We start from the raw sequence: 57671 nt of genomic DNA, 5'->3' as shown, positions 1-57671 counted from the left end.
CTGGCCCCACGGACCGCGCATGACCACTGGGCACCCACGCGACGTCGACCCGTCGATTACGGGCCAGCGCCACCAGGTGACGGGCAAGGTTCCCGCCCTGATGGGCATGTATCGAGGACGCTTGGTAACCGGGTGAGCATGCCAGCGGCGGTACGAGGACTCGTACCGCCGCAACCCGTGTGAGGGACCCTTTTCCTACGCCGCCCCGCGCTGGAGCGCCTCGCACACCGCCGTCGACTCGCGGGCACCCAGCTCGACCGCCCGGCCGCAGTGCGCGATCCAGGCCGCCATGCCCTCGGGGGTGCCCGAGACGTATCCCTCCAGGGCCGCCAGATAGGCCGCCCGGCCCTGCTCGGCGTGGCCCACCTCGGCCGGGCAGACGGACTTGGGGTCGAGGCCGCTGCCGATCAGGACGATGCGCTCGGCGGCCCGCGCGATCAGGCCGTTGTGGGAGACGAAGGGGCGCAGGGCGAGCAGTTCGCCGTGCACGACGGCCGCCGTCACCAGGGCGGGCGCCGAACCGCCCGCGATGATCAACTGCGACAGCCCCTCCAGCCGGCCAGCCAGCTCGTCGGCGCCGGGCAGCGGCAGCTCGATCAGTGGCTCGTCGACCGTCTCGCCGGCCTGCCGGGGCCGCCCGACCTCGTCGGCGTCGCTCGCCGCGGCCACCAGATGCAGCCGTGCCAGGACCCGCAGCGGCGACTGGCGCCAGATGGAGAGCAACTGGCCCGCCTCCGCGGTCAGCCGCAGGGCCGCGCCCATGACGCGCGCCTCGCCGTCGACGCTGAAGTCGCTGCGCCGGCGCACCTCCTCCAGGGCCCAGTCCGCACCGGACAGCGCCGCCGAGCCCCGGGAGCCGCGCAGGGCCGCCTCGGAGGTGACCGCGTTGCTGCGCCGCCGCATGACCCGGTGCCCGTAGACCCGGTCCACGGCCTTGCGCACGGACTCCACGGACTCGGCCACACCGGGCAGTGAACCCAGGGCCGCGAGCGGATCGGCGGACGCGCCTGTCGTACTCATGGGTACGACATTACGCAACCAGGCCCCACACCCCTCGAAGGAGTGGTCTTCTTCACGCACACCTGACACGTACAGCTATCTCGCCACTACCCTTGGTGAACATGAAAATTGCTTTCGTCGGGAAGGGCGGCAGCGGCAAGACGACCCTGTCCTCCCTGTTCATCCGCCATCTCGCCGCCGCCGGGGCACCGGTGATCGCGATCGACGCGGACATCAACCAGCATCTCGGACCCGCCCTCGGGCTCGACGAGGCGGAGGCCGCCGCGCTCCCCGCGATGGGCGACCGGCTCCCGCTGATCAAGGACTATCTGCGCGGCTCCAACCCCCGTATCGCCTCCGCCGAGACGATGATCAAGACGACCCCGCCCGGCGAGGGCTCCCGGCTGCTGCGGGTCCGCGAGGACAATCCGGTGTACGACGCCTGCGCCCGGCCGGTGGAACTCGACGGCGGCGCCGTCCGTTTGATGGTCACGGGCCCCTTCACGGACGCCGACCTGGGGGTCGCCTGCTACCACTCCAAGACCGGAGCGGTGGAGCTGTGCCTGAACCACCTGGTGGACGGCCGGGACGAGTACGTCGTGGTCGACATGACGGCCGGTTCGGACTCCTTCGCCTCCGGCATGTTCACCCGCTTCGACCTCACGTACCTCGTGGCCGAGCCGACCCGGAAGGGGGTCTCCGTCTATCGCCAGTACAAGGAGTACGCCCGTGACTTCGGCGTCGAGCTGAGAGTCGTGGGCAACAAGGTGCAGGGTCAGGACGACCTCGACTTCCTCCGCACCGAGGTCGGGGACGACCTGCTCGTGACGGTGGGGCACTCGGACTGGGTGCGCGCCATGGAGAAGGGCCGGCCGCCCCGGTTCGACCTCCTGGAGGACACCAACCGCGAGGCCCTGCACCTGTTGCGGACGGCCGCCGACTCGGCGTACGAGCGGCGAGACCGGGAGCGTTACACGCGCCAGATGGTGCACTTCCATCTGAAGAACGCGCAGTCCTGGGGCAATGAGCGGACCGGGGCCGACCTGGCGGCACAGGTCGACCCCCACTTCGTCCTCGGCGAGAGCGTCGCAGCCGCCGTCTGACGCACACACAGGCGTCAACCGGGGCGGCCGCGACAACGTCCGGGCCGGCCGGTCGGTTCCTCTACCGCCCGGCCGCGGGCGCCCCGGGGACGCCCTTCGGGGCCGGGGCCGCGGCTCCGGAGCCTCCGGAGAGGAAGGACTCCCAGCCCCGCGTCGGCGCCTGTCCGACCTCCAGGGTGCGCAGTCTGGCCAACGTCTGCGGGTCCTGGGTGTCGAGCCAGTCGGCCAACTGCCGGAAGGAGACACAGCGCACGTCGGGCTTGTTGCAGACGGCCTCGACGACGTCCTCGACGGCGCGCATGTACGTGCCGCCGTTCCAGGACTCGAAGTGGTTGCCGATGATCAGCGGGGCGCGGTTGCCCTGGTAGGCCCGGTCGAAGCCCTTGAGCAGACCGTCACGCATCTCGTCGCCCCACTGCGCATGCTTGGCGGGATCGCCCTGGGTGGTGGTTCCGGACTGGTTGACCATGAAGTTGTAGTCCATGGTGAGCTGCTCGTAGCGGTGGCCGGGGAAGGGCACGAGCTGCATCGACAGATCCCACAAGCCCTGCTTCTTGCTGGGCCAGACCTGGTTGTTGACCCCGCTGGTGTCGTAGCGGAAGCCCAGTTCGCGGGCGGCCTGCATGAAGTTCTGCTGGCCTTCGAGGCAGGGGGTGCGGGCGCCGACGAGTTCCTTGTCGTAGTCGAAGGGCAGCGGGGCGGTCTGCGTCATGCCCGTGTTGGTCTTCCAGGTCTTCACGAACTGCTTGGCCTGGGAGATCTCGTCCTTCCACTCGTCGACCGACCACTCGCCGACGCCGCCGTTCTTCCCGCAGAAGTGGCCGTTGAAGTGGGTGCCGATCTCGTTGCCCTCCAGCCACGCCAGGCGCAACTGCTCCACGGTGGCGGCGATGCCCTGCCGGTCGTTGAAGCCGATGTCGGAGCGGCCCGGCGAGTGCTGCGGCGGTCGATAGAGGTCGGCCTTCTCCTCCGGCAGCAGATACACACCACTGAGGAAGTACGTCATCGTGGCGTTGTTGGCCTTGGAGACCTGGCGGAAGTGCGAGAACAGCTTCTGGCTGTCCTCGCCGGCGCCGTCCCAGGAGAAGACCACGAACTGCGGGGGCTTCTGACCGGGCTTCAGCCGTTCGGGGCGGGGCTGGTGCGGCTGGGCCCCGGTGTAGGCGGTGGACCCGTCGCCGATCAACCGGACCGTGCTCTTGGGCGCCTTGGCCGGTGGGCCCTCGACACCTTCCTTCGCACCGTGGGAACCGCCGGTTCCCGTGGCGCAACCGGCGAGCGACGCGGTGAACGCCGCGGCGACGGCGCCCGCGGCGATCCTGTGGGTGGCGGCCATCATCCGCCCACCTTCTTCCTTCTCTCGGCCAACGCCGGCGAGGGCGTTCTCTGACGGTGCCGCCGGGACGAGCCGGCGGCGCCGTCAAGGTCGCACGGGGGCCGAGAAGGAATTAGTACGACAAGCCGATGAAATGCCCAGTTCATACATTCGAGTGATCACATGCCCCATTTGCCGCATATATCCATGCCGGACCTTTACTCTGCATTACGATCCGTTTACTGAGCGTCACTTTTTCATCCCGCCGCTGCACGCCGTGACCCACGGCCGCGACCACCCCCGTGTCCCACGGGGGGCCACCTGTTCCGCGACCGCGCCGCCCCGGAGGAGACGGGAACATGTCAGCCTGCGTCCCCACCCGCACCGACTCGAAGCGCACCCAGCGCATCCACCGCCCCCACAGCCCGCCGTCCACCCCGCCCCGCCGATTCCGCATCGCGGGCGCCGACGTGTCCGCCGCGATCGCCGTCTTCCTGATCGCCCTGCCGCTCTCCCTCGGCATCGCCCTGGCCACCGGCGCACCGCTCCAGGCCGGGCTCGTCGCGGCCGCCGTCGGCGGGATCGTCGCCGGCCGGATCGGCGGATCGCCGCTCCAGGTCAGCGGCCCCGCCGCCGGGCTCACGGTCGTCACCGCCGACCTCATCCAGCGCTACGGCTGGCGGACCACCTGTGCCATCACCGTCCTCGCCGGACTCGCCCAACTCGGCCTCGGCTGCCTGCGCGTGGCCCGCACCGCGCTCGCCGTCAGCCCGGCCATCGTGCACGGCATGCTCGCCGGCATCGGTGTCACCATCGCCGTCGCGCAACTGCACATCGTCCTCGGCGGCACCCCGCAGAGTTCCGTGCTCGCCAACCTCCGCGCACTGCCCGCCCAACTGGCCGGGCTGGACCCCGCCGCGGTGGCCGTGAGCGCGATGACCCTGACCCTGCTGCTGCTCTGGCCGCGCGTCCCGGGCCGGGCCGGCCGGCTGCTGCGCAGAGTGCCCGCCGCCCTGATCGCCGTGTCCGGGGCCACCGCGGCCGCCGCGCTCGCCGGGCTCGTGCTGCCCAAGGTCGACCTGCCCTCCTGGCGCAGTCACGCCCTGGCCGGACTGCCCCAAGGCCCAACGCTCGGCCTCGTCGCCGCCGTCCTCACCACCACGCTGGTGTGCAGTGTGCAGTCGCTGCTCGGCGCCGTCGCCGTGGACAAGCTCATCGCCACCCGCCCCCGCGGCTCCGCCCGGGTCGGCCGCTCCGACCTGGACCGCGAACTCCTCGGCCAGGGCGCCGCCAACATCGTCTCCGGCACGCTCGGCGGACTGCCCGTCGCCGGGGTCGCCGTACGGAGTTCGGCGAATGTCCAATCCGGTGCCGTGAGCCGGAACTCCACGATGCTGCACGGCGTTCTCGTAGTAGTCGCCGCGCTGCTGATGGTTCCGATCCTGGAGCTGATCCCGCTCGCCTCGCTCGCCGCCCTGGTGATGGCCGTCGGCATCCAGATGGTGTCCCTGCACCACATCCGCACGGTGACGCGCCACCGAGAGGCGCTGGTGTACGCCGTCACCACCCTCGGCGTGGTGTTCCTCGGTGTCCTGGAGGGCGTGACGCTGGGGATCGCCGTGGCGGTCGCCGTCGCCCTGCACCGCCTCACCCGCACCCGTATCACCCATGACGAGAAGGAAGGAGTCCATCACGTACACGTACGAGGCCAGTTGACGTTCCTCGCGGTCCCCCGGCTCAGCCGGGCCCTGCACCACGTACCCCAAGGCAGCCATGTCGTGGTCGAGTTGGACGGCTCCTTCATGGACCACGCGGCGTACGAGGCGCTCCAGGACTGGCAGAAGACGCACACCGCACAGGGCGGCACCGTCGAACTGGCCGGCCGCCGCGTCGCCACCGGGACGGACCCAGGAGCAGCCGACCCCGGCGCCACCGGCACCAGCACCAGCACCAGCACCAGCACCAGCACTGATACCGGTACCGACGCCCACGCCGACACCCCGTCCGCGCCGCACACCGCCCACCCCACCCGGCACCTCGGTTCCGCCCGCGCCGAGTGCCAGTGCCGACCGTGGACACCGTGGCGCAACCATCGGTGCGAGGTCCCCCGCCCCGCGCCGGCGGCCTCAGCCTCCGGACAGCACCCGGGACGGCATCCGGACCGGCAGCCAGGCCAGCACCCGGACCGGCATCCGGACCGGCACGGTGACGCCCCTCGCCCGACGGAGGCCGGGCAGACAACCGACCCGTCCGTCCTCACCCCCCATGGAGGAACCTCAGTACCCCCCGTGCCCCTGGGCGGCCGGCAACTCGTCCACGGGATCACCGCGTTCCAGCGGAACACCGCGCCGCTGGTCCGTGGGGAGTTGGCGCGGCTGGCCAGGGAGGGGCAGCGGCCGACGCAACTGTTCCTGACCTGTGCCGACTCCCGGCTGGTCACCTCGATGATCACCTCCAGTGGTCCGGGCGACCTGTTCGTGGTGCGCAACGTGGGCAATCTGGTGCCACCGCCCGGCGAGGAGAGCGGGGACGACTCGGTGGCGGCGGCGATCGAGTACGCCGTGGACGTGCTGCACGTCCGGTCCATCACGGTGTGCGGGCACTCCGGGTGCGGTGCCATGCAGGCGCTGCTCCAGTCCGATCCCGGCCAGACCCAGACCCCGCTGAGACGGTGGCTGCGGCTGGGCGTGCCGAGTCTGGAGCGGATGGCCGACGACCGCCGCCCCTGGCCCCGGCTCGCCGGGCGGGCGGCCGCGGACGCGGTCGAGCAGCTCTGCCTGACGAATGTGGTCCAGCAGTTGGAGCATCTGCGGGCCCATGAGTCGGTGGCCCGCGCCCTGCGGAGCGGGGAGCTGGAGCTGCACGGGCTGTACTTCCACGTGGGCGAGGCGCAGGCGTATCTGCTCCAGGGCCAGGACGAGGGTGTCGTGTTCGACCATGTGGGAGCGGTGGATCTGACGGCGTGAGCGGGTGAACCCCGTCCGTTCGGCGTCCGTGGGTACAGGTGACCCGGTCAGCCAAAATCCCACAGGTCTAAACCAATTTTCGGGCGACCCTTGTCACCGGCCCCCTGGGTCTGATGAGCTGTGGCCTGGGACACAACGGACACCCTTCGAAAGGGAGATGTCGTGAGCAACGAGAGCCTGGCCAACCTGCTCAAGGAAGAGCGCAGGTTCGTGCCGCCCGCCGACCTGGCCGCCGATGCCAACGTCACGGCGGAGGCGTACGAACAGGCCAAGGCTGACAGGCTCGGCTTCTGGGCCGAGCAGGCCCGTCGGCTGACCTGGGCCAAGGAGCCGACGGAGACGCTGGACTGGTCGAACCCGCCGTTCGCCAAGTGGTTCCAGGACGGCGAGCTGAACGTGGCGTACAACTGCGTGGACCGCCATGTGGAGGCCGGGCACGGCGACCGGGTCGCGATCCACTTCGAGGGCGAGCCCGGTGACAGCCGCGCGCTCACCTACGCCCAGCTCAAGGACGAGGTGTCGAAGGCGGCCAACGCGCTGCTGGAGCTGGGGGTCGCCAAGGGCGACCGGGTCGCCGTCTACATGCCGATGATCCCGGAGACGGCGGTCGCGATGCTGGCGTGCGCCCGGATCGGTGCCGCGCACTCGGTCGTCTTCGGCGGTTTCTCCGCGGACGCGCTGGCCACGCGTATCCAGGACGCCGACGCCAAGGTCGTCATCACGGCGGACGGCGGGTACCGGCGCGGCAAGCCGTCCGCGCTGAAGCCTGCCGTCGACGAGGCGGTCGCCAAGGCGGGCAACGTCGAGCATGTGCTCGTGGTCCGCCGTACCGGCCAGGACGTGGCGTGGGACGACAGCCGTGACGTGTGGTGGGACGAGATCGTCGAGCGGCAGTCCGCCGAGCACACGCCGGAGGCGTTCAACGCCGAGCAGCCGCTGTTCATCCTGTACACGTCCGGGACGACGGGGAAGCCGAAGGGCATCCTGCACACCTCGGGCGGCTACCTCACCCAGACGGCCTACACCCACCACGCCGTCTTCGACCTCAAGCCGGAGACGGACGTGTACTGGTGCACGGCCGACGTCGGCTGGGTCACCGGGCACTCGTACATCGTCTACGGGCCGCTCGCGAACGGCGCCACGCAGGTCATGTACGAGGGCACGCCGGACACCCCGCACCAGGGCCGCTTCTGGGAGATCGTGCAGAAGTACGGGGTGACGATCCTGTACACGGCGCCGACGGCGATCCGGACGTTCATGAAGTGGGGCGACGACATCCCCGCAAAGTTCGACCTGTCCTCGCTGCGGGTGCTGGGTTCGGTGGGCGAGCCCATCAACCCCGAGGCATGGATCTGGTACCGCAAGCACATCGGTGCCGACCGGACGCCGATCGTCGACACCTGGTGGCAGACCGAGACCGGCGCGATGATGATCTCGCCGCTGCCGGGCGTCACCGCGACCAAGCCCGGTTCGGCGCAGACCCCGCTGCCCGGCATCTCCGCGACCGTCGTCGACGACGAGGCGAACGAGGTGCCGAACGGCGGGGGCGGCTATCTGGTCCTCACCGAGCCGTGGCCGTCGATGCTGCGCACCATCTGGGGCGACGACCAGCGGTTCCTGGACACCTACTGGTCGCGGTTCGAGGGCAAGTACTTCGCGGGCGACGGCGCCAAGAAGGACGACGACGGCGACATCTGGCTCCTGGGACGGGTCGACGACGTGATGCTCGTGTCGGGCCACAACATCTCCACCACCGAGGTGGAGTCGGCGCTCGTGTCGCATCCGTCGGTCGCCGAGGCGGCCGTGGTCGGGGCGGCGGACGAGACGACCGGCCAGGCGATCGTGGCCTTCGTGATCCTGCGCGGCACGGCGAACGCGGAGGACGAGAACCTCGTCGCCGAACTGCGCAACCACGTCGGCGCCACGCTCGGCCCGATCGCCAAGCCCAAGCGGGTCCTGCCGGTCGCCGAGCTGCCGAAGACCCGCTCCGGCAAGATCATGCGCCGGCTCCTGCGGGACGTCGCGGAGAACCGTCAGCTCGGTGACGTCACCACGCTGACCGACTCCACGGTCATGGACCTCATCCAGGCCAAGCTCCCGGCCGCGCCCAGCGAGGACTGAGCCGACCCCGAGGACGACAGGAAGAGCACGAAGGGCGCCCGGCGGAACGGCGTACGCACGCCGCGCCGGGTGCCCTTCGTGCGCCTAACGTGAGATCACCTGGTGCGCCACGGCCACACCTTAGGTAATCTAAGCAAAAACATCGTTGCCTCAGGTGCGCCGGGAAGTCTGGTCGGCATGCGCTCAGCCATGCCCACCGCCCGGAGGTCTCCACCGTGACAGCGTCCCGCACCCCCTCGTCCCGTACGTTCCTCGGCCGGCTCTCGCTGCCCGAGCGGTCGGCCGTCACGGACGCGCTGCGCACCGAGACGGTCGGGGGTGTGCTGCTGCTCGTCGCCGCCGTCGCCGCCCTGGTCTGGGCGAACGTCCCCGCGCTGCACGACAGCTATGTGAGCGTCGGCGACTACCACTTCGGCCCCGAGGCGCTCGGCCTGCATCTCTCCGTCGAGCACTGGGCGGCCGACGGTCTCCTCGCGATCTTCTTCTTCGTCGCGGGCGTCGAGCTGAAACGCGAACTGGTCGCCGGCGATCTCAAGGACCCCAGGGCCGCCGCGCTCCCCGTGGCGGCCGCGCTGTGCGGGATGGCCGTACCGGCTCTCGTGTACGCGCTCACCAATGTCCTCGGGGGCGGCTCGCTCGACGGGTGGGCCGTGCCCACCGCCACGGACATCGCGTTCGCGCTCGCCGTGCTCGCCGTCATCGGGACGTCCCTGCCGGGCGCCCTGCGCGCCTTCCTGCTCACCCTGGCGGTCGTGGACGATCTGTTCGCGATCCTCGTCATCGCCGTGTTCTTCACCGACGACATCAGTCTCCTGGCGCTGGGCGGCGCGCTGGCCGGTCTCGTCGTCTTCTGGGTGCTGCTGCGGACGGGCGTGCGCGGCTGGTACGTGTACGTGCCGCTCGCGCTCGTGATCTGGGCGCTGATGTACAACAGCGGCGTCCACGCCACGATCGCCGGTGTCGCCATGGGCCTGATGCTGCGCTGCACCACCCGCGAGGGCGAGGAGCGCTCCCCGGGCGAGCGGATCGAGCATCTGGTGCGGCCGCTGTCCGCGGGCCTGGCGGTACCGCTGTTCGCGCTGTTCAGCGCGGGTGTGGCGGTCTCGGGCGGGGCGCTCGCGAACGTGTTCCGGCAGCCGGAGACGCTCGGGGTGGTGCTGGGGCTCGTGGTCGGCAAGACGGTCGGTGTCTTCGGCGGGACCTGGCTGACCGCGCGCTTCACCCGGGCCTCGCTGAGCGAGGACCTCGCCTGGGCGGACCTCTTCGCCGTCGCCACGCTCGCCGGTATCGGCTTCACGGTGTCGCTGCTGATCGGGGAGCTGGCCTTCGAGGGCGACGCGGCGCTGACCGACGAGGTCAAGGCGTCCGTCCTGCTGGGCTCGCTGATCGCGGCCGTCCTGGCGACCGTCCTGCTGAAGCTGCGCAACGCCCGCTACCGGCGGCTCTACGAGGCCGAGGAGCGCGACGACGACCGGGACGGCATCCCGGACGTCTACGAGCAGGACGATCCGGCGTACCACCTGCGGATGGCCGAGATCCACGAGGGGAAGGCCGTCGAGCACCGGCGGCGCGCCGAGGCGATCGTCCGGGAGCGCGCCGACCGGCACCCGCAGTCCGGATAGCCCGGCCCCTCCCCCCCTCACACACGGTCATGAGGGCCGCGAAGACCCCCTCCGCGCGCCACGGAGTCGCCGAAGTGGCGGGCGGGGCGGGCGAGGACGGCGGCCGTCCGGCATGATCTGACGGGACGGTACAAAAGAAGCCAGAAGCAGGAAACACCCCAGCAGCGGAAGAGGGAGAACGCGATGAGCGCACCCGACGGCACCCCGGTCGGCGCCGAACGCAGCATCGGCCAGTTGTTCGCCTCGGCGACGACCGAGTTGTCGGCCCTGGTGCACGACGAGATCGCACTGGCCAAGGCCCAGCTCAAGCAGGACGTCAAGCGCGGCATGATGAGCGGGGGCGCCTTCTCGGTGGCCGGCGCGGTGCTGGTGTTCTCCCTGCCGATGCTGAACTTCGCGCTGGCGTACGGCATCCGGACCTGGAGCGACTGGAATCTCGCGCTCTGCTTCCTGCTGTCCTTCGCGGCGAACGTGCTGATCGCGGTCGTCCTGGCGCTGGTCGGCGTGGCGTTCGCGAAGAAGGCCAAGAAGAGCCAGGGCCCGCAGAAGGTGGCCGCGTCGGTGAAGGAGACGGCGGGCGTCCTCCAGAACGCCAAGCCGCACCCGCGTCCCGAGCTGCCCAAGGACCAGGTCCTGCCACTGGACCGCGCGCTGCCGCAGGACCGGGCACCGCAGGCCATCGAGGCTGTGGCACGCTCGTCGTCATGACGGACCCCGGCACACCTTCGGCGCAGCCCGCCTCGATCGTCCGGCCCGACGGCCCCTGGACGCATCGCGAGGTCGCGGCCAACGGCGCCCGCTTCCACATCGCGGAGGCCGGTGACGGGCCGCTGGTCATGCTCGTCCACGGCTTCCCGCAGTTCTGGTGGACCTGGCGGCACCAGCTCACCGCGCTGGCCGACGCGGGCTTCCGGGCCGTCGCGATGGACCTGCGGGGTGTGGGCGGCAGCGACCGTACGCCCCGGGGCTACGATCCGGCCAACCTCGCCCTCGACATCACCGGTGTGATCCGCTCGCTCGGCGAGCCGGACGCGGCACTGGTCGGCCACGACCTGGGCGGCTATCTGGCGTGGACGGCGGCCGTGATGCGGCCCAAGCTGGTGCGCCGGCTCGTCGTCTCCTCGATGCCGCACCCGCGGCGCTGGCGCTCGGCGATGCTGGCCGACGTCCGGCAGACGTCCGCGAGTTCCCACATCTGGGGCTTCCAGCGGCCGTGGGTGCCCGAGCGGCAGCTCACGGCCGAGGACGGGGAGCTGGTGGGCCGGCTGATCCGGGACTGGTCCGGCCCGCTGCTGCCGGACGACGAGGCGGTGCGGACGTATCAGCGGGCGATGTGCATCCCGTCCACGGCGCACTGCTCGGTGGAGCCGTACCGGTGGCTGGTGCGGTCGCTGGCGCGCCCGGACGGGGTGCAGTTCTACCGGCGGATGAAGCGGCCGGTGCGGGTGCCGACGCTGCATCTGCACGGTTCCCTCGATCCGGTGATGCGGACCCGCAGCGCGGCGGGCTCCGGGGAGTACGTGGAAGCCCCGTACCGCTGGCGGCTCTTCGACGGGCTGGGCCACTTCCCGCACGAGGAGGATCCGGTCGGTTTCAGTACAGAACTGGTCAATTGGCTGAAGGACCCCGAGCCTGATCGGTGACGGACCTGTCGCGCCCGGTATCCGGAAGCGGAACGGCAGTTCTACGAACGGCCACTTGCCCGGCGCATAGGCCAATTGGGCGCCCCGAGAGCGGTTATCGACCTTGGGGCGGGGGCAGACGTCGGGGTATGGGCTGGACGCACGACTACAGTGACGCAGCACGCAACCGCCGCTCGGCCAACGGCCTGAGCCCTCACCGACGAGGTGCGGACCCGCAGATTCCGGGCTCCGACCTCAAGGTGGGCATTCCGCGCATCCTGCGCCGCCGGGCCCGCTGGGTCTCGGTACGCCTGCGCCACCCACGAGGCTGACGCCCACCTCACAGGGCCACGGCCCCCCTCACAGGGCGCAGTTGTCGCTGTCCACCTGCTGGCCCGCGGTGCGCCCTTGGGCGATGTCCTGCCGGATCTCGTCCGCGGTGAGGGCGTAGCCGGTCTCGGCGTCGTCGAGGGACTTCGCGAACACCACGCCGTACACCTCGCCTTCGGGCGTGAGCAGCGGGCCGCCGGAGTTGCCCTGGCGGACGGTCGTGAAGAGCGAGTACACGTCACGGCGCACGGTGCCGCGGTGGTAGATGTCCGGGCCGTTGGCGGTGATGCGCCCGCGCACGCGCGCGGCGCGCACGTCGTACGCCCCGTTCTCCGGGAAGCCGGCCACGATCGCGCCGTCCCCGCTCGCGGCGTCGTCACCGGTGAACCGCAGGGCGGGCGCGTCAAGTTCGGGTACGTCCAGGACGGCGATGTCGCGCTTCCAGTCGTACAGCACGACCGTGGCGTCGTACTTGCGGCCCTCCCCGCCTATCTGGACGGTGGGTTCGTCGACGCCGCCCACCACGTGCGCGTTGGTCATGACGCGGCGCTCGGCGAAGACGAAGCCGGTGCCCTCCAGCACCTTGCCGCAACTCTCCGCGGTGCCCATGACCTTGACGATGGATCGCTGCGCCCGCTTGGCCACGGCGCTGCCGGCGAGCTCCGGGTCGGGCGGCTGGACGTCGGTGATCGGCTCGTTGGCGAAGGGGCTGAAGACCTGCGGGAAGCCGTTCTGCGCGAGGACGGAGGAGAAATCGGCGAACCAGGTGTCCGCCTGGGTGGGCAGCGCCCGCGACACGCCCTGGAGCACCTTGGAGCTGCGGACCTCTTTGCCGAGCGTCGGCAGGGTGGTGCCGGCCAGCGCCGAGCCGATCAGCCAGGCGACGAGCAGCATCGCGACGACGTTGACCAGCGCGCCGCCGGTCGCGTCGAGCGCGCGGGCCGGGGACCAGGTGATGTACCGGCGCAGTTTGTTGCCGAGATGGGTGGTGAACGCCTGGCCTATGGAGGCGCAGACGATGACGATCACGACGGCGACGACGGCGGCCGTGGTGCTGACCTCGGAGTTGTCGGTGAGCCAGTCCCAGATCACCGGCAGCAGGTAGACGGCGACGAGACCGCCTCCCAGGAACCCGATCACCGACAGGATGCCGACGACGAAGCCCTGTCGGTATCCGACGACCGCGAACCACACGGCCGCGACGAGCAACAGGATGTCCAGCACGTTCACCGCTTCGCGCCTCGCCTCATCAATTCGCGGTCACTACAGGTCGGCCGGGGGTCCTGGGACGCTTCCCGGGCCGACACAGCACGGTGGACACCCTGTCATGACCTCCAGTCCAGCGGGACCTGCTTCCCCCGGTCCCAGGGCCGCTCCCAGCCCGCGAAGTGCAGCAGCCGGTCGATGACGCCGGCCGTGAAGCCCCAGACGAGGGCCGATTCGACCAGGAATGCCGGACCTCGGTGACCGCTGGGGTGGACGGTCGTCGCGCGGTGCGCGGGGTCCGTGAGATCGGCCACGGGGACGGTGAACACCCGCGCCGTCTCGTTCGGGTCGACGACGCCGACCGGGGTGGGCTCGCGCCACCAGCCCAGGACCGGGGTGACGACGAACCCGCTGACCGGGATGTACAGCTTGGGCAGCGCGCCGAAGAGCTGGACGCCGGACGGATCGAGGCCGGTCTCCTCCTCGGCCTCGCGCAGGGCCGCGCGCAGCGGTCCGTCGCCCTGCGGATCGCCGTCCTCCGGGTCGAGGGCACCGCCGGGGAAGGAGGGCTGACCGGCGTGCGAGCGCAGGGAGTTGGCCCGCTCCATCAGAAGCAGTTCGGGTCCGCGGCCGCCCTCGCCGAACAGGACCAGGACGGCCGACTGCCGTCCCGCGCCGTCCTCAGGGGGCAGGAAGCGGCTGAGCTGGAGCGGCTCGACCGTCTCCACCGCGTGCACCACCGGGTCCAGCCAGCCGGGCAGGCCCTCCTTGCTGAGGGCCACCAGACCGCCCCGCGCGTCGCGCGCACCGCCCGGTGTCCCGCGTGTGCCACTCGCTCGCGTCACCGTCGCACCACCCCCCGTCCTGACGGGTCCAACGCGCGAGGACCCGCTGATCGTTCCGCCGGCCGTCCGGTGGCCGCGCGCGTCATCCGGCCCCCAGCGGAGGGGCCGGGCGGCCGCCCGCGTCGAGGTAGGACTGCGGCGGGTTCAGCCGCTGGCCGGGGAAGCCGCCCTTCTCGTACTTGAGCAGCTTCCTCGCCTTCTCGGGGTCCGTCTCGCCCTCGCCGTACGCCGGGCAGAGCGGGGCGATGGGGCAGACACCGCAGGCGGGTTTGCGGGCGTGGCACATCCGGCGGCCGTGGAAGATCACATGGTGGGAGAGCATCGTCCACTCGCTCTTGGGGAAGAGCGCGCCGACGGCGGCCTCGATCTTGTCGGGCTCGGTCTCCTCGGTCCACCGCCAGCGCCTCACCAGCCGCTGGAAGTGGGTGTCGACGGTGATGCCGGGACGGCCGAACGCGTTCCCCAGCACCACGAAGGCCGTCTTGCGGCCGACTCCGGGCAGCTTGACCAGGTCCTCCAGACGGCCGGGGACCTCACCGTCGAACTGCTCCACGAGGGCCTTGGAGAGCCCTATCACCGAGCGGGTCTTCGCCCGGAAGAACCCGGTCGGGCGCAGGATCTCCTCGACCTCCTCCGGATCGGCGGCGGCCAGGTCCTCGGGGGTGGGGTACTTGGCGAAGAGAGCGGGGGTGGTCTGGTTGACGCGCAGGTCGGTGGTCTGGGCCGACAGGACCGTGGCGACGACGAGCTGGAAGGGGTTCTCGAAGTCCAGTTCGGGGTGGGCGTAGGGGTAGATCTCGGCCAGCTCGCGGTTGATCCGGCGGGCGCGGCGCACCAGGGCCGTACGGGACTCGGGCTTGTCACCGGCGGTTTTCCTGCCGGCGGCCGGTTTCCCGGCGGGGGTCTTCTTCGTCACCTTTGCCGCTTTCTCGCCGCTTCATCGCCGCCACCGGAACACTGTTCGCCCTCGGCGGAATCACGACGGGCCATCACCCGCACAGCCCCCTCGGCCTGTGCTCTCACCGGCGTTTTGGACACCCGGCCAGCCTAAAGCCCGGCACCGACATCCGCCCCGGACCCTGAAGATCAGCCCCCAATTGGACCCCTGCCGCTTACCACGGGACATGTGTACGGCATCCTTGTGACAGATCACACTGTTTGGACCGTCCAGCAAAATGGGGAACACGGTCCCCTGGTACCAAGGGGGAGCAAGATCCCCTGAGCAGGTCGACAAGGAGAGAACTCGTGGACGACGTTCTGCGGCGCAACCCGCTCTTCGCGGCTCTCGACGACGAGCAGGCCGCTGAGCTGCGCGCCTCCATGAGTGAGGTGACGCTCGCCCGTGGCGACTCCCTGTTCCACGAGGGCGACCCGGGCGACCGGCTCTATGTCGTCACCGAGGGCAAGGTCAAGCTCCACCGCACATCCCCGGACGGCCGCGAGAACATGCTCGCCGTGGTCGGCCCCGGCGAACTGATCGGCGAACTGTCGCTGTTCGACCCTGGCCCGCGTACGGCGACGGCGACCGCCCTGACCGAGGTCAAGCTGCTCGGCCTCGGCCACGGCGACCTCCAGCCCTGGCTGAACGCGCGCCCCGAGGTGGCCGCCGCGCTGCTGCGCGCCGTCGCCCGGCGCCTGCGCAAGACCAACGACGCCATGTCCGACCTCGTCTTCTCGGACGTCCCCGGACGCGTGGCGCGCGCCCTGCTGGACCTCTCGCGCCGCTTCGGCGTGCAGTCCGAGGAGGGCATCCACGTCGTCCACGACCTGACGCAGGAGGAGCTGGCCCAGCTCGTCGGCGCCTCCCGCGAGACGGTCAACAAGGCGCTCGCCGACTTCGCCGGCCGCGGCTGGCTGCGCCTGGAGGCGCGGGCCGTGATCCTGCTGGACGTGGAGCGGCTGGCGAAGCGGTCCCGCTGACGCGGGTCCGATCCGTCCGGTGCGGAAAGGGCTCGCCCTACGGGGGCGGGCCCTCGGTCGCCCTACGGGGGCGGGCCCTCGGTCGCCCTACGGGGGCGGGCCCTCGGTCACCCGAAAAATGAGCCGCCGATCCGCCCGCAGGGCGGCACAGTGGCCCCATGACCGACACGGCTGCCGTCAGAGGGCTCGACGCCCAGGGGTACATCGCCCGCGAGGGCTCCCTCGCGCGCGTGCCGGTCGCCTTCCGGCCCGTCGTCGCGGCCGCCCGGGAACGGCTCACCGACCTGTTCGGCGTACGGCTGCACAGCGCCTACCTCTACGGCTCGATCCCGCGCGGCACCGCGCGCGTGGGCCGCAGCGACCTGGACCTCCTGGCCGCCCTGCACGACGAGCCGACCGAGGCGGACCACGCGGGCGCCCGCGCGCTCGTCGAGGCCCTCGACGCCGAGTTCCCGCAGATCGACGGCGGCGGGGCACTGCTCTACGGCCGTGCCCGGCTGCTGAGCGACCTGGAACGGCACGACATGGGCTTCTTCGTGGCCTGCCTGTGCACGCCCCTCCTCGGGGACGACCTCGCCGCGTCCCTGCCCCGCTACCGCCCCGACACGCTCCTCGCCCGCGAGACCAACGGCGACCTCGGTCTGCTGCTGCCCCGCTGGCGCGAGCGGGTGGCACGCGCGGGCGATGCGGGAGGCGCGGGAAGGACGGACGACGCGGCCGGCACCGAGCACACCCGGCGGTCTCTCGTGCGGTACATGTCCCGCCATCTCGTCCGCACCGCGTTCACCCTGGTCATGCCCCGCTGGAACGGCTGGAGCAGCGATCTGCGCGTGATGGCGGACGTCTTCGCCGGGTACTACCCCGAGCGGGCCGCGCAGGTCCGGGCGGCAGCCGTCCTCGGGTACGAGCCGACCGGCGACGCGGCCGTCCTCGCGGCCTACCTGGACGACCTGGGGCCGTGGCTCGCGCGGGAGTACACGCGTGTGCACGGGATCAAGGCGGCCCGGCCGGAGGACGCCACAGCCGCCTAGGTCACCGGTTCGGCCCTTACTAGATCAACCCGTGCTCCTGGAGGTACTCCAGTTGCGCGCGGACGGACAGCTCCGCCGCCGGCCACAGGGAGCGGTCGACGTCGGCGTAGACGTGGGCGACGACCTCGGAGGGGGCCGTGAAGCCGTTCTCGACGGCCGTCTCGACCTGGGCGAGGCGGTGGGCGCGGTGGGCGAGGTAGAACTCCACGGCGCCCTGTGCGTCCTCCAGGACGGGTCCGTGGCCCGGGAGGACCGTGTGGACGCCGTCGTCGACCGTGAGGGACCTCAGACGCCTCAGGGAGTCCAGATAGTCGCCGAGGCGGCCGTCGGGGTGCGCCACGACCGTCGTGCCGCGCCCCAGGATCGTGTCGCCGGTGAGGACGGCGCGGTCGGCCGGGAGGTGGAAGCAGAGCGAGTCCGCGGTGTGGCCCGGGGTCGGGACGACCCGCAGTTCCAGTCCGCCGACGGTGACGACGTCCCCGTGGGCCAGGCCCTCGTCGCCGAGCCGCAGCGCGGGGTCCAGGGCACGCACGCGTGTACCGGTCAGCTCGGCGAAGCGGGCGGCGCCCTCGGCGTGGTCGGAGTGGCCGTGGGTGAGCAGGGTGAGGGCGACGCGCCGGCCGGCCCGCTCGGCGGTGTCGACGACCGCGCGCAGATGGCCCTCGTCCAGCGGACCCGGGTCGATGACGACCGCCAGGTTCGAGTCGGGTTCGGCGACGATCCAGGTGTTGGTGCCGTCCAGGGTCATCGCGGAGGCGTTGGGCGCGAGGACGTTCACGGCACGCGCGGTGGCCGGTCCGGAGAGGACCTCGCCGCGGGGCTGGCCCGGAAGGGCGCCGGCGTACGTCATGCGGGGCCTCCCCCGGCGGCGATCGGGATGTGCTTGGTGAACTCGCCGTGGCCCGGCCAGGACAGCACGATCTCGCCCCCGGCCAGCCGCGCCTCGGCCAGGACGGGCGTGAGGTCACGCGCGGGCGCCGCGGCCAGCGCGTCGGCCGCGGAGCCGTAGGGCAGGAGCTGGCGCAGGGTCGCGATGGTGGGCGGCATCATCGTCAGCTCGCCCCGGTCGTAGCGCTCGGCGGCCTCGGCGGGGCGGATCCACACCGTGCGGTCGGCCTCCGTGGAGGCGTTGCGGGTGCGCTGGCCCTCGGGGAGCGCGGCCACGAAGAACCAGGTGTCGTAGCGGCGGGACTCGAACTCGGGGGTGATCCAGCGCGTCCAGGCGCCCAGCAGGTCGGACCGCAGGACCAGGCCGCGGCGGTCGAGGAACTCCGCGAAGGACAGCTCACGGGCGGCCACGGCGGCGCGGTCGGCCTCCCAGTCGTCGCCGGTGGTGTCGCCGACCACCGTGTCGGGGGTGGGCCCGGCGAGCAGGACGCCCGCCTCCTCGTACGTCTCGCGTACGGCCGCGCAGACGATCGCCTGGGCCGCCGCGCCGTCGACGCCGAGCCGTTCGGCCCACCACGCGCGCGTGGGACCGGCCCAGCGCACCTGGCGGTCGTCGTCGCGCGGGTCGACGCCGCCGCCCGGATAGGCGTACGCGCCTCCGGCGAAGGCCATGGAGGCGCGTCTGCGGAGCATGTGCACGACGGGGGTGCCGCCGTCCCTGGGGTCCTTCAGGAGCATGACGGTGGCGGCGCGTTTCGGGGTGACCGGGGTGAGGGTGCCGTCCGCGAGCGCGCGGATGCGTTCCGGCCAGTCCTGCGGGAACCACTGTCCATTCGCCTGCCCATTCGCCATGGGCGCGAGGCTATCCCCTGGGGAGTGAATGTTCGAGAGGTGCCCGAGGTCAGGGCACCTCCGCGACCTCCGCGGCCGCCCGTGCGCTACGGGAGCAGCTCCACCTGGATCTCGACCTCGACCGGTGCGTCCAGCGGCAGCACCGCGACGCCCACCGCGCTGCGCGCGTGCACGCCCTTCTCGCCGAGGACCTCGCCCAGCAGTTCGCTCGCGCCGTTGAGGACGGCGGGCTGGCCGGTGAAGTCCGAGGCCGACGCGACGAAGCCGACGACCTTCACCACGCGCGCGACACGGTCCAGGTCACCGGCGACCGACTTCACGGCGGCCAGCGCGTTCAGGGCGCAGGTGCGGGCCAGTTCCTTGGCCTCCTCGGGCGTGACCTCCGCGCCGACCTTGCCGGTGACCGGCAGCTTGCCGTCCACCATGGGCAACTGGCCGGCCGTGAACACGTACGGCCCTGACTGCACGGCCGGCTGGTAGGCCGCGAGCGGCGGCACCACGGCGGGCAGGGTCAGCCCCAGCTCGGCGAGCCTCGCCTCGACGGCGCTCACGCCTTCTCCCGCTTCAGGTAGGCCACGAGCTGCTCGGGGTTGTTCGGCCCGGGCACGACCTGGACGAGCTCCCAGCCGTCCTCGCCCCAGGTGTCCAGAATCTGCTTCGTGGCATGGACGAGCAGCGGCACGGTTGCGTATTCCCACTTGGTCATGGGGGCGACTGTATCCGCTGCGGAGGGCTGCGCCGGTGCGGGCCCGCGCGGCCACCGCACAGCCGTCCGCAAGCCATGTGGCCGATAGTCGCCCCCTTTGTCCACAGCCTGCCGATTGCCTCGGGCACGGACTGGTTACGCTCGAAGACGTGAGCAGGCTCCAGGTCGTCAGCGGAAAGGGCGGGACCGGAAAGACGACGGTCGCCGCGGCCCTCGCGCTCGCCCTCGCCACGGCGGGGAAGCGGACGCTTCTCGTCGAGGTGGAGGGCCGGCAGGGCATCGCGCAGCTCTTCGAGACGGAGGCGTTGCCCTATGAGGAACGCAAGATCGCCGTCGCGCCGGGCGGTGGTGAGGTGTACGCGCTCGCCATCGACCCCGAACTGGCCCTTCTGGACTACCTCCAGATGTTCTACAAGCTCGGCGGCGCCGGACGGGCCCTCAAGAAGCTCGGCGCCATCGACTTCGCCACCACCATCGCCCCCGGCCTGAGGGACGTCCTCCTCACCGGCAAGGCGTGCGAGGCGGTGCGCAGGAAGGACAAGAGCGGCCGGTTCGTGTACGACTACGTCGTCATGGACGCGCCGCCCACGGGCCGCGTCACCCGCTTCCTGAACGTCAACGACGAGGTGGCCGGGCTCGCCCGGATCGGCCCGATACACAATCAGGCGCAGGCCGTGATGCGGGTGCTGAAGTCGGCGGAGACCGCCGTCCACCTGGTCACGCTGCTTGAGGAGATGCCGGTCCAGGAGACCGCCGACGGCATCGCCGAGCTGCGCGCGGCCAAGCTGCCGGTGGGCCGGATCATCGTGAACATGGTCCGCCCCGAGGTGCTGGACGCCGACGAGCTGGAACTCGTACGGAATGTCGGACGTTCCTCTGTCGCGCGGTCTTTGTCCGCCGCCGGGCTCGGCGGGGCGCGGCGCGGCGGGCATGCCGAGCGGCTGGTGGACCCGCTGCTCCGGCAGGCCGAGGAGTACGCCGAGCGGCACGCGCTGGAGCACGAGCAGCGCGCGGTCCTGGCCGGGCTGGATCTGCCGACGCACGAACTGCCGCTGCACGCGGAGGGCATGGACCTCGCGGACCTGTACGAACTCGCCACCGAGCTGCGGAAGCAGGGGATCGCATGAGCCGCGACCGGGCCCAGGAACAGGGCGGGGCCGAGGACTCGGCTCAGGGAAAGGATCAGGGCTCGGCCCAGGGCCGGGCGCCGCGCGGCCTCGCCCCCACGCGCGTGCTCGACATCGATCCGCTGCTCGACGACCCGGCGACCCGCATCGTGGTGTGCTGCGGTTCGGGCGGTGTCGGCAAGACGACGACGGCGGCGGCGCTCGGCCTCAGGGCCGCCGAGCGCGGCCGCAAGGTGGTGGTCCTCACCATCGACCCGGCGCGCCGGCTCGCCCAGTCAATGGGCATCGACTCGCTGGACAACACCCCGCGCCGGGTGAAGGGCATCGACGACTCCGCGCGGGGCGAGCTGCACGCGATGATGCTCGACATGAAGCGGACGTTCGACGAGATCGTCGAGTCGCACGCGGATCCCGAGCGGGCGGCGGCGATCCTGTCGAACCCCTTCTATCAGTCGCTCTCCGCGGGCTTCGCCGGCACGCAGGAGTACATGGCGATGGAGAAGCTGGGCCAGTTGCGGGCCAGGGACGAGTGGGACCTGATCGTCGTCGACACCCCGCCGTCGCGTTCGGCGCTGGACTTCCTGGACGCGCCCAAGCGGCTCGGGTCGTTCCTGGACGGCAAGCTGATCCGGGTGCTGCTCGCGCCCGCCAAGGTCGGCGGCCGCGCGGGGATGAAGTTCCTCAACGTCGGGATGTCGATGATGACGGGCGCGCTCGGCAAGCTGCTGGGCGGGCAGTTGCTGAAGGACGTCCAGACGTTCGTGGCGGCCATGGACTCGATGTTCGGGGGCTTCCGCACGCGCGCGGACGCCACGTACAAGCTGCTCCAGGCACCGGGGACGGCGTTCCTGGTGGTGGCGGCCCCCGAGCGGGACGCGCTGCGGGAGGCCGCGTACTTCGTGGAGCGGCTGGCGGCGGAGCGGATGCCGCTCGCCGGTCTGGTGCTCAACCGGGTCCATGGCAGCGGTGCCGCCCAGTTGTCGGCCGAGCGGGCGCTCGCCGCCGCGGAAAATCTTGAAGCGGAAAATCTTGAAGACGCCCGCATTGTGGATCAGGACGGCGGGAAAGCTGGACTTCGTAACTCTCCCGACACGTACGGCAGTTCAGGATCCGACGACGCCCCCGGCGCACCAGACACCCCCACCGCACCCGACGCTCCCACCGCGGCCACAGCAGCCGACGCCCCCACCGCATCCCCCGCGGCCACGGCGTCCCCCGCGTCCCGGCCCGCGGACCGCTCCGGCACTCGGCCAGGCTCCCCCGACCCCGGCACCGATCGCCTCACGGCGGGCCTGCTGAGGCTGCACGCCGAGCGGATGCACCTGCTCTCGCGCGAGCGGCGCACACGCGACCGCTTCGCCTCGCTGCACCCGGAAGTGGCCGTGACCGAAGTGGGTGCGCTGCCCGGCGATGTGCACGACCTCACGGGGCTGCGCGACATCGGCGACCGACTCGCGACCAACCGGCCGGAACTGCCGGGGGCCGCCGACGCGTAAGACGAGCCGACACGTGAGACGAGCCGACGCGTGACGAGACGACAGGTCGGACGGCCGTAGGACGACAGGTCGGACAGCGCGGGTGCGGCGAGTCAGACAGCGGCGCGGGTGCGGCGAACCGGCCGGCGGCCGGGCAGGCGAGGGACAGTCGCCCGCTCAGCCCACCGCCGCGTAGTTCTCGTACACGCTGTCGTCGTCGAGCGGCACGATGCCCGCTCCGCGCTCGTACTCCAGGCGTGCCGTCTCCAGGAGCCGGCGCCATGACGTCACGGTCGGCCGCCGGCGCAGCAGGGCGCGGCGCTCGCGCTCCGTCATGCCTCCCCACACGCCGAACTCGACGCGGTTGTCGAGCGCGTCGGCCAGGCACTCCGTGCGTACCGGACAACCGGTGCACACCGCCTTGGCCCTGTTCTGCGCTGCTCCCTGAACGAACAGTTCATCCGGATCGGTAGTGCGGCAGGCGGCCTGCGCACTCCAGTCGGTTACCCAGCCCATACCGGCGCCGTCCTCTCCCGAATCGAGGCTCCCCCACGGCGGCAGCGGCATATTCACCGCCGCCAGTTGAGGACGTTACGGAAGGTGGGCACAGCGCAACACCCCCTTCGGGCCCAATCTTGAATGGCCCGAACGGACTATGGGTAAGCGGCAGATCACCCGGGGGAGTGAGCCCGCGACATACGTGACTATCGCCACAAAATAGGACAGTCCTCTTGAGTCACAACGGACGCCACGTGACACACAAGGCGGATTCGGACACGCCCCCACCAGGAAAACGGGGCACTTCCGGAACGATTCGGGGTCGCCGGACGTATTGATACGTAGCCCTGCTGCTGTGACAGTTGAGAGCAGCTTAGGCCAAGGCATATACGCGTGTCCGGCGAATGAGAACGTAGGCTGCCCTCATGCCAAAGAAGCGCTCGGGCGGAGGGCTGTCCGCCACGCAGCAGGCCGCGAAGTTCCTCGGCGTCAGCGTGCTCTCCGGAGCCGTCCTGGCGGGTATCGCCCTGCCCGCCTTCGGAGCGCTGGGCCTGGCGGCCAAGGGGTCGGTGGAGTCCTTCGACGAGCTCCCGGCCAACCTGAAGACGCCCCCGCTGAGCCAGCGCACCACGATCCTGGACGCCAAGGGCTCCCAGATCGCCACGGTCTACTCCCGTGACCGCACGGTCGTCGACCTCAAGAACATCTCGCCGTTCATGCAGAAGGCGATCGTCGCGATCGAGGACTCCCGCTTCTACGAGCACGGCGCGGTCGACCTCAAGGGCGTCCTGCGCGCCCTGAACCAGAACGCGCAGAGCGGCGGGGTCGCCCAGGGCGCCTCGACGCTCACCCAGCAGTACGTGAAGAACGTCTTCGTGGAGGAGGCGGGCGACGACCCGACGAAGGTCGCGCAGGCCACCCAGCAGACCATCGGCCGCAAGATCCGCGAACTGAAGTACGCGATCCAGGTCGAGGAGGAGCTGGGCAAGAAGAAGATCCTCGAGAACTACCTGAACATCACCTTCTTCGGACAGCAGGCGTACGGCGTCGAGGCCGCCGCCCACCGCTACTTCTCCAAGTCCGCCAAGAACCTCACGCTGCCCGAGGCGGCCCTGCTGGCCGGCATCGTCCAGTCCCCCAGCCGCTACGACCCGGTCAACGACGAGGCGGAGGCCGTCAAGCGCCGTAACACCGTGCTCGCGCGGATGGCCGAGGTCGGCGACATCTCGCCGTCCGAGGCGGCGGAGGCGCGCAAGGCCCCGCTCGGCCTGAAGGTCACCCAGCCGAAGAACGGCTGCATCACCGCCGTCCAGGGCGCCAGCTTCTTCTGCAAGTACGTCGAGCGGGTCTTCCTCAGCGACCCGGTCTTCGGCAAGACGAAGGAGGAGCGGGCCAAGATCTGGAACCAGGGCGGCCTGACCATCCGTACGACCCTGGACCCGCAGTCCCAGAAGTCGGTCCAGCAGTCTCTCAAGGACCACGTCTACAAGTCGGACAAGGTCGCCGCGGCCGCCACGCTCGTCGAGCCCGGCACCGGCAAGATCCTCGGGATGGGCCAGTCGAAGCCGTACGGCTACGGCAAGAACGAGACCGAGTACAACTACTCGGTCAACGCCTCCATGGGCGGTTCGAACTACGGCTTCCCGACCGGTTCGACGTTCAAGCCGTTCGTCGCGGCGGCCGCCCTGGAGGAGGGCCGCCCGGCCAACCAGACCTACTCGGCGCCGTACGAGATGCCGTACCCGGACACCGTCCAGACGTGCAGCGGCAAGCCGTGGCTGAACGACGACAACTACAAGCTGGAGAACGAGAGCGAGTCGGAGCACGGGCCCTACGCGCTGCGCAAGGCCATGGAGATGTCGGTCAACACCTACTTCGTGCAGATGCTGTCCGACATCGGCATGTGCCCCGTGGTGAAGATGACGGACGCGCTCGGCGTGGTCCAGGGCAACGGCGACAAGGTCCCCGAGGTCCCCTCGTCCATGACCCTCGGCTCCACCGGCCTCTCCCCGCTCACCATGGCAAGCGCCTACGCCTCCTTCGCCAGCCGCGGCATGTACTGCACCCCGGTCGCCATCGAGTCGATCACCCAGACGGTCGGCGGTACGAAGAAGTCGCTGGAGGTCCCGAAGTCGACCTGCTCGCGCGCGATGAGCGAGAAGACCGCGGACACCATCAACACCCTGCTCAGCGGCGTGGTCGACTCCGGCACCGGCCAGCAGGCCGGCCTGTCGGGCCGCGCGAACGCCGGTAAGACGGGTACGACGGACGAGCGGAGGAACGCCTGGTTCGTCGGCTACACCCCGAACCTCTCGGGTGCCGTCTGGGTCGGCAGCGCCACCCAGAAGGTGAAGATGACGAACATCAGCATCGGCGGCGTCTACCACGGCCAGGTCTACGGCGGTGACACCCCCGGCCCGATCTGGCGCGACGCGATGACCGGCGCGCTCTCGGGCAAGGAGGCCCCGGAGTTCAACCTCGTCCACATCCCGGGCAACGACAAGGAGCGGGACGAGGACGACGACGACCACGACGGCCGCGGTGACGGCGACGGCAACAACGGCGACGGCTTCATCGGCGGCCTGCTCACGGGCGGCAACGGCAACGGCGGCAACAACGGCGGGGCCACTGGCGGGAACAACGGCGGCAGCAACAACGGCGGCGGCGGCTCGACGGGTGGCGACACCCCGACCCCCGGCTTCACGCTCCCCGACGGGTTCTTCCGGGGGACGAGCAACGGGAACGACACCGGGGGGCGGGGCTGAGCGGGAACGGCCGCCGCGCCTGAGGCGCATCCGCATGTGACACAACGGCCCCTGCTTCTCCGTACGGGAGGCAGGGGCCGTTCTTGTTGGTCTGTGGTTCTGTTGTCGCTCTCCGGTCAGCCCGCGAGGAGCTTCTTCACCACCGCGGCGACGCGGCCGCCCTCGGCCTGCCCGGCCACCTTCGGGTTCACGATCTTCATGACGGCGCCCATGGCCCGCGGCCCCTCCGCGCCGGCGGCCTTCGCCTCGGCGACGGCCTGGCCGACGATGTCGTTCAGCTCTTCGTCGCTGAGCTGCTTCGGCAGGTAGGCGGCGAGCACCTCGCCCTCGGCCTTCTCGCGCTCGGCGCTCTCGGCGCGACCACCCTGCGCGAAGGCGTCCGCGGCCTCGCGGCGCTTCTTCGCCTCCTTGGTGATCACCTTGAGGACCTCGTCGTCGGAGAGCTCGCGCTTCTCCTTGCCCGCGACCTCCTCCTTGGTGATCGCGGCGAGCGTCAGCCGGAGCGTCGAGGAGCGCAGCTCGTCGCGCCCCTTGATCGCGGCGTTGAGGTCTTCCTGAAGCTTCGACTTGAGCGTGGTCATGGGTCGATTGTCGCAGGTGTGGGCCGCCCGCCGCCCGCGCATTTAAAGGGCGCCGGGGGAACGGCACTTAAGGGACGGCGGGCGAAGCGGCGCGGGCCGGATCTGACACGATGGAGGTATGCGCGCGCGATACGGAGTACCTCTGTCCATCGCGGCGGCTGGCGCCGCCGGTCTGGCCTACGCGGCGGGTTTCGAGACCCGCTCCTTCCGGCTGCGGCGGGTGACCGTCCCCGTCCTGCCCGCCGGCATGCGCCCCCTTCGCGTGCTGCAGGTCTCCGACATCCACATGGTCGGCGGCCAGCGCAAGAAGCAGCGGTGGCTGCGCTCACTGGCCGGGCTGCGCCCCGACTTCGTGATCAACACGGGCGACAATCTGTCCGACCCGGAGGGCGTCCCGGAGACCCTGGACGCGCTCGGTCCGCTGATGGAGTTCCCGGGGGCGTACGTCTTCGGCTCCAACGACTACTACGGCCCGAAGCTGCGCAACCCCGCCCGCTATCTGCTGGAGAAGGCCCAGGGCCGGCACGGTCTGAACGGCAACGCGCCCGCCGTCGGCGTCGTCCACAACCCGTGGGAGGACCTGCGGGACGGCTTCGACACGGCCGGCTGGCTGAACCTCACCAACACCCGGGGCGTGCTGAAGGTCGACGGGGTGTCGATCGAGCTGACCGGCCTGGACGACCCGCACATCAAGCGGGACCGGTACGCGCGCGTGGCGGGCGGCCCGTCGTCCTCCGCCGACTTCTCGATGGGCGTGGTGCACGCCCCGTACCTGCGCGTCCTCGACGCGTACACGGCGGACGGCTACCCGCTGGTCCTGGCCGGCCACACCCACGGCGGCCAGCTCTGCATCCCCTTCTACGGCGCCCTGGTCACCAACTGCGACCTGGACACGGACCGCGTGAAGGGCCTGTCGACGCACACCTCGGAGGGGCGTACGGCGTACCTGCACGTCTCGGCGGGCTGCGGAACGAACCGCTACACGCCGGTACGGTTCGCGTGCCCGCCGGAGGTGACGTTGCTGACGCTGGTGGAGAAGGAGTAGCAGGCACGGGGGTCCTCGTTCGGCCCACCCGCATAGCCCCTTTTGACGGCTTTGCCTACTTTGTGGGCATGACCGCGCCGATACCTCCGACACCGCCGATACCCAGGGACATCCCGGAACTGCCCGCGATACCGCGGACCCACCGGCTGCTCCCCTCCACCGTCCCCGCAGCCGCCGTGGTACCGCCCGTACGCCGCCCCCTGGCCGCGATCCTCCGCGTCCTGATCGCCGGCACGGCGGCCGCGGGCGTGGCCTTCGAGCTACGGCTCGACAGCGCACCGCGCGTGCTGAGCCACTTCGCGATCCAGGCCGACATCCTGCTCGCGGTGGTCATGCTCCTGTCGGCCCGCCGAGCCTGGACCGCCCGCAGGCCGCTCCCCGCCGCCCTGACCGGCGCGGCGCTGCTCTACGTGACGATCACGTCCCTGACCCACCACGTACTCGACACGGGCACGGCGTCCCCCCTCGTCCACACGGTGACCCCGGTGGCAGCGCTCCTGGAGTGGCTCCTGCTGACCTCCCCCGGCCGCCTGCGCCTGCGCCACGCGGCGATGTGGATGGCGTACCCGTGCGCCTACCTGCTGTTCCTCCTGGCCGCCGCCGACCTGTTCGCTCCGGCCGGCCCCCTCTACCCCTTCCTCGACCCCGCGGCTCACGGCTACCGCCACACCCTGACCAACGCGCTCCTCCTCGGCCTCTCCTTCTACGCCCTGGCCGTCCTCCTCGTGGCCCTCGACCACGCCCGCCCCAACCCGATCCACCACCGCGCCAAAACCGGATTTCGTCTCCAGCCACCCGTGGGCTAAAGTAAACGACGTCGCCGCGACAAGCAGGACCAGCAGCGACATCGGGGTGTAGCGCAGCTTGGCAGCGCGCTTCGTTCGGGACGAAGAGGTCGTGGGTTCAAATCCCGCCACCCCGACAGCCGAAATACCAGGTCAGGGGCCTGATCCGCTTAGCGGGTCGGGCCCCTGAGTGGCTTCTAGGGGCGCCTTGGGAGCCTACTTCGGGTTCTATTGATCCGAAACGGTTTGGGTTCTGGGTCGTTGGAGGGGTGTGAGCGATCTGGTGGGGGACGCGCGGCATCTGTCGCCGTCGGCGCAGGAGGCCCTGCGGCTGCGGGCGGTGGCCGCGTTGGTGGCGGGGCGGGACCGTGAGGACGTGGCGGCGGTGTTCGGGGTGTCGCTGAAGGCCGTCGACATCTGGTGGGCGAAGTGGCTGGCCGGCGGTCGGGAGGCTCTGGTGATGCGGCCGCGTGGTAAGCCGGTCGGGGTGCACCAGGTGCTCGGGGAGGCCGAGCAGGCCGCTGTGCGGCAGGCGGTCCTCGATCACCGGCCCTGTGACGTGGGGCTGAGTGGGCAGTTGTGGACGCGGCGGCTGATCGGTGACCTGATCGCGAAGCTGTACCGGGTACGGCTGACCGAACCGGGGGTGGGCAAGTACCTGAAGCGGTGGGGTCTTTCCTTCCAGCGCCCGGACAAGAGGGCCGTCGAGCAGGACCCCGAGGCCGTCCGGCGCTGGCACGCCGAGACCTGGCCCAAGATCCGGGCGAGGGCGAAGGAGGACGGTGGGGAGATTCTCTTCGCCGACCAGGTCGGCATCCGCTCCGACCAGGTCACAGGCCGCACCTGGGGAGAGAAGGGCAAGACCCCCGTCGTGCGACGGGCCGGGAACCGGTTCTCGGTGAACGCGATGTCGGCGATCAGCACCAAGGGCCGGATGCACTTCATGGTCTTCACCGAGAGTTTCACCGCCGAGGTGATGTGCCGCTTCCTGGACCGGCTCGCCGGCCACTTCGACCACAAGGTCCATCTCGTGGTCGACGGGCACTCCGCCCACCGCTCGAAGAAGGTCCGCGACTGGCTCGCAGCCCACCCCGACGACGTCGAGCTGCACTTCCTGCCCCCGTACTCGCCCGAGCTCAACCCCGACGAACTCGTCAACGCCGACCTCAAGCACAGCCTGCCCAAGCAGCACCGAGCCCGGAACCAGGCCGAACTCGCCGCCGAGACCCGCCGCTTCTTCCGCAGACGCCAGCGCCAGCCGCACATCGTCCGCGGCTACTTCGGCGGCCCACACGTCCGCTACGTCCTGGACGAGAACCCCATGAGTTTCTGATCAATAGCTCCCGGAGCAGAGCAAGAATCGTCAACGGTGAGGCTTGCGCTCGGCTTCGAGGCCCTCCTGCCGAACCTGCTCCAGCGCCATGGAAAGCGCGACCAGGTTTCTACGTTTCCCTCAGCAGCAATCCGGGGGAAGGTCCCGATCAACTTTCTGCGGAAGGGGACCAACCACATGACCGACCGGCACAACCGGACCTGCGGGCGACCGACCCGTTCAGGAAGTCCCTGCAAGATCCGAATATCGGGGTCGGACGTGGCGTGCGGCACGCATGCCACGGAGCAGGACAAGGCCGTGGCCGAGGCTCATCGGCGCGGGTGGAACGAGGGCTACAAGTCCGGAAGCGAGAGCAGCGCAAGCTTCTCCAAGTCCCGAATCGAACGACTCGAGCAACGCATCAAGGAACTTGAGGAGCGGCTGGACGACGCGAAGCGTGTATACGAGGTCGACGGCTATCAGGTTGTAGACGTTGGCGGGTACGCCTACCGATGGCGTGGGAGCAAGCCGCTCGAAGTCGGCGACAGGGTGCTGCTGCCCGAGAACTACGTGAGCCGTATGAAGAACGGTCCCGGCCCCACCTTGGGCGTGGTGCACAAGCTTGGCACCACCTACAGGGGGCCACTGTCGGACATCGTCGGACGAGCGCCGGCAACCGGCGAGTAGTCAAGGACTGCCCGTCTGCCCTTGACGGCGCGCGGCGTGCGTTTCGGACCGACTCGCGAACGCTGAGGCTGGCCCCTGGGGAAGACCAGTCTCAGCAGCCACCACGACGCGCCCCTTGCTGAGATAGCATCACGATGGCAAGCCGCGTACGCCCCGCCGCAGCCACCGGTGCCTACACCACCCGGGTGGCAGATTCGGCCAAGGCCCTCTGGGCCCGCGTAGAGTCCGTCATCCACCTGCTCCGCGCTCCGGCGGGGTGTGTAGGGTCCCGAGTTCTGGAGTAGCCATGACCAGATCCGGCAGCAACGCCCGCAAGCAGGCCGCACGACGCATTGCCGAGGCCGAGGGAATCGCCTACACAGAGGCCCTTCGACGCCTTGTAGTCACCGAGAAAACCCGCCCGTCGGTCAGTCCGGAGCACGCTGACCGTCCGTGCCCGCCGGACTGTCCGACACAGCCTGCTGTCAACGACGACGTTCCCCCCTGGGAACAACCGAGTTGTCCGACTCACCAGCCTGATGCACACGGCGGCTGGTACCTAGGCGATTCATACCCGCTCACGCGCATCGAGTTCCTCACCAAGGGCGGTGCCAACGCTCCGGTCTGCAGCCTTGAGCTGGACGAGAACTCCGTGACATCTGTTCCTGAGCTGGAGGCGTTTCGATCCAGACTGTCCGCCGCAGCCCAAAGAGAGTTCGACCGCGACTGGGATCTCCTCTACGACTCGGAGGAGTGTGGGCCCGAACTCATCTTGACGCTCCAGCAGGCGGACGAGGAGGCACTCGCCGCCCGAACTCTCGCTCAAGAGCGGCAGGCCATCCGACACGAGTTCCGCGCCGCCCTTGGTGTTGACGACATGGGCTACGAGGAACTGTCCGATGAGCGTGCGCCAGTGCGGACGAACCATGCCGAGGAGATCGAGCACCTGGCTGAGGTCATCGACACGGCAACCGCCTTGCTCGCGATGCTGCTGAACCACACGCACACGACGACTAAGGACATGGAACAGGGTCCGTTCGCCGCACTGATTTCGCAAGGACATCCGGCCACAGCGGACGAGGTCTTCTCTGCGGCCGATTGGGAGCTGAGGAGTCCCTCGTAAGAATCATGGAACGGGATCGATCCCCGGGCCTTGTCCGGCCTCTCCGTAAGCGCGGGCTTTGAGTGGCTTGTCGAGTGCCTGTACCGGCGAGCCAGCGTGCATGGCAAGGCGAGCGTCGAGAGCCGTCTCCCGTTCCTCCCACGTCAGGGCGTTGAAAGGGGGAGCCAGAGAGCAGTTAAGCGATCACAGGATGCGGTGCACCTTCGGGCTGTGGCCACTTCTAGTCACAGGCCAGCGCACAGAGTACTGACTCAGGCCGACGTGCTGGACGCGCGATGTTTGCGGGGAACGCCGAGCGCAGTCTGGATCGGCGACGCGGCGCGGGCCAGTGAACTCTGGCCCGTGCCTGTGGAGTTGCGCCGTGCGCTGGACCATGTGCAGGTGCAGGTCCAGGTGTGAGCCGTGCTACTTGGTGAAGGTGAAGTACTTCCAGGCGCCGTACGTCGTGGAGTTGACGGTGTCGCCGGAGATGTCGTCGACGTACTTGGAGCGGACACGCATGCGCCAGCCCGTCTCGTGGGGGCCGGTGAGGGTGACCTTGGAGACGCCGGAGCTGCTGAGCGGGAAGTATTCGGAGCCGCCGTCGTACCAGACGCCGTTGTAGTAGATCTGGAACTCGAGGCCCTGCTTGCGGCCCGGGTAGGCGGTCATCGTCGTCGTGAAGACCGGGTTCTTGGTCTTGCGGAAGAAGTGGTACGTGTGACCCCACGTCGACTTGGTCTTGTAGTGGCCGCTGACCGCCGTGGACACCTTCACCTTGGTGCCGACGTTGACCACCACCGCGCGGCTGCTGTAGCGGGCGTCGCCCCTGAACCTCGCGATGACCTTGGTGTCGCGGCGCAGGTCGAGGGTGGCGGACAGGTTGCCGCTGGAGTTGACCGTGCCGGACTTCACCAGCTTCTCGGGCTTGTCGTCGCCGGCCGGGTCGGCCCAGATCTCGACCTTGCGGTTCTTGTACGTCGTCCCGAGGTGCGCGGTGAACTTCACGTCGGCGCCGTACGAGTACACCTTGCCGTTGTTGTTCAGGCTCAGCGCGGGCAGCGCGCGGGAGACCTGGACGACGGCGGAGCCGCTCGCGGGGGCGTGGGTCGCGTCGCCCGCGTAGGTCACCCTGTAGGTGACCTGGGCGCCGGCCGGCGGGGTGTCGGCGAAGGAGAACGCCCCGTTCGCGCCGAGAGTCTTGGTGCCGAGCGACTTGCCGTTCGGGGAGTCCAGGTCGGTGCGGGTGACCTGGAGGGGGGTGCCGGCAGGGAGCGGCAGGGCGGACTTGAGGCTGCCCTTGACGGTCAGCGGCTTGGCGCGGGTCGCGGTGTAGGGGGCCGTGACCGTCAGGGTGGGGGCGTACTTGCGGGGCTCGTCGACGATGTACATCTCGGCGCCGGTCATCACGAGCAGCTTCGCGCCGTCGGCGGTCCAGCTCGTCGAGTGACCGCCCCAGGGCATCCAGGAGGACGTCAGGTTGCGGACGTTGGCGGGCCGCGTCGGGTCGCTGCCGAAGATGTAGGTGTCGCCGGTGTTGTCGGTGTCGAGGACCGTGGCCGCCACGGTGCCGTCCGGGGCGACGTCGACGGTCTCCGGCTCGGAGGGCACGGGAAAGGTGCGCACTTCAGCGAGGTCGGAGAGGCGGTACTCGGTGAGCGCCCGGATTCCGGGACCGGCCACGACGACGTTCTGCCCGTCGGGGGTGAGGGCGGCGTCCCTGTAGAAGCCGCCCTTGTTGGCGGTGACGCGGATCGCCGGGGTGCCGGTGGAGATGTCGTAGACGATGATCGGGCCGGAGGAGATGCCCGCGTCGAGGGCGAGGAGCGTGCCCGGGTTGTCGGGGTCGGCGTAGAGCTTGGGCGGGCCGGCGAAGTCGTGGCCGGCCGCCAGGTCGAGCGTGACCGTGGGGGTCTCGGTGGTCGGGTCGACCACGCCGAGACCGGAGTCCCACTGATCGCCGTAGCCGAACCACAGCTTGCCGTCGGCGTAGGCGACGCGGGAGGGCTCGGTCTTGTCGCCGGTGGGGTACTCGGCGGTGCGCGTGAGCGTCGCCGTGTCGTAGGCGACGATCCTGTCGGCGCCCTGTACGGCGGCGTACAGCGTGCCGGAGTCCGGGCTCAGGTCGAGGTCGCGTACTTGGGGCAGCCCGGTGAGGGTGGCGACGGTGCGGCCGGTGTAGTCGGTGACGAGCACCTGGCCGGCGGACCGGTCGGCGAGAAAGACCCGCTGGTGGACGCCGTCCACGACCATGTCGTCGGTGTCCTGCACCGCGACGGGCCGACTGCTGTCGGCATGGGCGGGCACCGCCGTGAGGGCGGCCGAACTGAAGAGGACCGCCAGTGCGGTGGCGGTCGGAAGGGTGCGGAGACGCACGCGGGTTCGAACCCCCCGGATCGAAAGAACGTGGACGCCACGCACGCGGCGGTGATGTGTGTTCTCTGTGCGCCGCGTGTGGCGAGTGTTCGAAGAGTAGGTCATATGACCGACAAGCCCCTCGGCGGGGTGACGGGCCGCGGTGGGGCGCTTCTGGGGGTGTCGTCGACGTGGCCGCCCTTGGGGAGATGGGGGTGATCGACTACAGGATCCGAGCGAGAGCAGGAGTCCCATCGCAGGAGGTCATCTTCGCCGCCAAAGTCTCCCGTGCGGTTCCCGGGCAGGGGTGAGTTCCGTGGGGTGGGGGCGTGATGCTCTCCTCCAACTGCCCCAGGCTCCCAGGGCGAACCAGGTGGCGGCGAGCAAGTGGCGGAGGGTGTCCGGGGTGTTGTGGGCGTTTGCGGCGGCGAGCAGGCCGCCTATCGCGCCGGCGATGAGGAACAGGGTGAGGAGGGACCAGAGTGCGATCTTCATGCCGGGAACGGTAGTGGTTCAGGTGGTGGTGCTTCGGCGGCGGCTCACCTGGGTCAAAGAGTTGCGGACGTCTCGGAAGCAGAGGGTGATGAGGGTCGGGACCGTCAGGCCGAGGATGAGTTTGAGGATGTCGGGGACGCCGTCGCCGTTGATGAAGCGGAGCATCGTGTTGCCGCTGGTGGGGGCTATGGCCCAGAGGAGGCCGAGCCAGGCGCCGGCCATGGCGTAGAGGGCCAGTTTGACCACGGTGAGGCGGTGGTCGAGGGACTCCTGGCGGGCGGCCAACTGGGTCGCGGCCGACGTGTCGATGAGGGGGACGGAACGAGAGCCGTCGTCCTGGGGTTGTCCCGGTGAGGGTGGAGTGGACTCCTCGCCGTTCACTCGGAGTTGGATCGAGCGGCGGAAGACCGGGCCCGGGTGGGCCGTGCGGACCGCGCGGCCGAGGAGGTGGAACTGGGCTCGGCCTATGGGTTCGCCGACCGGGATTCTGACGGTGCGTCTGCCCAGGTTGGTCAGGGCCAGGTAGATCGGGCCGCGGGAGCCGGGGTCCACATAGGTGTTGGCGACGGTCACGCCGCAGGCGTAGAGCTGGCCGAGGCCGATGATGTTGGCCATGACGTTGTCGGGGAGCCTGATCGACTCGGCCGTGTCGATGCGGACCGTGGCGCCGGGCGCGATGATCAGTTCGCCGTTGACCGGGGGCAGCGGGGCGTGGGCCGTGACTTCGCCGTGGTAGATGAGGATCTGAGCGTTCGCCGAGGCGTGCAGTTCGTAGGAGGCGTACTTCGCGTTCTCGGGGTCGAAGGGGACGATCAGGTCGTAGTGGCGCGCGTACGCGACGATGTCCTCGTCGGTGAGGATTCCGGCCGGCAGGACACCGTGCTGTGGTCCGTCGTCCGGACGCGCTCGTCTGTTTGCCCCCACCCGGCCCCCCGTTCACCCCGGATCAGTTGACGTCGTGATCGTTGTGCCCAGTTCATCCTTCGATCACACTTTCCCCCGCCCCGGGACACACACACTTTCGGGCGGCGGTCAGACCAGTTCCGGTTGGGGTTCGTTCTTCGCCGGCGAGGGCGCGTCGAGGGTCCATGTCGTCGTCGTGCGGATGTACGCGTAGATCACCGACGTCATGGCCAGGAGGAGCAGGGGGCCCGCCAGCCAGGGGTGGTGGGCCATCTGGGTCGGGAGGTAGCGGTAGGTGAGGAGGAGGGTGGCGAACGTCGTTGCGCCGTACATCACCAGCCATGTTGACGACGTGTCCCAGCCTCTTGCCTGGGCCCTCAGTGCCGCCTCGATCGTCAGGACGAAGACCACTCCCGCGATGAGGTCCACTCCGTAGTGCCAGCCGAAGCCGAGGGTCGCGGCGAGGGTGGCCAGGAGCCAGAAGGTGCCCGCGTGGCGCAGGAAGCGGGGGGCCTTTCTGGTGTGGATGTAGATGGCGGTCGCCCAGGCGGTGTGGAGGCTGGGCATGCAGTTGCGCGGGGTGATCTCGTCGAACGGCATGTGCTGCGGGGTGCCGACCGGGGGCGGGGTGTTCGGCCACAGGTCGGCGACCGCCCAGTGCGCGGTGGCGGGCGGGTCGGTCCAGAGGCTGACGGACTCCCAGTGGGCGGCGCCGGTGCCGTAGGCGAAGATCGGGCCGACGACCGGGTAGATCATGTAGATGCCGGGGCCGAGGAGGCCGATCACCAGGAACGTGCGGACCAGGTGATGGGCCGGGAAACGGCGCTCGGCGGCGACGTTGCGCAGTTGGTAGAGCGAGACGATGACCGCGGCCACCGCGAGCTGGCCGTAGACGATGTCCAGGATGTTGAAGCCGATCGCGCCGGTCGCCGTGACCAGACGGCCCACCAGCCAGGACGGGTTGCCGAGCGCGTGGTCGGCGGTCGCCATGTACTGGTCGAGGACGACCGGGCGGGACTTCGAGGTGATCAGCAGCCAGGTGTCGCCCGCCTTGCGGCCGGCCACCAGGAGCAGGCCCAGGCCGACGCCCTTGAGCAGCAGGACGCGTTCCGGGCCGGTGCGGCGGGTGAGGGCGATGACGCCGTAGGCCAGCAGGACCCAGAGGGCGCCGTTGCCGAAGAAGTGGCCCTCGGTGCTCCCCAGGTCCGCCGCCCAGCGGACGGCCGCGATGACGACGTCGATGCCGATGGCGGCGGCGGTCGCCGTGAGGCGTTGCCGCCACGGGAGGACCACCATCATCAGCGCCATGCCGGCGTAGAGCAGGAAGCCTGATTTGGGCGGGAATACCGCTTCGCGGGCCTGGACGGTGATCGGGCCCGGTATGTCGTAATGGCGCGCGGTGAATTCGAGGGCTATGAGGAATCCGAGGGCCACCGCGGCGGCGGTGGCCCACAGTATCGCGCGGGGGGTGATTCCGCGGAAAAGTCCGGTTTCTCTCAATGCTCTGCCCATGTGCTCGTTTTGCGATTTCGAACATGTTAACGGAGCCCAGAGGGGTATATGAGGCACCTGTGCATTTCTATTGCGGTGCCGCCTCCGGCTCGTCCGTCGTCGACGGGTGGGCGTAGCTGTCCTCCGTGAACGGGGTGAACCAGGAGGTGAAGGGGAGAAGAGCGGCCGGGTGGTGGACGCGGTCGTGGTCGGTGTCCACGCAGAGCGCGTCGGCGAGGTTGGCCAGGGCCGTGGAGACGTGGTCGTCGAGCAGGTCGTGGAGTTCGAGGGTGGTGGTCGCCTCGTTCAGGAGGAACCGCAGGGCCAGTTCCTCGGCCACACAGCTCAGGTGCTGAAAGCTTCCGTCGGTGAAGCGCGTGGTCAGCGCGATCACCGTGACGAGGAAGCGGCGGGCGAAACGGGCGTCGTACTGGAGCGCGTAGCGGTCGGGGAGGCGTTCCAGGTGCCACAGCGGGCCCTCGCACTCGGCGACGGTGGCGTCCTCCTGGGCCAGGACCTGTACGTCCTCGAAGAGTTCGTCCACCAGGGTGTCGGTCGCGTGGACCAGGGCGCCGGCGGCGAGCCGGGCGCTCTCCGCGGGGACGGCGCGCCTGTCGTCGTCCGCCTCCACGCCGAACACCGCCGGTGGGAAGGCACGCAGTTCGGCGGCCAGCTCCAGCATCCTGGCGCGGGCGGCCCGTGCCTTCGTCGCGGCGCCGTCGGGGCCGTCGGCGCCCTCCCCCGCGTTCTGCGCGGACGACGCGCCCGCGGTGTGCCTCGCCCTGCGGAGGGCGAGGTCGTCGGGCGGCGCGTCGGGGCCGTCGGCGGCGGCGAGGCTCTCCCTGGCCAGGTCCTGGTGGAGTTCGACCTCGCACCGTTCGATCGTCCAGTCCGCCAACACCTCGGTGCGTTCCAGGAGTTCGTCCACGAGCACCTGGACCGAGCCCTCGGCGAACTCCAGGGCCGGGGCGTCCACGACGACCTTCAGCAGGGCGCCGCCGGGGTGGACGGCCACGATCGTGTCGAGCACGTCGACCTGGACGCCGTCGGGCCCCTCGACGGCCCGGACGGCGTCCAGTCCGTCCTCGACGAGCGCCACGGCGCCGGCGCGCTGGAGCGGGTCCATCTCCGGAGTGCCCTCCGGGATGCAGATGTCAACGGTCACTACGTAGGTCACGGGCTGAGCCTTACAGGCGGAACGGTTCAGCGCGAGGGGCGGGCGGGGTCACGTTCCGGGGCCGGCGGAGGGGGCGTGAGGTCGGCGAGGCTCCGCTCCAGGTCCGCCAGCGCCCGCCGCGCGGCGGTGACACGGGCGTGCAGGACCTCTTGCGACGTGGGCTGCGAAGAGGGCTGTGGAGAAGGCTGCGAAGTGGACTGCGATGTGGGCGGAGCCGGAGCCCCGGGAGACTCCAGGTCGCGTTCCATGTCCCGCGCCTCCTCCAGGGACGTCAGCACCACGCCGATCAGCACGTTCACCAGGACGAACGAGCCCAGCAGCACGTACGAGGCGTAGTACGCGATGCTCCAGCGGGAGATCTCCAGGCCGGCGCGGACGGCGTCGCCCAGGCCGTCCAGGGTCATCAGCAGGAAGAGCGTGAGGACGGCGCGGCCGAGGGAGCCGTAGTGCTCGGGGTCCTCGGCCGCGAAGAAGAGCCAGCCGACCATGGCGTACACGTAGAGCAGCAGCGCGCCGACCAGCAGGAAACTGACCGTGCCCGGCAGGCTGCGGGCCACCGCGACCAGGACGATGCGCAGTTGGGGCAGGAAGCGCGCCGCGCGCAGGACACGGGCCAGGCGCAGGAGCCGTAGCACCGTGGCGTTCTCGCGGATCACCGGCAGGAAGGCGCACAGGACGACGGCGAGGTCGAAGAGGTTCCAGGGGTCGCGGAGGAAGTCGCGGGGGCGGTCGGCGTGGGCGCCGGCGCGCAGCAGGATCTCCACGGTGAACGCGGCCAGGAAGCAGTGCTCTACGAGTTTCAGCTCGTCGTGCCTGCGGGCGGCGAAGCCCGTGTACGTCTCGACGCCCAGGACCAGCGCGTTGGCGAGGATGAGGGCGAGGACGGCGACGGAGAACCAGCGGGTCCCGGTGATCGCCCGGCACCGCTCGGCCAGGTCGTGCTGCATCGGGTCGCCCCAACTCCCTCACGTGCGCGCCTACTTGGTTCCACTCCCCCGTCGATGATCTTAGTGAGGCGCGGCGGGAGCCGGGTTCAGAGCGGGGTCGCCGCGTGCAGGATGACCAGCATCGTCACCGCCGCGTTCGCCGAGGACATCGCCGAGACGGCCGTCCCCGCGGCGGCGCACCAGACGGCCAGGCCGACGGTGGTGAAGACGGAGGCCCAGTGGCGGGGCGTGGGAGCGGGGGCGAGCAGGGCCGTCACCCGGCGCGGCACGGGGCCGGGGGCCGGGGCGGCGAAGGCGGGCAGCCCGGCCAGGGCCGCCAGGCCGGGCGGCGGTGCCGCGCCAGGTGGGACGAGGGCCGCCAGGCCCGGCGGGGGCGCGGCGCCAGGTGGGACGAGGGCGGCCAAGCCCGGCGGGGGCGCGGCGCCGTGCGAGACCAGCGCGGCCTTGCCGATCGCCCGGGCCACGGTGCGACGGCTGCCGACCGCCCGCGCGGCCTCCTCGTCGGCCCACCGCTCCGCCGTGTAGGCGACGGCCGTGCGCAGCGGCCGCAGGAACGGGTTGGCCTGCGCCGCCAGTCGTACGGCGAGCAGATGGCGGTGGTGGCGGGCGGCGAGGTGGGCCCGCTCATGGGCGAACAGGGCGCGCCGCTCGGCCGGTTCGAGACAGTCCAGCAGGGCGGAGGTCACGACGATCCGGCCGTACGCGCGGCCGGGGCCACGCCGTCCGCCGGGGTCGCGCCGTCCGCCGGAGCTGAGCTGCCCGTCGGAACCGTACCGACCGCCGGGGCCGCGCTGCCCGTCCGAGCCATACCGCCCGCCGGAGCTGTGCTGCCCGTCCGAGCCATACAGGCCCCCGGAACGGCGCTGCCCGCCGGAACCGTACGTGCCCCCGGAACCGCGCCGCCCGCCGGATCCGCGCCGCCCCCCGAAGCCGCGCCATCCATCAGATCCGTACGGTCCCCCAGCTCCGCGCCAGCCCCCAAAGCCGCGTCGGCCCCCGAACCCGTACCGTCCCCCGGATCCAGGCCAGCCCTCAAATCCGTACCGTCCCCCCAAGCCATACCGCCCACCAGACCCCCGCCGTCCCCCCGACCCGTACCGCCCGCCCGGCAGCGCGTACGCGTAGGCCGCCCCGGTGTCGGGCAGGACCGCGACCTGGGTGGCCGGCAGCCCGGCCAGCGCGCGGTGGGCGCGGCGGCGCACCCGGCGGTGCCGCCACAGCGTCCGGGCGCAGACGACGGCCACCACGCACAGGGTGGGGACGGCGGCCCGGCCGGCGATCTCGTCGTGCGGGACGGCCGCGCGGACCTCGGGGTCGGACCAGGCGTCCGGCAGCGGGTTGCCGGGCAACTGGGCGGTGCCGACGACCATGAGCAGCCCGAGGCAGACCGTGCTGCACACCGCCATCACCGCGGCCACGCCGGTCAGCAGCCGGGTCGCGGTGCGCGGGTGCAGCCGTTGTTCGGCGAGCCGTGCGACCGGCCAGGCCGTGAGGGGCAGGACCAGCGGCAGGAAGACGAAGAGGCCCATGGGACTCAGTCGGCCTCCGGCCGGTCCAGCAGCTCGCGCAGCAGCCGCTCGTCGTCGGGACCGAGACCGGTGACGAAGCTGGCGAGCACGGCCCCGCGGTCGCGCTCGCCGTCCAGCACCCGGCGCATCCGGTGCGCGGCGAGACCGGCCTCGTCGGACGCGGCCAGCCAGGCGAAGGAGCGTCCGCAGCGCTCGCGGGTGACCGCGCCCTTGCCGAGCAGCCTGGTCAGGATGGTGATCACCGTCGTATAGGCGAGGTCGCCGCCGAGGCGTTCCTGCACCCAGCCGGCCGTCACCGGTTCGCCGGCCTCCCGCAGGGCCGACAGCACCAGTGCCTCCAGCTCGCCCTGTCCCCGCCGTCGGGGGCGCTGCCGGTCGTCGTCCGTCACGCCGTGTCCCTTCTCCGCCGCCGCCACCGTCCGTTTCCCGGTCGGCCATCGTATCGACGCCTGCCCGGGAATCGTGGAAGCCCGGTCCCCTATCTCTACAGTGCTGTAGATTCAAGATCGGGTCCGGGGCACCGGGCCGGTCGCGCACGCCGAGGAGGAGCACACCGTGGGAGTAACCCTGTCCAAGGGCGGCAACGTCTCGCTCAGCAAGGAGGCGCCCGGACTGACCGCCGTGCTGGTCGGCCTCGGCTGGGACGTCCGGACGACGACCGGCACCGACTACGACCTCGACGCCTCCGCGCTGCTCCTCGACGCGTCCGGCAAGGTCCTCTCCGACCAGCACTTCGTCTTCTACAACAACCTGCGCAGCCCCGACGGGTCCGTCGAGCACACCGGTGACAACCTCACCGGCGAGGGCGAGGGCGACGACGAGTCGGTGAAGGTGAACCTCGCCGCCGTACCGGCCGAGATCGACCGGATCGTCTTCCCGGTCTCGATCCACGACGCCGAGAACCGCGGGCAGAGCTTCGGGCAGGTCCGCAACGCGTTCATCCGGGTCGTCAACCAGGCCGGCGGGCAGGAGATCGCCCGCTACGACCTGTCCGAGGACGCCTCCACCGAGACGGCGATGGTCTTCGGCGAGCTGTACCGGGCCGGGGCGGAGTGGAAGTTCCGCGCCGTCGGCCAGGGGTACGCCTCCGGCCTGGCCGGGATCGCGGCGGACTTCGGCGTCAACGTCTGACGGACGTTACGAGCGCCCGGGAGTACGGAACTACAGGAGTGCCGGCAAGGCCGGGAGAGCACCCTCACCCGGCCACCCGGCCACCCGGCCACTCGGCCACCCGGCCCCCGCCGCGTCAGAGATGCGCGCGATGCGAAAGCGCCGCCTCCCGGCGGTCGTTGCAGCGGACCGTCGGGGTCTCGGCCGTGACCGGCCACGTGTGATGGGCCTTGAGGGCCGCGCTCATCAGGGTCATCAGCAGGCCGATGTCCGCCTCGCACTCCATCCGGACCGTCACCCAGTGCGAACCGGGCACCAGCCGGATCGCGGTGGAGTGGCCGAGGTCGTGCTCGAAGCGGCGGATCGTGCCGGCCGTGAGGTGCAGATCGACACTGCGCCCCGAGTGGAAGTGCGCGATCTCGGCCCTGGTCGAGCGCAGCGCCCGGCCGGTGCCACAGCTCGGCCGGACCTCGGTGAGGTCCGGCCAGGTCGTCAGTCGGTTCAGGGCATGCCAGGCCGCCGTCATGCCACCATCATGGGGCGATCACCCCCCGGCCACCAGAGTTTGCGGGAGACTTAACCGCGCCGTAGCGCGGAAATCTCCCACCCTGGGAACGCCGAAGACCCGAACCCGGAAAACCCGCGGAGCGTCACCCGGAAAACCCGCGGAGCGTCACCCGGAAAACCCGCGGAGCGTCAGCGCACCGTGACCGCCGCCGTCGTCGCCGAGCCGTTCGTCCAGGCCGTGCGACGGGCCGTCACCTTCACGGTGATCTTCTTCCCCTTGTCGGCCTTGGCCAGGACGTACGTGGACCGGGTGGCCCCCGTGATCGCCTTGCCGTTGCGGAGCCACCGGTAGGTGTACGACGTGGCGGACGGCGTCCAGGTGCCGTGGTTCGCGGTCAGCTTGCGGCCGACCTTCGCGGTGCCGGAGACCGAGGGCGCCTTGGTCGGCTTGAGCGCGGGACCCGCGGCGACCGTGACGGCGGCGGAGGTGGAGACCACCGAACCGGCCGGGTTGGCGGCGGTCGCCCGGCAGGACACCTTGTGGGCGTGGTCGTCGGCGGTCAGCTTGCGCGTCTTCGCCGTCGCGCCCGCGATCGCCTTGCCGTCCCGCAGCCAGGACCACGCCGTGGTGACGCGGAGGCCCGTCGCGGTGGCGGAGCAGGTGAGCGTGGAGCCGGTGCGCGCGGTCCCGGAGAGCGTCGCCTTCTGGGTGACGACCGGCTTGGCGAGCAGCGTCTGCGAACGGCCCCACAGCCGGGAGGTGTAGGCGCCGCCGCCCGCGTAGGCCGCCTCGCGCCACACCACGGTGGCCCGGCCGTCGGGACCCGCGGCCACCTCTCCCGTCAGGGCGTCGGTGGTCGGGACGGCGGGCACGGGCGCGCCGTTCACCGCGGTCGCCGCGCTCCAGGCGCCGTTCGAACGGACCGCCCACTGGAGGGAGTTGTCGTTCCCGTTGTCGATGGACGGCGTCTGCGGCCAGACGACCTGGACCGTGCCGTCGCCGCCGATCGCGGCCGAGACCTGCCACTTCACATAGCCGGTGGAGAGGGTCTTCGGCTGGGACCAGGTGCCGGTCGCGGCGGCGCGGGTGACGGTCTGGACGACCGGGGTGCCTGCGGCGGCGCTCCAGCCGGTCCACACGTAGGTGACATCGCCGTCGGGCGCGGTCAGCGGGCCGCTGTCGTCGCTCGGGCGGACGGCGGCCGCCGCGGTCTGCGCGGTGCCCCACGCCGCCGAAGGGGTCTTCCTGGTCACGGACTTGAGGTCGCCGGTGCCCGTGTTCGGGTCGGTGACGTCCAGCCAGAGCACGGTGGTCGTGTCCCGCGCGTCCATCGTCACCCGCACGTCCCCGACGGAGGCGTCGGCGCCCGGCAGCGCGGCCGCGCCGCTCCAGACACCGGCGGCGGTGCGCGTGGCGGTGGTGACGGCGTGGGCGCCGGTGAAGAAGTCGTAGGCGTCCCAGACGACGGTGGCGGCGCCGTCGGGCGCGACGGCGAGCGCGAGGTCGTCCACCGAGCCGGTGGTGACGCCGCCCAGGGTCTTCGGCTTCGACCAGTCGGCGGCGCCGGGCGCGAGGGTGGCGGTCGCGACGTCGAACCGGAGGGCCCCCTCGCCCTGCGTCCATACGGCGGTGAGGGTGCCGTCGGCCGCGGCGGCGATCTGGGGCGTGGAGAGGTTGAGGCCGTCGTAGGCGGTGAGGCCGGCCGGTGCCGACCAGGCGCGGGCCTTCGGGTCCCAGGTGACGGCGAGGGCGGTCAGCGAACCGTCCGTGCCGCTGCCGGCCACCCAGGTCACCACGGCGCGCCCGTCGGGGGCCACGGCGAGCCGGGCCTCGGCGCTCGCGCCGACGCCGGTGAGCAGGGTGTGCGGGGCGCTCCAGACGTCACCGCCCGCGGCCTTCACCGCCGCCCGTATCTCCCAGGTGGAGGCGCCGGCCGCCTTGTCGCGCCACAGGGCGAACGCGGTGCCGTCGGGGGCGGTGCGGACGTCGATCAGACCCTGCTGGCCCTGGTCGTCGGTCAGCGCGGTGGCGGTGGTCCAGGGTCCGGCGGAGGCGGGGTACCCGGCGGCGGTCGCGGGCAGCAGCGTCAGCGCGGTCACGGCGGCGGTCACCGCCACCGCGGTGGCCCTGCGTCCCCGAGCGTTCAGTGTCATGACAGCAGCCCCCACTCCCCGTGGATCCCTCACGGGACCCGGTTCCCCACAGCCTGATCGCCGATCATGGTGCCGACGAGGCCGACAGTACCCGGCGGTCGCGCGAACCGGCAGGTCAGGGGGTGCTCAGTTGTTCCAGGACTCGTCGTACGGGTCCCGGGGTGCCTTCACCGGCTCGGCGGCGGTCACCTTCAGGAACGGGATCGGCCCGCCGTTGACCGGGTCCTCGACGCGGCGCGGGGTGTAGGTGCCGGTGACGGTGAGCCAGGTGTCCGGCTGGAGCACCGGCGGGATGCTGCCGGACAGGGCGACCTTGACCGGCTGGGCGTCCGCGGCACAGCAGTTGAGGGCCATGCGGATCAGATACGGGGTGCCGTCGTGGTCGAGGGCCACGAACCCGGTGACCCGGACCTCGCGGCCCGCGAGGGTGCGGCCGTGGTCGTAGACGGCACGGCCCGCGTAGTCGACGAGGCTCAGGCTCAGCGGGCCGGTGGCGGGGAGCGGCGGGTAGGCGAGGGGTTCCTGGAGGGCGGTGCCGGTGCGGGTCGCGCTGTAGGAGCCGAGGGCGGGCGGGGCGACGAGGATCAGGGCGAGCAGGGGGAGGACGAGCAGCCAGGAGACGCGGGGCTCGGGGTGGGACTCGGGGGGCACCTCCTCCTTCGCGCGTCGGCGTTCGTACCGGACCGTCGCCAGCGCCGTGACGATCAGGACCGCGCCGGCGGCCAGCACCAGCGGGCGCAGGCCGGACTTGACGTAGCGCAGGTAGAGGTCGGTGGTGCCGGCGTGCAGCAGGGCCGCGCCGAGCAGGAACAGGACGGCGGCCTGGGACTGTCGGTTCACAGCAGGACCGCTCCCGTCAGGACGGCGGACGCGACGGCCAGCACGAAGGTCATCGGCGCGAAGCGCAGGGCGAAGGCGCGGCCGAAGGTGCCCGCCTGCATCGCGAACAGCTTGAGGTCGATCATCGGGCCCACGACCAGGAACGCCAGCCGGGCCGTCAGCGAGAACTGGGTGAGGGACGCGGCGACGAACGCGTCCGCCTCCGAGCAGATGGACAGGACGACGGCGAGGACGGCCAGGGCGAGGACCGCGATCACCGGGTTGTCGGCGGCCGTGCGCAGCCAGCTCTCCGGGGCGACCGCCTTCAGGGTGGCCGCCGCCATCGCGCCCACCACCAGGAAACCGCCCGCGTGCATCACGTCGTGGCGGACCGCGCCCCAGAACGCGGCGCCCTTGGTCTGCCCCTCGTGGTGCGCGTGCGCCGGGGGCCGCATCCAGTCGGTGCGGCCCACCCGCTGCCACAGCCAGCCCATCGCGCAGGCCACGAGGAGGCTGGCGGCGAACCGGGCCACGACCATCTCGGGGTTGCGCGGGAAGGCCACCGCGGTCGCCGTCAGCACGATCGGGTTGATGGCGGGGGCGGAGAGCAGGAAGGCGAGCGCGGCGGCGGGGGTCACGCCCCGGCGGACCAGGGCGCCGGCCACCGGGACCGAGGCGCACTCGCAGCCGGGCAGCACCGCGCCCGCGACCCCGGCGACCGGTACGGCGAGGGCCGGGCGGGAGGGGAGCGCGCGGGCGAAGAAGGACGGCGGGACGTAGACCGCGATGGCCGCCGACAGCAGGACGCCGAGCACCAGGAAGGGCATCGCCTGGAGCACGACCGCCACGAACACCGTGGTCCAGCTCTGCATCACGGGGGCGGACAGGGCGCGGCGGACGGGGCTCTGGAGCAGGACGAGGAGGACCAGGACGAGGGTGAGGACGAGGGGGGAGGACAGCCGCGGCGGTGCCGGGGGCTGCGGTGACGGGGGCTCGTCGCGCGGTGGGTCGTCGCGCGGCGGATCGTGGCGCGGGGCCTTTTCGGTGACGGCCACGTCCTGAACACCTCCGTCTGTCAGTCGCCTCGGCTCCCCCTGCATACGGTCGTTGCACACCGCATGTTCACCTCCGGCGTGGAACCTGCCGGCCGGGTGAGGCAGTCTTCTCCCTCGTGGGGAGCCTTCCGAATCAGGGCCGGGCGCCGGGCGGCGCCGGAGCGCACATGGTGGTGTGCGGCGACGACGGACTCGCGCACCGGCTCGCCGCCGAACTGCGGGGAGTCTACGAGGAGCAGGTCACCCTCGTCGTACCGCCCGCCGACCGGGCGGCGCGGCCGCCGGTGGTGGGGCGGGCCCGTTCGGTGTCCGCGGCGCTGCTCGACCGCATGGTGAGCGCGGCCGTCAGCCGGGCGGGCGGCGGCAACGGCACCGCACCCTCCGGGGGTGAACCGGGCGGCGGGGAGCGGACGTTGGAGGCGGTGGAGGCCACCGAGGCGGTGCTCGCCGAGGCGGGCGTGCAGCGGGCGGCGGCGCTGGCGCTCGTGTACGACGACGACGAGACCAACATCCGGGCCGCGCTCACCGCCCGCCGGCTCAACCCGAGGCTGCGGCTCGTCCTGCGGCTCTACAACCGTCGGCTCGGCGCGCACATCTCCGAACTGCTCGACCAGGCGGCCACGTTGGTGTACGGCGACGAGCCGGGGGCCGGGATCGGGGACGCCTCCACGACCGTCCTGTCCGACTCGGTCACCGCCGCGCCCGCGCTGGCCGCGGCCGCCGTCGTCGGGACCACGCGGGTCGTGCAGACGGACGGGCTGATGCTGCGGGCCGTGGAACGTCCCGCGCCCGGCCCCGGGGAGAGCGCCGAACCGGACGGCCTCGCCACGCTCGCGCTGCTCTCCGCGCCCGGCAACGACCCTGCCTACGCGGACGGTTCGGAGGACAGCGGCGACCAGGGGCCGCAGTTGCTGCCGGACGCGGCGGCGGAGCGGGCGGCGGCCGGGCGGCGCGGTTCGGTGGTGCTGGAGCAGGTGTCGTACTCGGCGGGGTCCGCGCTGTCGTCCGGGCGGCGGGGCGGGGTGGTGCCGTTCGCCTCGCTGTTCTCACGGCGGCTGCGGTGGTCGCTGGCCGGGCTCGTGGGGTGTGTGCTCGCGCTGGCGGTGGCGCTGGGGCTGGTGACCGGGGTGCATCCGCTGGGGGCGCTGTATCTGACGCTGCTGGACCTGTTCGCGATCAACGAACCGGCGGTCGGGGCCTCCACGGCCCGGCAGGTGCTGCAACTCCTCACCGGGCTCATGGGGTTGCTGCTGCTGCCGGTGCTGCTGGCGGCGGTCCTGGAGGCGTTGGGCACCTTCCGCGGACCGGCGGCGGTACGGCGGCCCCCGCGCGGGCTGGGCGGACATGTGGTGCTGCTCGGGCTGGGGAAGATCGGCACCCGGGTGCTGATCCGGCTGCGGGAGCTGGAGATCCCCGTGGTGTGCGTCGAGGCCGGGCCCGAGGCGCGCGGGGTCGCGGTGGCGCGGCGGCTGCGGGTGCCGGTGGTGCTGGGGGACGTCACGCAGGAAGGGGTGCTGGAGGCGGCGAAGATCCACCGCGCGCACGCGCTGCTCGCGGTGACCAGCTCCGACACCACGAACCTGGAGGCCGCGCTGTACGCCCGTACGCTGCGGCCCGATCTGCGGGTGGTGCTGCGGCTGTACGACGACGACTTCGCGACGGCGGTGTACCGCACCCTGCGGGCCGCGCACCCGCAGGCGCTGACCCGGAGCCGCAGCGTGTCGCACCTGGCGGCGCCGTCCTTCGCCGGGGCGATGATGGGCCGCCAGATCCTGGGGGCGATCCCGGTGGAGCGCCGCGTCCTGCTCTTCGCCGCACTGGTCGTCGGCGAACACGCCCAACTGACCGGCCGCACGGTCGGCGAGGCGTTCCGGGCGGGCCGCTGGCGCATCCTGGCCCTGGACACGGGCCAGGAGGGCCACGGCGGCTCGGGCCTGATCTGGCAACTCCCCGACACCTACGTCCTCCGCGACGAGGACCGAGTAGTCCTGGCCGCCACCCGCCGGGGCCTGGCGGAACTATTGGGCCGCCGGGGCCGGGGCGCAGGCCGCGTGTAGTTCCGGACGGTACGACCGCGCGCCCACGGCCCCGACGCGGCCCCGCGGAGCGGCCGGTCCGACCGGCGGCGGGGACGCCCTCGGCGAGACCTCGGGGAGCGCCGGAAGCACCGGGCGGCACGACCTCGCACCCACGGCCCCGGCCAGGCCGACCCGCGGCGGGCGCTCCCTCGGCGAGACCTCGGGCAGTGCCGGACGTACCGGGCAGACGACCGCGCACCCACGGCCCTGGCAGGGCCTCGCGGAGCGGCCGGACCGACCGACGGTGGGGACGCCCTCAGCGAGACCTCGGGAAGCGCGGAAATACCGGGCGCCGCGGCCGCGCCAGAGCCCCGGATCTGCCGGAACGGGGCTCCGGGACGACCCGGCACCGTGCCGGGACGGCCGGCGCCGGGCACCGGGGCCCGCCCGGCGCCGCCCGCCCCGCCGTACCACCGGAGCCACCGTGCCGCCCCGACCAAGCGCAGCCCCGACGGCCGGGGCGCCCGAGGCCGAGCGCCGGGGCCCGCCCGGGGTCGCCCGTGCCCTACCTCCCCGGCACCCCCAGATGGCGTTCGGCGAAGTCGAGTTCCAGGCGGACCTGTTTGATGCGTTCGTCGACGACCAGGGAGCCGTGGCCCGCGTCGTAGCGGTAGACCTCGTGTTCGGCGCCTCGTTGTTCCAGGCGTTTGACGTAGTTGTCGATCTGGCGGATGGGGCAGCGGGGGTCGTTGACGCCGGCGGAGATGTAGACCGGGGCGGTGACCTGGTCGACGTAGGTGAGGGGGGAGGACGCCTCGAAGCGGTCGGGGACCTCCTCGGGGGTGCCGCCGAGGAGGGTGCGGTCCATCGCCTTCAGGGCCTCCATCTCGTCGTGGTAGGCCGTGACGTAGTCGGCGACCGGGACCGCGGCGATGCCCAGCGCCCACGCGTCGGGCTGGACGCCCAGGCCGAGGAGGGTGAGGTAGCCGCCCCAGGAGCCGCCGGTGAGGATCAGCCGGGCGGGGTCGGCGAGGCCGGAGGAGACCGCCCACTGCCGTACCGCCTCGATGTCCTCCAGCTCGATCAGGCCGACCCGGACCTTCAACGCGTCCGTCCAGGCCCGGCCGTACCCGGTGGAGCCGCGGTAGTTGACGCGGATCACCGCGTAGCCGTGGTCCACCCAGGCCGCGGGCGCCGCCGCGAACGCGTCGCTGTCGTGCCAGGTCGGGCCGCCGTGGATGTCGAACACGGTGGGCAGCGGACCGGTGGCCCCGGCCGGCTTCTGTACGAGGGCGTGGATACGGCCGCCGGGGCCCTCCACCCACACGTCCTCCACCGGCACCGAGCCGGGCGACTTCATGCCGGGCGGGTCGAGGACCGTACCGCCCGCCGTGGAGCGCACGGTGGGCGGCTGGGCGGCGCAGGACCACAGGTACTCCACGCTGCCGTCCGGCCGGGCCGTCGCCCCGGAGACCGTGCCCGCCGGAGTCGGCACCTTCTCCAGGCCGCCGCCCGAGAAGTCGTAGCGGAACAGCTCGCTGCGCGCCTCGAAGCTGTGCACGATCAGCAGGCCCGAGCCGTCCGGATACCACTCGGCGCTGACGTCGCCCGGCAGGTCCAGCGCCAGGTCCGTCTGCGTGCCCGACGCCACGTCCCACACCAGGGGCTCCCAGCGGCCCCGCCGCTGATGCCCGATGAGCAGCCGGGTGTCGCCGTCCACGGGCGCGAAGCCCAGGACCTCCAGGCCCAGTTCCCGGGTGCCGCCCTCGGTGTCGTCCAGCTCGGCGACCGTGGTGCCGTCGGGGCGCAGCACGCGCAGCGCGGAGTGCATCGCGTCGCCGTGCTCGGTGTGCTCGACGGCGATCAGCCGGCCGTCGTGGGAGAGGTCGCCGACACCCGCCGACTCCCGGTGGCGGTACAGCTCGAACGGCGGCTCGCCGGTCCGCGCGACATGGATCGTCGTACCGTCCTCGTCGGTGGAACGGCCCACCACGGCCGTCCGCCCGTCCCGGCCGAGGGCGAGGCCCGCCGGGTAGGAGGGGTCGAGTCCCGGCGTGGCCAGTTCGTCCTCGCCGCCCTCGAAGGGCTGGCGGCGCCAGACGCCGAACTCGTCGCCGTCCTTGTCGTCGAACCACCAGATCCACGCGCCGTCCGGCGAGAGCACTCCGTCCGTCGTGCCGTTCGCCCGGTTCGTCACCTGGCGCTGCTCCCCGGTGGCGCGCTCCCAGGCATACAGCTCGTACGTCCCCGTCGCGTTGGACACGAACAGGGAGCGGTCCGGCGCGTCCTCCGCCCAGTCGGGCAGGGACACCCGGGGCGCCCGGAAGCGCTTCTCCCAGGCTGGCATCTCCTCGGTCCGCTCCGGCGCGGCGGACCCGTTGCTCTCAGTCATGGCCCCATACTGCCCGCCCGCGCCGACAAACGATCCACGTCGCACCCAGCCTGTGGACGAGTTCGCACCAAGCTCTCACCCCCGCCACCCGGTCACGCCCGGCCGCCCCGTACCGTGGGGGGCGTGTACCGGTTCCTGCTGACGCCCCGCTGGTGGGGGATCAACGTCTTCGTGCTGCTGGCCATCCCCTTCTGCGTGTTCATGGGTTCCTGGCAGCTCAGCCGGTTCGAGTCGCGGGTCGACGACTCGCGCGTGGCGAAGGAACGGGCCGAGGCCGCCCGTACGGACCCGGCCCGGCCGCTCGCCGAACTGCTCCCGGTGGACAAGGCGACCGCGGGCAAGCAGGTCACGGCCACGGGCCGGTACGCCGAGCAGCTCGTGGTGCCCGACCGCGAGGTCGACGGCCGCAGCGGTTTCTACGTCCTCGGCCTGCTCCGCACCGACGGCGGCGAGGCGCTGCCGGTCGTGCGCGGCTGGCTGCCGGGCAGCCCCGAGGGCGCGAAGGTCCCGGCGGCGCCCGCCGGCGAGGTCACCGTCACCGGCGCGCTCCAGGCGTCCGAACAGCCCGGCGACAACGGCGTGAGCGCGCGCGGCGGCCTCCCGGCCGGGCAGACGGCGGCGATCAGCGCCGCGTCCCTCGTCAACCTCGTGCCGTACGACGTCTACGACGCCTGGGTGACCCTGGCCACCGCCGACCGGGGGATGACGACCGTGCCGGCGGGTACGACACCGGGCACCGGCCTCGATCTGAAGGCGTTCCAGAACCTCGGCTACACCGGTGAGTGGTTCGTGTTCGCCGGGTTCGTGGTGTTCATGTGGTTCCGGCTGCTGCGGCGCGAGGTGGAGTTCGCCCGGGACGCGGCTCTCGGGATCGCTCCCGCGGAGAGCCCCGCCCCGGCCGCCGCCACGACCGCCGTACCGGAGAAGGCTCAGGACGAGGCGAGTACGCCCGTCCGGTAGACCGTGCCCGCGCAGGCGCCCGGCACCGTCGCGGAGACCGACGGGCCGCCGCCCTCGGCCGTGTGGGTGACGACCACGCTGCCGTCGGCCGGACCGTCCTCGGTGAAGAACTGGGCCGTGGTGCCGGTGCCGGTGTCCCCGGTGGTGCTGACCGGCTCGCTCGGTGAGGGCGAGGGGGAGGACGCGCCGCCGGTGCCGCCCCCGGTGGTGCCGCCCGTGCTCGGGCAGGTCTCGGAGGGCACGAAGGCGAACTTCACGTCGTAGGCGGAGCCCGGCGCCAGCAGGTACGGGCCCACGTACAGGGAGGGGTCGGGCAGGGCGGCCGCGGCGTCCCCGGAGGCGTGCGTCACCACGCTGATCTTCGTGGCGTCGGCCGCGCCCAGGGCGGCGGTCGTCAGGGAGACGGCACCGCCGACGGTGCAGCCGGTGGTGGAGATGTTGCTGACACGGAAGCTGCCGTAGACGACGCCGCCCGCGTCGGGGACGGCGACCGTGGAGCCGCCGGAGCCGAGCTGGGCCGGTGTGCACGCCGGGGCGGAGGCGGCCGAGGTGGCGTCGGGGTCGGTGCCGCTGCCGGCGCCGGTGCTGTCCGTGCCCTTGGTCTGCCCGGTGTCGGTGGCGCCGCCCTGGTCCTGCTCACCGGTCGTACCGGAGGAGTCGCCGGCCTTGCCCGAGGAGCCGCCGTCCGGGCCCTTGCCCTGACTCGCGCCCCCCTGCGCCTGGGATGCCTGGCCGGCGATGGAAGGGTTGGCGTCGGAGCCGCCCGCGCCCGAGACATGGAGCACGGCCGGGACGGCGGTGCCGACGAAGAGGGCCGCGGCGGCCATACCGACGGCGGCCTGCCGCTTACGGGCCCGGCGGGCGGGGACGGCGCGCCGGAGCTGGTCCAGCGTCCCGTCGCGCGGTTCCATCTCCTGGACCGCCTGGTGCAGCATCCGGCGCAGTGCCAGCTCGTCCGAGTCGAGCCCTTCGGGGCCCTGGTCGTCGAGGTGGTGGTTCACGGTTGAGTTCCCAGCGTGCGAGGGGTTCGGCTGTCGGGGGGACGCGACGGACGGGCCGGACACCGACCCGAACCCGGCGAACGGAGCGGACCGCCGCCCGGCGGAATCGGCCGCACCCGGCGCGCCGGGGCGCGAGGGGGACGGCGGCTCGGTGGACGACGCGCCCGGCGTCTCGGGGCGCGGGCCTGTGGGTGATGCGGAGCGCGCGTCGGAATCGGGCGCGCCCGGCGCCTCGGCGGGCGAGCTGACCGACGGCCCGGTGGGCGACGCAGCCGGCGCCTCGGGGCGCGGCCCCGTGAGCGATGTGGAGCCTGCGTCGGAGTCGGGACCGTCGAGCGGCTCGGTGCGTGGCACCGACGCGGAGCCGGTGGTGTCGGAGTCGTGTCGTTCGGGAGGCTCGGGGGTGTCGCGTCCCTCGGGATGGTCGCTCACGCCGGGGCCTCCATGGCTATGCGCAGGGCCGCGATGCCGCGGGAGCCGTACGCCTTGACCGAGCCGAGGGAGATGCCGAGGGTCTGGGCGACCTGGGCCTCCGTCATGTCCGCGAAGTAGCGCAGTACGAGGACCTCGCGCTGGCGGCGCTGGAGTCCCTTCATCGCCTTGATCAGCGAGTCGCGCTCCAACTGGTCGTAGGCGCCCTCCTCCGCGCTGGCCATGTCCGGCATCGGCTTGGACAGCAGTTTCAGTCCGAGGATGCGGCGGCGCAGGGCGGAGCGGGAGAGGTTGACGACGGTCTGGCGCAGATAGGCGAGCGTCTTCTCCGGGTCGCGGACCCGCTTGCGCGCGGAGTGGACGCGGATGAACGCCTCCTGGACGACGTCCTCGCAGGAGGCGGTGTCGTCGAGGAGGAGGGCGGCGAGGCCGAGCAGCGAGCGGTAGTGCGCCCGGTAGGTCTCGGTGAGGTGGTCGACGGTCGTCCCGGCGGCCACGGTCTCCTCGGCGCCGTCACGCTGGCTGGGTATGCGGGCGGGCCGCGCGGCGGGCATGGGCGCGATCACCGGCATGCCGCCGGGTGCCCCTGGCACGCGGGGGCGGAGGGCGACGCGGGGCGGCCGTAGAGCCGTGCCGCGGGTCGCCGCGGGGAAGTCGAGTACCTCTGCCACGCCAGTTGGACACGCGTCCCCCCACAGGGGTTGTACGCGTCTGCCGTCCCTTTCGCGGCGCACCGCGAAACCGGCACCGTTCTCATCCGTCCCGCTCTTCCCCTATATGGCATATACCGCATATGTACGAGCGCCCCCACGCCCGGATCACCGCGTCCCCGCTGTGATCGTGCACACCCCTGCGCCACCCGGAGGGTGACGGCAAAGACGCTCCCCGCCCGGCGCACGGTTGCGGAGAACGGGGAGAAATCATCGAGGGCCAATCTTCGGACGTCAAAGGTGTCCGATACAAGTGATCAGCGCCATCGACCGCCTCACACCTGTGCCCGCACCCGTTCCCGCACCCGTGTCCGCACCCGCCGTCACACCCGTTCCGCCGCCACCAGCTCGGCGATCTGCGCGGCGTTCAGCGCGGCCCCCTTGCGCAGATTGTCCCCGCAGACGAACAGCTCCAGGGCCGTCGGGTCGTCCAGCGCCCGGCGCACCCGGCCCACCCAGGTCGGGTCGGTGCCCACCACGTCGGCGGGCGTCGGGAACTCCCCCGCCTCGGGGTTGTCGAAGAGGACGACCCCGGGCGCGGTGGCGAGGACCTCGCGGGCCCCGTGGACCGTGACCTCGTCCTGGAAACGGGCGTGCACGGTCAGCGAGTGGGTGGTGACGACCGGGACCCGTACGCAGGTCACGGCCACCGGCAGCTTCGGCAGCCCGAGGATCTTGCGGGACTCGTCCCGCACCTTCATCTCCTCCGACGACCAGCCGCCCTCGCACGCCGTCCCGGCCCACGGGACGACGTTCAGCGCGACCGGCTCCGGGAACGGCCCGGTGTTGTCCCCGACCGCCCGCCGCACGTCACCGGGGTGGGTGCCCAGCTCGGTGCCCGCGACCAGCGCCATCTGCTGCCGCAGTGTCTCCACCCCGGCCCGCCCGGCCCCGCTGACCGCCTGGTACGACGACACCACCAGCTCGCGCAGTCCGTACGAGGCGTGCAGCGCGCCCAGGGCGACGATCATCGACAGGGTGGTGCAGTTGGGGTTGGCGACGATCCCGCGGGGCCGCGCGTGCACGGCGTGCGGGTTGACCTCGGGGACGACCAGCGGCACGTCCGGGTCCATCCGGAAGGCCCCGGAGTTGTCCACGACGACCGCGCCCCGGGCCGCGGCGACCGGGGCCCAGTGCGCGGCGATCTCGTCCGGTACGTCGAACAGCGCGATGTCGACCCCGTCGAAGACGTCCTCCGACAGGGCCAGCACCTCGGTCTCCGTGCCGCGCACGGCCAGCTTGCGGCCGGCCGAGCGCGGTGAGGCGACGAGACGGATCTCGCCCCAGATGTCCGCCCGCTGGGAGAGGATCCGGAGCAGGACCGTGCCGACGGCTCCGGTCGCTCCCACGACCGCGAGCGTCGGCCGGGACGTCCGCGCGTCCGACGTCCCGGGGGTCAACGTCCGGTGCCTCCGTAGACGACGGCCTCGTCGCTGTCGGAGTCGAGTCCGAAGGCGGTGTGCACGGCGCGCACGGCCTCGTTGACGTCGTCGGCGCGGGTGACGACCGAGATGCGGATCTCGGAGGTCGAGATCAGCTCGATGTTCACGCCCGCGTCCGACAGGGCGGTGAAGAAGTCGGCCGTGACGCCCGGGTTGGTCTTCATCCCGGCGCCGACCAGGGAGATCTTGCCGATCTGGTCGTCGTAGCGCAGGGAGTCGAAGCCGATGCCGGCCTTGTTCTTCTCCAGGGCGTCGATGGCCTTGCGGCCCTCTGCCTTGGGGAGGGTGAAGGAGATGTCCGTCAGGCCCGTGGAGGCGGCGGACACGTTCTGCACGATCATGTCGATGTTGATCTCGGCGTCCGAGATCGTCCGGAAGATCGCGGCGGCCTCGCCCGGCTTGTCCGGCACGCCGACGACCGTGACCTTGGCCTCGGAGGTGTCGTGCGCGACACCGGAGATGATGGCCTGCTCCACCTTCTGATCCCCTCGCTGAATGGGCTCACTGCTGACCCAGGTGCCCTGAAGTCCGCTGAAGCTGGACCGCACATGGATCGGGATGTTGTAACGGCGGGCGTACTCCACACAGCGGTGGAGCAGCACCTTGGAGCCGGACGCGGCCAGCTCCAGCATGTCCTCGAAGGCGATCCAGTCGATCTTCCGGGCCTTCTTGACCACCCGCGGGTCGGCGGTGAACACACCGTCGACGTCGGTGTAGATCTCGCAGACCTCGGCGTCGAGCGCGGCGGCGAGGGCGACGGCCGTGGTGTCACTGCCACCGCGGCCGAGCGTGGTGATGTCCTTCTTGTCCTGGCTGACGCCCTGGAAGCCGGCGACGATGGCGATGTTGCCCCGGTCCAGCGACTCCCGGATGCGGCCCGGCGTGACATCGATGATCCGGGCTTTGTTGTGGACCGAGTCGGTGATGACGCCTGCCTGGCTGCCGGTGAAGCTCTGGGCCTCGTGACCCAGGTTTTTGATCGCCATGGCCAGCAGCGCCATGGAGATCCGCTCTCCGGCGGTCAGCAGCATGTCGAACTCACGTCCGGCAGGCATCGGTGACACCTGCTCGGCGAGATCGATCAGCTCGTCCGTCGTGTCGCCCATCGCGGAAACGACGACGACCACCTGGTGGCCGTTCTTCTTCGCTTCCACGATTCGCTTGGCGACGCGCTTGATGCCCTCGGCATCGGCTACGGAGGAGCCTCCGTACTTCTGCACGACAAGGCCCACGTGCGCTCCTCGCTCAGTTCGTCCCTTTTCCGCACATACGCCGTTGTACCGCGGTCGGCTCAGTCTAACGAGCGCCCGGATTCCACCCCCCGAGTACCGCATCGTGAGATGCCCGGACGCCCGCCCGATGATCTCCCTGCCCAGCGATCGACGAGTGAGGCTGTGCGCTAGGTCTCAACCCTTACCGGGCCCCGCCGGGGAACGCCTCCCGGACGGACGCGGCGCCCACGCCACCCGTTATGCGAATCTCACCGTGAAGCGGTCCTGCCACCCGAAATCCTCGTCCTGCGCCTGAACGCGCAGCAGAAGATCCCGCAGGTCGCCGAACGCGGATGCGCCCATGGCGTCTCTGCTGGTCTCCGCGTCCCGCCAGATGAGCTCGACGGGTCTTTCGACGTCCGTGGAGAGGCGATCCCACAGGGCTGCGAGATTCGCCCCGTAGTAGGGGCCGAAGTCCAGCTCTCGCGCCAGGACCCTGTGGAACTTCTCGGGCGAGTCGATCTCCGCTCCGCTGACTTCGACGACGGCCATCAGGGCGTCGAGGGGGAGCGCAGGCCCAGTTGGCCGCCGATTTCCTGGGCCATGACCTGGCCCGCCTCGAATTCCAGGGTTTCGTCGCCCATCGTGGCCTGGTCGGTGTCGAGGCCGTCGAGTTCCTGGAGGGGCTGGTCCAGGCGGATGTGGGCCAGGACCGAGTGCAGGGCGCGGAGGGTGGCCGAGGCCGTGGAGCCCCAGTTGGAGAAGTAGGAGAACTGCCACCACCACAGCGCCTCGGTGGTGCGGCCGGCCTTGTAGTGGACCATGCCGTGGCGCAGGTCGGCGATGACGTCGGCGAGGTCGTCGGAGATCCGGGCCGGCACGGGGGCCCTGCGGGGCTCGTAGGGGTCGAAGACCTCGGAGTAGATGTCGACCGGGTCCAGCAGCCGGGCGAGGTTCTCGCGCAGTTCGTCCACGTCCGGTTCGAAGCCGGGGTCGGGCTCGTAGCGCTCGTCGGGGACGATGTCCTCGTGGGCGCCGAGGCGGCCGCCGGCCAGCAGGAGCTGGGAGACCTCCAGCAGGAGGAAGGGCACGGCGGAGCCCGGTTCGTCGCCCTTCGCTACCTCCGTCACCGCGACCAGGAAGCTCTCCACCTGGTCCGCGATCTGGACCGCGAAGTCGTCCGGGTTCTGCTCGGTCGCGTGCAGCGTGGCGTCAGACATCTAGGAGTCGTCTCCCCTCGAAGGCGCGGCCGAGAGTGACCTCGTCCGCGTATTCCAGGTCGCCACCCACCGGGAGGCCGCTGGCCAGGCGGGTGACCTTCAGGCCCATGGGCTTGATCATGCGGGCGAGGTACGTCGCGGTGGCCTCGCCCTCCAGGTTCGGATCGGTGGCCAGGATCAGCTCCGTGACCGAACCGTCGGCCAACCGCGCGAGAAGTTCTCGTATCCGCAGGTCGTCGGGTCCGACACCCTCGATCGGGCTGATCGCGCCCCCCAGCACGTGGTACTTGCCGCGGAACTCGCGGGTCCGCTCGATCGCGACGACGTCCTTCGGCTCCTCCACGACGCAGATGACCGTGAGGTCGCGGCGCGGGTCGCGGCAGATCCCGCACAGCTCCTCCTGCGCGACATTGCCGCAGGTGGCGCAGAAGCGGACCTTCGCCTTGACCTCCATCAGGGCCTGCGCGAGACGCCGTACGTCGGTGGGCTCCGCCTGGAGGATGTGGAAGGCGATCCGCTGCGCGCTCTTGGGACCGACGCCGGGCAGCCGCCCCAGTTCGTCGATGAGGTCCTGGACCACGCCTTCGTACAACGGACTGCCGTCCTTCCTGGGTTCGTTGAGAACGTACGGTAGTTGGGGGAGGCCGGTCTTAGAAAGGCAGCCCGGGAATACCGCCGCCGCCGAGGCCCTGGGCGAGCGGGCCGAGCTTCTGCTGCTGGAGCGTCTGCGCGTTCTCGTTGGCCGCGTGGACGGCGGCGACGATCAGGTCGGCGAGGGTCTCGGTGTCCTCCGGGTCCACCGCCTTGGGGTCGATCCGCAGCCCGCGCAGTTCGCCGGAGCCGGTGACCGTGGCCCGCACC

The 57671-nt window shown here is 71.4% G+C and carries 51 protein-coding genes, 1 tRNA gene and 2 pseudogenes (1 of these 54 running past the window's edge); 21 read left to right on the top strand and 33 right to left on the bottom strand.

The window, feature by feature from the left end; genetic code table 11:
• Positions 1–195 precede the first annotated feature (195 nt).
• Positions 196–1020 carry a Fic family protein gene (locus tag AFM16_RS21480; protein ID WP_078634314.1) on the bottom strand — a complete coding sequence of 275 codons (825 nt, stop codon included), beginning with the start codon at positions 1018–1020 and terminating at the stop codon, positions 196–198.
• A 101-nt stretch (positions 1021–1121) separates the two neighbouring features.
• Between AFM16_RS21480 and AFM16_RS21475 the strand changes: the two genes are divergently transcribed.
• Positions 1122–2102, top strand: a complete 981-nt coding sequence (locus AFM16_RS21475; protein WP_078634313.1) for an ATP-binding protein — start codon at positions 1122–1124, stop codon at positions 2100–2102.
• A gap of 61 nt (positions 2103–2163) precedes the next feature.
• On the opposite strand, the gene AFM16_RS21470 is transcribed toward AFM16_RS21475, so the two are convergent.
• On the bottom strand, positions 2164–3438 hold the full coding sequence (locus AFM16_RS21470; protein WP_078637044.1) for a polysaccharide deacetylase family protein: 1275 nt from the start codon (positions 3436–3438) through the stop codon (positions 2164–2166).
• 338 nt (positions 3439–3776) lie between these two features.
• On the opposite strand from AFM16_RS21470, the gene AFM16_RS21465 reads away from it, so the two are divergent.
• The 6 genes from AFM16_RS21465 to AFM16_RS40110 all read left to right on the top strand — a co-directional run bounded on the left by AFM16_RS21465 (position 3777) and on the right by AFM16_RS40110 (position 12080).
• Positions 3777–6383: a bifunctional SulP family inorganic anion transporter/carbonic anhydrase gene (locus AFM16_RS21465; protein WP_078634312.1), complete on the top strand. Its 2607-nt coding sequence runs from the start codon at positions 3777–3779 to the stop codon at positions 6381–6383.
• A gap of 162 nt (positions 6384–6545) precedes the next feature.
• Positions 6546–8504, top strand: a complete 1959-nt coding sequence (acs, locus tag AFM16_RS21460) for an acetate--CoA ligase (protein WP_078634311.1) — start codon at positions 6546–6548, stop codon at positions 8502–8504.
• 215 nt (positions 8505–8719) lie between these two features.
• Positions 8720–10126 carry a Na+/H+ antiporter NhaA gene (gene nhaA, locus AFM16_RS21455; protein WP_078634310.1) on the top strand — a complete coding sequence of 469 codons (1407 nt, stop codon included), beginning with the start codon at positions 8720–8722 and terminating at the stop codon, positions 10124–10126.
• A 183-nt stretch (positions 10127–10309) separates the two neighbouring features.
• Positions 10310–10834: a phage holin family protein gene (locus AFM16_RS21450; protein ID WP_030795908.1), complete on the top strand. Its 525-nt coding sequence runs from the start codon at positions 10310–10312 to the stop codon at positions 10832–10834.
• Positions 10831–11769: an alpha/beta fold hydrolase gene (locus AFM16_RS21445; protein ID WP_030795909.1), complete on the top strand. Its 939-nt coding sequence runs from the start codon at positions 10831–10833 to the stop codon at positions 11767–11769. Before AFM16_RS21450 ends, AFM16_RS21445 begins: the two co-directional genes overlap by 4 nt.
• A 128-nt stretch (positions 11770–11897) precedes the next feature.
• Entirely contained in the window at positions 11898–12080 is a 183-nt protein-coding gene (locus tag AFM16_RS40110; protein WP_078634309.1) for a hypothetical protein, read from the top strand.
• Between the two features lie 28 nt (positions 12081–12108).
• Here the strand turns inward: AFM16_RS40110 and AFM16_RS21435 are convergent, their stop codons facing one another.
• From AFM16_RS21435 to nth, 3 genes are all read right to left on the bottom strand, one after another.
• Complete coding sequence (locus tag AFM16_RS21435) at positions 12109–13308, bottom strand: MarP family serine protease (protein WP_030795910.1); 1200 nt, start codon at positions 13306–13308, stop codon at positions 12109–12111.
• A gap of 95 nt (positions 13309–13403) precedes the next feature.
• A complete protein-coding gene (locus tag AFM16_RS21430; RefSeq protein ID WP_245177759.1) occupies positions 13404–14129 on the bottom strand; it encodes an NUDIX hydrolase in 726 nt (241 codons plus the stop codon).
• A gap of 82 nt (positions 14130–14211) precedes the next feature.
• Positions 14212–15045, bottom strand: a complete 834-nt coding sequence (gene nth / locus AFM16_RS21425; RefSeq protein WP_030795912.1) for an endonuclease III — start codon at positions 15043–15045, stop codon at positions 14212–14214.
• Between the two features lie 329 nt (positions 15046–15374).
• On the opposite strand from nth, the gene AFM16_RS21420 reads away from it, so the two are divergent.
• Both AFM16_RS21420 and AFM16_RS21415 read left to right on the top strand, forming a co-directional pair.
• Positions 15375–16049, top strand: a complete 675-nt coding sequence (locus tag AFM16_RS21420; protein ID WP_030795913.1) for a Crp/Fnr family transcriptional regulator — start codon at positions 15375–15377, stop codon at positions 16047–16049.
• A gap of 158 nt (positions 16050–16207) precedes the next feature.
• Positions 16208–17080 (top strand): nucleotidyltransferase domain-containing protein, encoded by an 873-nt coding sequence (locus tag AFM16_RS21415; RefSeq protein ID WP_078634308.1) that lies wholly within the window; start codon positions 16208–16210, stop codon positions 17078–17080.
• Between the two features lie 19 nt (positions 17081–17099).
• Here AFM16_RS21415 and AFM16_RS21410 read toward each other — a convergent pair whose 3' ends face one another.
• From AFM16_RS21410 to sp36, 4 genes are all read right to left on the bottom strand, one after another.
• Positions 17100–17930 carry an MBL fold metallo-hydrolase gene (locus AFM16_RS21410; protein WP_078634307.1) on the bottom strand — a complete coding sequence of 277 codons (831 nt, stop codon included), beginning with the start codon at positions 17928–17930 and terminating at the stop codon, positions 17100–17102.
• Positions 17927–18820, bottom strand: coding sequence for an NUDIX hydrolase (locus AFM16_RS21405; protein ID WP_078634306.1), 894 nt, complete (start codon positions 18818–18820; stop codon positions 17927–17929). Before AFM16_RS21405 ends, AFM16_RS21410 begins: the two co-directional genes overlap by 4 nt.
• 86 nt (positions 18821–18906) lie before the next feature.
• Complete coding sequence (locus AFM16_RS21400; protein WP_030795917.1) at positions 18907–19371, bottom strand: RidA family protein; 465 nt, start codon at positions 19369–19371, stop codon at positions 18907–18909.
• Positions 19368–19526 (bottom strand): Sp36 family protein, encoded by a 159-nt coding sequence (sp36, locus tag AFM16_RS38630; RefSeq protein WP_003967454.1) that lies wholly within the window; start codon positions 19524–19526, stop codon positions 19368–19370. The genes AFM16_RS21400 and sp36 overlap by 4 nt, the downstream gene beginning before the upstream one ends.
• 149 nt (positions 19527–19675) lie before the next feature.
• Here sp36 and bagA point away from each other — a divergent pair, with 149 nt between their 5' ends.
• Positions 19676–20653: an ATPase BagA gene (bagA, locus tag AFM16_RS21395; protein WP_078634305.1), complete on the top strand. Its 978-nt coding sequence runs from the start codon at positions 19676–19678 to the stop codon at positions 20651–20653.
• On the top strand, positions 20650–22149 hold the full coding sequence (gene bagB / locus AFM16_RS21390; RefSeq protein WP_078634304.1) for an ATPase BagB: 1500 nt from the start codon (positions 20650–20652) through the stop codon (positions 22147–22149). The genes bagA and bagB overlap by 4 nt, the downstream gene beginning before the upstream one ends.
• Before the next feature lie 156 nt (positions 22150–22305).
• Here bagB and wblA read toward each other — a convergent pair whose 3' ends face one another.
• Positions 22306–22644 carry a transcriptional regulator WblA gene (wblA, locus tag AFM16_RS21385; protein WP_030795920.1) on the bottom strand — a complete coding sequence of 113 codons (339 nt, stop codon included), beginning with the start codon at positions 22642–22644 and terminating at the stop codon, positions 22306–22308.
• 407 nt (positions 22645–23051) lie between these two features.
• On the opposite strand from wblA, the gene AFM16_RS21375 reads away from it, so the two are divergent.
• Entirely contained in the window at positions 23052–25391 is a 2340-nt protein-coding gene (locus tag AFM16_RS21375; RefSeq protein ID WP_078634302.1) for a transglycosylase domain-containing protein, read from the top strand.
• Between the two features lie 116 nt (positions 25392–25507).
• Here the strand turns inward: AFM16_RS21375 and AFM16_RS21370 are convergent, their stop codons facing one another.
• Positions 25508–25972 (bottom strand): GatB/YqeY domain-containing protein, encoded by a 465-nt coding sequence (locus AFM16_RS21370; protein WP_078634301.1) that lies wholly within the window; start codon positions 25970–25972, stop codon positions 25508–25510.
• 118 nt (positions 25973–26090) lie between these two features.
• On the opposite strand from AFM16_RS21370, the gene AFM16_RS21365 reads away from it, so the two are divergent.
• The 6 genes from AFM16_RS21365 to AFM16_RS39105 all read left to right on the top strand — a co-directional run bounded on the left by AFM16_RS21365 (position 26091) and on the right by AFM16_RS39105 (position 30903).
• A complete protein-coding gene (locus tag AFM16_RS21365; RefSeq protein ID WP_078634300.1) occupies positions 26091–27017 on the top strand; it encodes a metallophosphoesterase in 927 nt (308 codons plus the stop codon).
• A 68-nt stretch (positions 27018–27085) separates the two neighbouring features.
• A complete protein-coding gene (locus AFM16_RS21360; RefSeq protein WP_078634299.1) occupies positions 27086–27823 on the top strand; it encodes a Pr6Pr family membrane protein in 738 nt (245 codons plus the stop codon).
• 42 nt (positions 27824–27865) lie between these two features.
• A tRNA-Pro gene (locus AFM16_RS21355) sits at positions 27866–27939 on the top strand.
• A 134-nt stretch (positions 27940–28073) separates the two neighbouring features.
• Positions 28074–29135, top strand: a complete 1062-nt coding sequence (locus AFM16_RS21350) for an IS630 family transposase (RefSeq protein ID WP_209313206.1) — start codon at positions 28074–28076, stop codon at positions 29133–29135.
• 36 nt (positions 29136–29171) lie between these two features.
• Entirely contained in the window at positions 29172–29801 is a 630-nt protein-coding gene (locus tag AFM16_RS40105; RefSeq protein WP_245177756.1) for a hypothetical protein, read from the top strand.
• 286 nt (positions 29802–30087) lie between these two features.
• Positions 30088–30903 (top strand): hypothetical protein, encoded by an 816-nt coding sequence (locus AFM16_RS39105; RefSeq protein ID WP_143648415.1) that lies wholly within the window; start codon positions 30088–30090, stop codon positions 30901–30903.
• Positions 30904–31308: 405 nt separating this feature from the next.
• On the opposite strand, the gene AFM16_RS21335 is transcribed toward AFM16_RS39105, so the two are convergent.
• The 9 genes and pseudogenes from AFM16_RS21335 to AFM16_RS21300 all read right to left on the bottom strand — a co-directional run bounded on the left by AFM16_RS21335 (position 31309) and on the right by AFM16_RS21300 (position 40168).
• The gene (locus AFM16_RS21335) at positions 31309–33258 is read right to left on the bottom strand and encodes a YncE family protein (RefSeq protein ID WP_078634297.1); all 1950 of its coding nucleotides are present in this window, start codon (positions 33256–33258) and stop codon (positions 31309–31311) included.
• Positions 33259–33501: 243 nt separating this feature from the next.
• Entirely contained in the window at positions 33502–33732 is a 231-nt protein-coding gene (locus tag AFM16_RS39100) for a hypothetical protein (RefSeq protein WP_143648413.1), read from the bottom strand.
• Between the two features lie 18 nt (positions 33733–33750).
• Positions 33751–34656: a dCTP deaminase domain-containing protein gene (locus AFM16_RS21330; protein WP_078634296.1), complete on the bottom strand. Its 906-nt coding sequence runs from the start codon at positions 34654–34656 to the stop codon at positions 33751–33753.
• Between the two features lie 108 nt (positions 34657–34764).
• A complete protein-coding gene (locus AFM16_RS21325) occupies positions 34765–36147 on the bottom strand; it encodes a phosphatase PAP2 family protein (protein WP_078634295.1) in 1383 nt (460 codons plus the stop codon).
• Positions 36148–36214: 67 nt separating this feature from the next.
• On the bottom strand, positions 36215–37303 hold the full coding sequence (locus tag AFM16_RS21320) for a hypothetical protein (RefSeq protein WP_037874746.1): 1089 nt from the start codon (positions 37301–37303) through the stop codon (positions 36215–36217).
• A gap of 26 nt (positions 37304–37329) precedes the next feature.
• The gene (locus AFM16_RS21315) at positions 37330–38250 is read right to left on the bottom strand and encodes an ion transporter (protein ID WP_078634294.1); all 921 of its coding nucleotides are present in this window, start codon (positions 38248–38250) and stop codon (positions 37330–37332) included.
• Positions 38251–38336: 86 nt separating this feature from the next.
• Positions 38337–38981, bottom strand: a pseudogene (locus AFM16_RS21310) (M48 family metalloprotease); the annotation flags it as partial.
• 366 nt (positions 38982–39347) lie between these two features.
• Positions 39348–39779 (bottom strand): annotated as a pseudogene (locus tag AFM16_RS21305) (M56 family peptidase); the annotation flags it as partial.
• A gap of 5 nt (positions 39780–39784) precedes the next feature.
• A complete protein-coding gene (locus AFM16_RS21300) occupies positions 39785–40168 on the bottom strand; it encodes a BlaI/MecI/CopY family transcriptional regulator (RefSeq protein ID WP_078637042.1) in 384 nt (127 codons plus the stop codon).
• Between the two features lie 166 nt (positions 40169–40334).
• Here AFM16_RS21300 and AFM16_RS21295 point away from each other — a divergent pair, with 166 nt between their 5' ends.
• Positions 40335–40910: a TerD family protein gene (locus AFM16_RS21295; protein ID WP_030782082.1), complete on the top strand. Its 576-nt coding sequence runs from the start codon at positions 40335–40337 to the stop codon at positions 40908–40910.
• Between the two features lie 115 nt (positions 40911–41025).
• Here the strand turns inward: AFM16_RS21295 and AFM16_RS21290 are convergent, their stop codons facing one another.
• From AFM16_RS21290 to AFM16_RS21275, 4 genes are all read right to left on the bottom strand, one after another.
• Positions 41026–41415, bottom strand: coding sequence for a luciferase domain-containing protein (locus AFM16_RS21290; RefSeq protein WP_030782080.1), 390 nt, complete (start codon positions 41413–41415; stop codon positions 41026–41028).
• A gap of 170 nt (positions 41416–41585) precedes the next feature.
• Positions 41586–43550 (bottom strand): hypothetical protein, encoded by a 1965-nt coding sequence (locus tag AFM16_RS39440; RefSeq protein WP_167797230.1) that lies wholly within the window; start codon positions 43548–43550, stop codon positions 41586–41588.
• Positions 43551–43676: 126 nt separating this feature from the next.
• Complete coding sequence (locus AFM16_RS21280; RefSeq protein ID WP_030782076.1) at positions 43677–44390, bottom strand: TIGR03943 family putative permease subunit; 714 nt, start codon at positions 44388–44390, stop codon at positions 43677–43679.
• A complete protein-coding gene (locus AFM16_RS21275) occupies positions 44387–45424 on the bottom strand; it encodes a permease (protein ID WP_245177754.1) in 1038 nt (345 codons plus the stop codon). The genes AFM16_RS21280 and AFM16_RS21275 overlap by 4 nt, the downstream gene beginning before the upstream one ends.
• Positions 45425–45591: 167 nt before the next feature.
• Between AFM16_RS21275 and AFM16_RS21270 the strand changes: the two genes are divergently transcribed.
• Positions 45592–47481, top strand: a complete 1890-nt coding sequence (locus AFM16_RS21270; RefSeq protein WP_078634292.1) for an NAD-binding protein — start codon at positions 45592–45594, stop codon at positions 47479–47481.
• Between the two features lie 526 nt (positions 47482–48007).
• On the opposite strand, the gene AFM16_RS21265 is transcribed toward AFM16_RS21270, so the two are convergent.
• Complete coding sequence (locus tag AFM16_RS21265) at positions 48008–49834, bottom strand: S9 family peptidase (RefSeq protein ID WP_078634291.1); 1827 nt, start codon at positions 49832–49834, stop codon at positions 48008–48010.
• A 123-nt stretch (positions 49835–49957) separates the two neighbouring features.
• On the opposite strand from AFM16_RS21265, the gene AFM16_RS21260 reads away from it, so the two are divergent.
• A complete protein-coding gene (locus AFM16_RS21260) occupies positions 49958–50794 on the top strand; it encodes an SURF1 family protein (protein ID WP_078634290.1) in 837 nt (278 codons plus the stop codon).
• On the opposite strand, the gene AFM16_RS21255 is transcribed toward AFM16_RS21260, so the two are convergent.
• The 8 genes from AFM16_RS21255 to AFM16_RS21220 form a co-directional block, all read right to left on the bottom strand.
• Positions 50764–51795 carry a hypothetical protein gene (locus tag AFM16_RS21255; RefSeq protein ID WP_078634289.1) on the bottom strand — a complete coding sequence of 344 codons (1032 nt, stop codon included), beginning with the start codon at positions 51793–51795 and terminating at the stop codon, positions 50764–50766. The two genes, AFM16_RS21260 and AFM16_RS21255, sit on opposite strands and share 31 nt — an antisense overlap.
• Before the next feature lie 428 nt (positions 51796–52223).
• On the bottom strand, positions 52224–52898 hold the full coding sequence (locus AFM16_RS21250) for a SigE family RNA polymerase sigma factor (protein WP_370628055.1): 675 nt from the start codon (positions 52896–52898) through the stop codon (positions 52224–52226).
• Positions 52899–53260: 362 nt separating this feature from the next.
• The gene (locus AFM16_RS21245; RefSeq protein ID WP_030782057.1) at positions 53261–54337 is read right to left on the bottom strand and encodes an aspartate-semialdehyde dehydrogenase; all 1077 of its coding nucleotides are present in this window, start codon (positions 54335–54337) and stop codon (positions 53261–53263) included.
• The gene (locus AFM16_RS21240; RefSeq protein ID WP_078634288.1) at positions 54334–55611 is read right to left on the bottom strand and encodes an aspartate kinase; all 1278 of its coding nucleotides are present in this window, start codon (positions 55609–55611) and stop codon (positions 54334–54336) included. Before AFM16_RS21240 ends, AFM16_RS21245 begins: the two co-directional genes overlap by 4 nt.
• A 237-nt stretch (positions 55612–55848) precedes the next feature.
• On the bottom strand, positions 55849–56142 hold the full coding sequence (locus AFM16_RS21235) for a barstar family protein (RefSeq protein WP_078634287.1): 294 nt from the start codon (positions 56140–56142) through the stop codon (positions 55849–55851).
• Positions 56142–56810 carry a DUF5063 domain-containing protein gene (locus AFM16_RS21230; RefSeq protein ID WP_078634286.1) on the bottom strand — a complete coding sequence of 223 codons (669 nt, stop codon included), beginning with the start codon at positions 56808–56810 and terminating at the stop codon, positions 56142–56144. Before AFM16_RS21230 ends, AFM16_RS21235 begins: the two co-directional genes overlap by 1 nt.
• A complete protein-coding gene (recR, locus tag AFM16_RS21225) occupies positions 56803–57402 on the bottom strand; it encodes a recombination mediator RecR (protein WP_030782047.1) in 600 nt (199 codons plus the stop codon). Before recR ends, AFM16_RS21230 begins: the two co-directional genes overlap by 8 nt.
• Positions 57403–57460: 58 nt before the next feature.
• Positions 57461–57671, bottom strand: the 3' portion of a protein-coding gene (locus AFM16_RS21220; protein ID WP_078634285.1) for a YbaB/EbfC family nucleoid-associated protein. 131 nt of this gene lie beyond the right edge of the window; only the last 211 of its 342 coding nucleotides appear in the window; its start codon lies off the right edge, out of view; its stop codon occupies positions 57461–57463.

The organism is Streptomyces antibioticus, assembly GCF_002019855.1.
GTDB classification, from domain to species: Bacteria; Actinomycetota; Actinomycetes; order Streptomycetales; family Streptomycetaceae; genus Streptomyces; species Streptomyces antibioticus_B.
This window is presented reverse-complemented; position numbering and strand designations above follow the sequence as displayed.

Bases quoted from the DNA above. Each gene is read 5' to 3' on its own strand.
- AFM16_RS21325 (WP_078634295.1), bottom strand. From the start codon at position 36,147: ATGGGCAGAGCATTGAGAGAAACCGGACTTTTCCGCGGAATCACCCCC.
- AFM16_RS21315 (WP_078634294.1), bottom strand. From the start codon at position 38,250: ATGCAGCACGACCTGGCCGAGCGGTGCCGGGCGATCACCGGGACCCGC.
- AFM16_RS21290 (WP_030782080.1), bottom strand. From the start codon at position 41,415: ATGACGGCGGCCTGGCATGCCCTGAACCGACTGACGACCTGGCCGGAC.
- AFM16_RS21360 (WP_078634299.1), top strand. From the start codon at position 27,086: ATGACCGCGCCGATACCTCCGACACCGCCGATACCCAGGGACATCCCG.
- AFM16_RS21235 (WP_078634287.1), bottom strand. From the start codon at position 56,142: ATGGCCGTCGTCGAAGTCAGCGGAGCGGAGATCGACTCGCCCGAGAAG.
- AFM16_RS21480 (WP_078634314.1), bottom strand. From the start codon at position 1,020: ATGAGTACGACAGGCGCGTCCGCCGATCCGCTCGCGGCCCTGGGTTCA.
- AFM16_RS21470 (WP_078637044.1), bottom strand. From the start codon at position 3,438: ATGGCCGCCACCCACAGGATCGCCGCGGGCGCCGTCGCCGCGGCGTTC.
- wblA (WP_030795920.1), bottom strand. From the start codon at position 22,644: ATGGGCTGGGTAACCGACTGGAGTGCGCAGGCCGCCTGCCGCACTACC.
- AFM16_RS21365 (WP_078634300.1), top strand. From the start codon at position 26,091: ATGCGCGCGCGATACGGAGTACCTCTGTCCATCGCGGCGGCTGGCGCC.
- AFM16_RS39440 (WP_167797230.1), bottom strand. From the start codon at position 43,550: ATGACACTGAACGCTCGGGGACGCAGGGCCACCGCGGTGGCGGTGACC.
- AFM16_RS21475 (WP_078634313.1), top strand. From the start codon at position 1,122: ATGAAAATTGCTTTCGTCGGGAAGGGCGGCAGCGGCAAGACGACCCTG.
- AFM16_RS21415 (WP_078634308.1), top strand. From the start codon at position 16,208: ATGACCGACACGGCTGCCGTCAGAGGGCTCGACGCCCAGGGGTACATC.
- AFM16_RS21465 (WP_078634312.1), top strand. From the start codon at position 3,777: ATGTCAGCCTGCGTCCCCACCCGCACCGACTCGAAGCGCACCCAGCGC.
- AFM16_RS21405 (WP_078634306.1), bottom strand. From the start codon at position 18,820: ATGGCGAATGGGCAGGCGAATGGACAGTGGTTCCCGCAGGACTGGCCG.
- bagB (WP_078634304.1), top strand. From the start codon at position 20,650: ATGAGCCGCGACCGGGCCCAGGAACAGGGCGGGGCCGAGGACTCGGCT.
- AFM16_RS21375 (WP_078634302.1), top strand. From the start codon at position 23,052: ATGCCAAAGAAGCGCTCGGGCGGAGGGCTGTCCGCCACGCAGCAGGCC.
- AFM16_RS21445 (WP_030795909.1), top strand. From the start codon at position 10,831: ATGACGGACCCCGGCACACCTTCGGCGCAGCCCGCCTCGATCGTCCGG.
- AFM16_RS39105 (WP_143648415.1), top strand. From the start codon at position 30,088: ATGACCAGATCCGGCAGCAACGCCCGCAAGCAGGCCGCACGACGCATT.
- AFM16_RS21450 (WP_030795908.1), top strand. From the start codon at position 10,310: ATGAGCGCACCCGACGGCACCCCGGTCGGCGCCGAACGCAGCATCGGC.
- AFM16_RS21265 (WP_078634291.1), bottom strand. From the start codon at position 49,834: ATGACTGAGAGCAACGGGTCCGCCGCGCCGGAGCGGACCGAGGAGATG.
- AFM16_RS40110 (WP_078634309.1), top strand. From the start codon at position 11,898: ATGGGCTGGACGCACGACTACAGTGACGCAGCACGCAACCGCCGCTCG.
- sp36 (WP_003967454.1), bottom strand. From the start codon at position 19,526: ATGACCAAGTGGGAATACGCAACCGTGCCGCTGCTCGTCCATGCCACG.
- AFM16_RS21370 (WP_078634301.1), bottom strand. From the start codon at position 25,972: ATGACCACGCTCAAGTCGAAGCTTCAGGAAGACCTCAACGCCGCGATC.
- AFM16_RS39100 (WP_143648413.1), bottom strand. From the start codon at position 33,732: ATGAAGATCGCACTCTGGTCCCTCCTCACCCTGTTCCTCATCGCCGGC.
- AFM16_RS21230 (WP_078634286.1), bottom strand. From the start codon at position 56,810: ATGTCTGACGCCACGCTGCACGCGACCGAGCAGAACCCGGACGACTTC.
- AFM16_RS21270 (WP_078634292.1), top strand. From the start codon at position 45,592: ATGGTGGTGTGCGGCGACGACGGACTCGCGCACCGGCTCGCCGCCGAA.
- AFM16_RS21410 (WP_078634307.1), bottom strand. From the start codon at position 17,930: ATGACGTACGCCGGCGCCCTTCCGGGCCAGCCCCGCGGCGAGGTCCTC.